General features: G+C 48.3%; 56 protein-coding genes and 1 pseudogene. 19 read left to right on the forward strand and 38 right to left on the reverse strand.

Annotated elements, in window-relative coordinates; translation table 11 throughout:
* From C1I60_RS20560 to leuC, 8 genes are all read right to left on the reverse strand, one after another.
* Positions 1-442, reverse strand: a 442-nt coding sequence (locus tag C1I60_RS20560) for a glutathione peroxidase (RefSeq protein ID WP_252361809.1), incomplete at its 3' end; no start/stop codon positions are given.
* Between the two features lie 103 nt (positions 443-545).
* On the reverse strand, positions 546-818 hold the full coding sequence (locus C1I60_RS20565; protein ID WP_137063382.1) for an NAD/NADP transhydrogenase alpha subunit: 273 nt from the start codon (positions 816-818) through the stop codon (positions 546-548).
* A 57-nt stretch (positions 819-875) separates the two neighbouring features.
* Positions 876-1550, reverse strand: a complete 675-nt coding sequence (nth, locus tag C1I60_RS20570; protein WP_137063383.1) for an endonuclease III — start codon at positions 1548-1550, stop codon at positions 876-878.
* A gap of 211 nt (positions 1551-1761) precedes the next feature.
* Positions 1762-2412, reverse strand: coding sequence for a GerMN domain-containing protein (locus C1I60_RS20575; protein WP_137063384.1), 651 nt, complete (start codon positions 2410-2412; stop codon positions 1762-1764).
* Positions 2413-2457: 45 nt separating this feature from the next.
* Positions 2458-3957, reverse strand: coding sequence for an N-acetylmuramoyl-L-alanine amidase family protein (locus C1I60_RS20580; protein WP_137063385.1), 1500 nt, complete (start codon positions 3955-3957; stop codon positions 2458-2460).
* 295 nt (positions 3958-4252) lie between these two features.
* A complete protein-coding gene (locus C1I60_RS20585) occupies positions 4253-5830 on the reverse strand; it encodes an N-acetylmuramoyl-L-alanine amidase family protein (RefSeq protein ID WP_137063386.1) in 1578 nt (525 codons plus the stop codon).
* Positions 5831-6054: 224 nt separating this feature from the next.
* The gene (leuD, locus tag C1I60_RS20590; protein ID WP_137063387.1) at positions 6055-6657 is read right to left on the reverse strand and encodes a 3-isopropylmalate dehydratase small subunit; all 603 of its coding nucleotides are present in this window, start codon (positions 6655-6657) and stop codon (positions 6055-6057) included.
* Between the two features lie 21 nt (positions 6658-6678).
* A complete protein-coding gene (gene leuC / locus C1I60_RS20595; RefSeq protein WP_137063388.1) occupies positions 6679-8103 on the reverse strand; it encodes a 3-isopropylmalate dehydratase large subunit in 1425 nt (474 codons plus the stop codon).
* 374 nt (positions 8104-8477) lie between these two features.
* On the opposite strand from leuC, the gene C1I60_RS20600 reads away from it, so the two are divergent.
* Positions 8478-9461 (forward strand): copper amine oxidase N-terminal domain-containing protein, encoded by a 984-nt coding sequence (locus C1I60_RS20600; RefSeq protein WP_212734495.1) that lies wholly within the window; start codon positions 8478-8480, stop codon positions 9459-9461.
* 447 nt (positions 9462-9908) lie between these two features.
* Here the strand turns inward: C1I60_RS20600 and C1I60_RS20610 are convergent.
* Positions 9909-11210: pseudogene (locus C1I60_RS20610) on the reverse strand (helix-turn-helix domain-containing protein); the annotation flags it as partial.
* Positions 11211-11441: 231 nt separating this feature from the next.
* Here C1I60_RS20610 and C1I60_RS20615 point away from each other — a divergent pair.
* From C1I60_RS20615 to hydF, 10 genes are all read left to right on the forward strand, one after another.
* Entirely contained in the window at positions 11442-12422 is a 981-nt protein-coding gene (locus C1I60_RS20615; RefSeq protein ID WP_137063391.1) for an aldo/keto reductase, read from the forward strand.
* A 98-nt stretch (positions 12423-12520) separates the two neighbouring features.
* The gene (locus C1I60_RS20620) at positions 12521-12907 is read left to right on the forward strand and encodes a MerR family transcriptional regulator (protein WP_137063392.1); all 387 of its coding nucleotides are present in this window, start codon (positions 12521-12523) and stop codon (positions 12905-12907) included.
* Between the two features lie 151 nt (positions 12908-13058).
* A complete protein-coding gene (locus C1I60_RS20625) occupies positions 13059-13448 on the forward strand; it encodes a VOC family protein (RefSeq protein ID WP_137063393.1) in 390 nt (129 codons plus the stop codon).
* A 224-nt stretch (positions 13449-13672) separates the two neighbouring features.
* Positions 13673-14164 carry a DUF2294 domain-containing protein gene (locus C1I60_RS20630; RefSeq protein WP_252361810.1) on the forward strand — a complete coding sequence of 164 codons (492 nt, stop codon included), beginning with the start codon at positions 13673-13675 and terminating at the stop codon, positions 14162-14164.
* Between the two features lie 129 nt (positions 14165-14293).
* Positions 14294-16456, forward strand: a complete 2163-nt coding sequence (gene fdhF, locus C1I60_RS20635; protein WP_137063394.1) for a formate dehydrogenase subunit alpha — start codon at positions 14294-14296, stop codon at positions 16454-16456.
* Positions 16453-17082 (forward strand): 4Fe-4S dicluster domain-containing protein, encoded by a 630-nt coding sequence (locus C1I60_RS20640; RefSeq protein ID WP_137063395.1) that lies wholly within the window; start codon positions 16453-16455, stop codon positions 17080-17082. The genes fdhF and C1I60_RS20640 overlap by 4 nt, the downstream gene beginning before the upstream one ends.
* Before the next feature lie 33 nt (positions 17083-17115).
* Positions 17116-18621 carry a [FeFe] hydrogenase, group A gene (locus tag C1I60_RS20645; protein WP_137063396.1) on the forward strand — a complete coding sequence of 502 codons (1506 nt, stop codon included), beginning with the start codon at positions 17116-17118 and terminating at the stop codon, positions 18619-18621.
* A gap of 183 nt (positions 18622-18804) precedes the next feature.
* The gene (locus C1I60_RS20650) at positions 18805-19395 is read left to right on the forward strand and encodes a 4Fe-4S dicluster domain-containing protein (protein ID WP_137063397.1); all 591 of its coding nucleotides are present in this window, start codon (positions 18805-18807) and stop codon (positions 19393-19395) included.
* Position 19396: 1 nt separating this feature from the next.
* Positions 19397-20845, forward strand: a complete 1449-nt coding sequence (locus C1I60_RS20655) for an aspartate ammonia-lyase (protein WP_137063398.1) — start codon at positions 19397-19399, stop codon at positions 20843-20845.
* Entirely contained in the window at positions 20832-22085 is a 1254-nt protein-coding gene (gene hydF, locus C1I60_RS20660) for a [FeFe] hydrogenase H-cluster maturation GTPase HydF (protein WP_137063399.1), read from the forward strand. Before C1I60_RS20655 ends, hydF begins: the two co-directional genes overlap by 14 nt.
* A 111-nt stretch (positions 22086-22196) precedes the next feature.
* Here hydF and hydG read toward each other — a convergent pair whose 3' ends face one another.
* From hydG to C1I60_RS20710, 10 genes are all read right to left on the reverse strand, one after another.
* The gene (gene hydG, locus C1I60_RS20665) at positions 22197-23609 is read right to left on the reverse strand and encodes a [FeFe] hydrogenase H-cluster radical SAM maturase HydG (RefSeq protein ID WP_137063400.1); all 1413 of its coding nucleotides are present in this window, start codon (positions 23607-23609) and stop codon (positions 22197-22199) included.
* Between the two features lie 76 nt (positions 23610-23685).
* A complete protein-coding gene (gene hydE, locus C1I60_RS20670) occupies positions 23686-24729 on the reverse strand; it encodes a [FeFe] hydrogenase H-cluster radical SAM maturase HydE (RefSeq protein WP_289306541.1) in 1044 nt (347 codons plus the stop codon).
* Positions 24730-24975: 246 nt separating this feature from the next.
* The gene (locus C1I60_RS20675) at positions 24976-25149 is read right to left on the reverse strand and encodes a hypothetical protein (RefSeq protein WP_252361811.1); all 174 of its coding nucleotides are present in this window, start codon (positions 25147-25149) and stop codon (positions 24976-24978) included.
* An 89-nt stretch (positions 25150-25238) separates the two neighbouring features.
* Entirely contained in the window at positions 25239-26378 is a 1140-nt protein-coding gene (locus C1I60_RS20680) for an amidohydrolase family protein (RefSeq protein WP_252361812.1), read from the reverse strand.
* Positions 26368-27438: a pyridoxal-phosphate-dependent aminotransferase family protein gene (locus C1I60_RS20685; RefSeq protein ID WP_137063403.1), complete on the reverse strand. Its 1071-nt coding sequence runs from the start codon at positions 27436-27438 to the stop codon at positions 26368-26370. The genes C1I60_RS20680 and C1I60_RS20685 overlap by 11 nt, the downstream gene beginning before the upstream one ends.
* A complete protein-coding gene (locus tag C1I60_RS20690; RefSeq protein WP_137063404.1) occupies positions 27425-28207 on the reverse strand; it encodes an ABC transporter ATP-binding protein in 783 nt (260 codons plus the stop codon). Before C1I60_RS20690 ends, C1I60_RS20685 begins: the two co-directional genes overlap by 14 nt.
* The gene (locus tag C1I60_RS20695) at positions 28207-28977 is read right to left on the reverse strand and encodes an ABC transporter ATP-binding protein (protein ID WP_252361813.1); all 771 of its coding nucleotides are present in this window, start codon (positions 28975-28977) and stop codon (positions 28207-28209) included. The genes C1I60_RS20690 and C1I60_RS20695 overlap by 1 nt, the downstream gene beginning before the upstream one ends.
* Positions 28962-29828, reverse strand: a complete 867-nt coding sequence (locus C1I60_RS20700; RefSeq protein WP_137063405.1) for an ABC transporter permease — start codon at positions 29826-29828, stop codon at positions 28962-28964. The genes C1I60_RS20695 and C1I60_RS20700 overlap by 16 nt, the downstream gene beginning before the upstream one ends.
* The gene (locus C1I60_RS20705) at positions 29825-30787 is read right to left on the reverse strand and encodes an ABC transporter permease (RefSeq protein ID WP_434784426.1); all 963 of its coding nucleotides are present in this window, start codon (positions 30785-30787) and stop codon (positions 29825-29827) included. Before C1I60_RS20705 ends, C1I60_RS20700 begins: the two co-directional genes overlap by 4 nt.
* A gap of 40 nt (positions 30788-30827) precedes the next feature.
* Positions 30828-32432 carry an ABC transporter substrate-binding protein gene (locus C1I60_RS20710; protein WP_137063406.1) on the reverse strand — a complete coding sequence of 535 codons (1605 nt, stop codon included), beginning with the start codon at positions 32430-32432 and terminating at the stop codon, positions 30828-30830.
* Between the two features lie 271 nt (positions 32433-32703).
* Between C1I60_RS20710 and C1I60_RS20715 the strand changes: the two genes are divergently transcribed.
* Positions 32704-33621, forward strand: a complete 918-nt coding sequence (locus C1I60_RS20715; RefSeq protein ID WP_137063407.1) for a LysR family transcriptional regulator — start codon at positions 32704-32706, stop codon at positions 33619-33621.
* A gap of 339 nt (positions 33622-33960) precedes the next feature.
* Here the strand turns inward: C1I60_RS20715 and C1I60_RS24590 are convergent, their stop codons facing one another.
* The 6 genes from C1I60_RS24590 to C1I60_RS20735 form a co-directional block, all read right to left on the reverse strand.
* Positions 33961-34101 carry a hypothetical protein gene (locus tag C1I60_RS24590; RefSeq protein ID WP_170970861.1) on the reverse strand — a complete coding sequence of 47 codons (141 nt, stop codon included), beginning with the start codon at positions 34099-34101 and terminating at the stop codon, positions 33961-33963.
* Positions 34102-34179: 78 nt separating this feature from the next.
* Positions 34180-34434, reverse strand: coding sequence for a hypothetical protein (locus C1I60_RS25925; RefSeq protein WP_252361815.1), 255 nt, complete (start codon positions 34432-34434; stop codon positions 34180-34182).
* A gap of 12 nt (positions 34435-34446) precedes the next feature.
* Positions 34447-34572: a hypothetical protein gene (locus C1I60_RS26235; protein ID WP_289306537.1), complete on the reverse strand. Its 126-nt coding sequence runs from the start codon at positions 34570-34572 to the stop codon at positions 34447-34449.
* A 198-nt stretch (positions 34573-34770) separates the two neighbouring features.
* Positions 34771-35190, reverse strand: coding sequence for a hypothetical protein (locus tag C1I60_RS20725; protein ID WP_137063408.1), 420 nt, complete (start codon positions 35188-35190; stop codon positions 34771-34773).
* Positions 35191-35425: 235 nt separating this feature from the next.
* Positions 35426-36706 carry a helix-turn-helix domain-containing protein gene (locus tag C1I60_RS20730; RefSeq protein WP_137063409.1) on the reverse strand — a complete coding sequence of 427 codons (1281 nt, stop codon included), beginning with the start codon at positions 36704-36706 and terminating at the stop codon, positions 35426-35428.
* A gap of 32 nt (positions 36707-36738) precedes the next feature.
* A complete protein-coding gene (locus C1I60_RS20735) occupies positions 36739-37557 on the reverse strand; it encodes a carbon-nitrogen family hydrolase (RefSeq protein ID WP_137063410.1) in 819 nt (272 codons plus the stop codon).
* A gap of 176 nt (positions 37558-37733) precedes the next feature.
* Here C1I60_RS20735 and C1I60_RS20740 point away from each other — a divergent pair, with 176 nt between their 5' ends.
* From C1I60_RS20740 to C1I60_RS20770, 7 genes are all read left to right on the forward strand, one after another.
* The gene (locus C1I60_RS20740) at positions 37734-38915 is read left to right on the forward strand and encodes a pyridoxal phosphate-dependent aminotransferase (RefSeq protein WP_137063873.1); all 1182 of its coding nucleotides are present in this window, start codon (positions 37734-37736) and stop codon (positions 38913-38915) included.
* 366 nt (positions 38916-39281) lie between these two features.
* Positions 39282-40382, forward strand: coding sequence for a glutamate 5-kinase (proB, locus tag C1I60_RS20745; protein WP_137063411.1), 1101 nt, complete (start codon positions 39282-39284; stop codon positions 40380-40382).
* A gap of 18 nt (positions 40383-40400) precedes the next feature.
* Entirely contained in the window at positions 40401-41693 is a 1293-nt protein-coding gene (locus C1I60_RS20750) for a glutamate-5-semialdehyde dehydrogenase (protein ID WP_137063412.1), read from the forward strand.
* A gap of 39 nt (positions 41694-41732) precedes the next feature.
* Positions 41733-42599 (forward strand): pyrroline-5-carboxylate reductase, encoded by an 867-nt coding sequence (gene proC, locus C1I60_RS20755; protein WP_137063413.1) that lies wholly within the window; start codon positions 41733-41735, stop codon positions 42597-42599.
* Positions 42596-43807 (forward strand): 2,3-diketo-5-methylthiopentyl-1-phosphate enolase, encoded by a 1212-nt coding sequence (locus C1I60_RS20760; RefSeq protein WP_137063414.1) that lies wholly within the window; start codon positions 42596-42598, stop codon positions 43805-43807. Before proC ends, C1I60_RS20760 begins: the two co-directional genes overlap by 4 nt.
* Positions 43804-44481, forward strand: a complete 678-nt coding sequence (locus C1I60_RS20765) for a 2-hydroxy-3-keto-5-methylthiopentenyl-1-phosphate phosphatase (protein WP_137063415.1) — start codon at positions 43804-43806, stop codon at positions 44479-44481. The genes C1I60_RS20760 and C1I60_RS20765 overlap by 4 nt, the downstream gene beginning before the upstream one ends.
* On the forward strand, positions 44482-45132 hold the full coding sequence (locus tag C1I60_RS20770) for a methylthioribulose 1-phosphate dehydratase (protein ID WP_137063416.1): 651 nt from the start codon (positions 44482-44484) through the stop codon (positions 45130-45132).
* Between the two features lie 178 nt (positions 45133-45310).
* On the opposite strand, the gene thiE is transcribed toward C1I60_RS20770, so the two are convergent.
* From thiE to C1I60_RS20835, 13 genes are all read right to left on the reverse strand, one after another.
* Positions 45311-45961 (reverse strand): thiamine phosphate synthase, encoded by a 651-nt coding sequence (gene thiE, locus C1I60_RS20775; protein WP_137063417.1) that lies wholly within the window; start codon positions 45959-45961, stop codon positions 45311-45313.
* Positions 45948-46817, reverse strand: coding sequence for a bifunctional hydroxymethylpyrimidine kinase/phosphomethylpyrimidine kinase (gene thiD / locus C1I60_RS20780; RefSeq protein WP_137063418.1), 870 nt, complete (start codon positions 46815-46817; stop codon positions 45948-45950). Before thiD ends, thiE begins: the two co-directional genes overlap by 14 nt.
* Before the next feature lie 363 nt (positions 46818-47180).
* Positions 47181-47792 (reverse strand): flavin reductase family protein, encoded by a 612-nt coding sequence (locus tag C1I60_RS20785; protein ID WP_137063419.1) that lies wholly within the window; start codon positions 47790-47792, stop codon positions 47181-47183.
* A gap of 12 nt (positions 47793-47804) precedes the next feature.
* Positions 47805-48587, reverse strand: coding sequence for a hypothetical protein (locus tag C1I60_RS20790; protein WP_137063420.1), 783 nt, complete (start codon positions 48585-48587; stop codon positions 47805-47807).
* A 1-nt stretch (position 48588) separates the two neighbouring features.
* Complete coding sequence (locus tag C1I60_RS20795; protein ID WP_137063421.1) at positions 48589-49854, reverse strand: multi-tm2 domain protein; 1266 nt, start codon at positions 49852-49854, stop codon at positions 48589-48591.
* A 91-nt stretch (positions 49855-49945) separates the two neighbouring features.
* Positions 49946-50416: a hypothetical protein gene (locus C1I60_RS20800; protein WP_137063422.1), complete on the reverse strand. Its 471-nt coding sequence runs from the start codon at positions 50414-50416 to the stop codon at positions 49946-49948.
* Positions 50413-51048 (reverse strand): RNA polymerase sigma factor, encoded by a 636-nt coding sequence (locus C1I60_RS20805; RefSeq protein ID WP_137063423.1) that lies wholly within the window; start codon positions 51046-51048, stop codon positions 50413-50415. Before C1I60_RS20805 ends, C1I60_RS20800 begins: the two co-directional genes overlap by 4 nt.
* Positions 51049-51145: 97 nt before the next feature.
* A complete protein-coding gene (locus tag C1I60_RS20810; RefSeq protein WP_137063424.1) occupies positions 51146-51871 on the reverse strand; it encodes a DnaD domain-containing protein in 726 nt (241 codons plus the stop codon).
* Positions 51872-51874: 3 nt separating this feature from the next.
* Positions 51875-53170, reverse strand: a complete 1296-nt coding sequence (gene asnS, locus C1I60_RS20815; RefSeq protein ID WP_137063425.1) for an asparagine--tRNA ligase — start codon at positions 53168-53170, stop codon at positions 51875-51877.
* A gap of 138 nt (positions 53171-53308) precedes the next feature.
* On the reverse strand, positions 53309-54505 hold the full coding sequence (locus tag C1I60_RS20820; protein ID WP_137063426.1) for an acetate/propionate family kinase: 1197 nt from the start codon (positions 54503-54505) through the stop codon (positions 53309-53311).
* Entirely contained in the window at positions 54502-55374 is an 873-nt protein-coding gene (locus tag C1I60_RS20825) for a 3-hydroxyacyl-CoA dehydrogenase family protein (RefSeq protein WP_014282051.1), read from the reverse strand. Before C1I60_RS20825 ends, C1I60_RS20820 begins: the two co-directional genes overlap by 4 nt.
* Positions 55375-55510: 136 nt before the next feature.
* A complete protein-coding gene (locus tag C1I60_RS20830) occupies positions 55511-57013 on the reverse strand; it encodes an AAA family ATPase (RefSeq protein ID WP_137063427.1) in 1503 nt (500 codons plus the stop codon).
* On the reverse strand, positions 57006-57539 hold the full coding sequence (locus C1I60_RS20835; RefSeq protein ID WP_137063428.1) for a hypothetical protein: 534 nt from the start codon (positions 57537-57539) through the stop codon (positions 57006-57008). Before C1I60_RS20835 ends, C1I60_RS20830 begins: the two co-directional genes overlap by 8 nt.
* Positions 57540-57671 lie beyond the last annotated feature (132 nt).

Here is a 57671-nt window from a genome sequence, read left to right on the forward strand (position 1 = left end):
TCCATTTGATCGAATCTCCAGCCAAGTATTCAGGATGACGCTCATGAATTAAAGGAATAAGTATTTTGGCAACCGAATGCGTTTCATCAAAGCCCTCAAAGGGCAACGACGAAGCAAGATATGTAAACAACGGGTGAGCATGCTTATCACGTACATCCACCTTTTGGAACATAGGGAACGCAACACCATAATTCAGGGTACAAAATGTATGCACGTTGTCATTGGAATCCGGCTCCTGATCGGCAAACTGATTACACGGAAAGCCGAGAATCACCAAACCTCTATCCTTATAGTGATCGTACAAACGCTGCAAATCCTGATATTGAAATGTAAACCCGCACTGGCTGGCCGTATTTACAATTAACACCACTTTATCTTTAAAATCACTAAGGGCGATTTGCTTGCCGTTCATTGCAACGGCTGAATAATCATAAATGCTCATTTAAGAATAACTCCTCTGTAAGTTATACACCATGCGCCCCCAGGCTGGTTAGACCAGCCGAGCCGCCTACGGCGGAACATGCAAGCATGTCCGCTAATTAAACTTAATTTGTTGCCGTCTCAAGCACTGGCAGCAAAATTTCGAATACTTGGCCATGCTGCAAAATCGTAATTCCGCGGGATTTATCCTTCATTACGACTACTTCCGACTTTTGGGACATACGCTCCAGATAATACTCAGGTACATCACCAGAATGGCTAACCGTGATTCCTTCAAGCTCGCGCTCTTCGTTTTCAGCAAACTCCGATGTTACGATTTGCTCAAAAATATCGGAAAAAGCCTCAAAATTGTCTGTATATACCGAAATGCATTTCATACTCTTCATCCTTTTCTACATATAAATGGTTAAACCCTCGTAATCTCTGCGGGGTCTTTAAGCTCTACGTTCCTTATCTTTCCTGATCCGGGACGTTTTCATACGTTTCTTGCCTTCCCTGCATACATCGAGCAACGGACATACCTGACATTGGGGGTTTTGCGCTTTGCAGTGATAGCGGCCGAAAAAAATGAGCCTGTGATGGGTCAAGGACCATTCGTCCCTAGGTACCCTTTTCATCAGCTTTTTTTCCACCTCTAGCACTGAATCGTCCCATCCCGCAAAGCCCAGTCGTTTGGAAACACGCTCTACATGCGTATCTACCGCAATGGCTGGTACATTAAAAGCGGTGGATACAACGACATTAGCCGTCTTGCGCCCAACACCGGGTAGCTTGACCAACTCATCATGGTCAGACGGTATTTCTCCCCCGTACTGGTCTATCAATAAAAGGCACAGGTTATGAATATGCTTAGCCTTGTTCCGGTACAAGCCGATTCTACGGATATCCTGCTCCAGTTCTTCAATGGGAACAGCCAAATAATCCTCGGGTGTCTTGTATTTTTGAAACAGGTCTGCCGTTACTTTATTCACCATCTGATCGGAGCATTGAGCGGACAATAACACAGCAATCGTTAATTCAAAAGCATTGTCATGGTTCAACTCACAATGGGCATCCGGAAACATCGTACCGATGGTGTCCAATATATGACGTGCGGTTGCTGCATTCACGGAATCCTACCTCCTACCAAAAAAAACGTCTTGATACGGGATAGCCCGCATCAAGACGGTCACTCTAAATAATCATCCGGAAAGAAACGAATACTATTTGTGCATGACTGCCTGCATAGGCGAGAAATACACTCCTATATTAACATTAACTGTCACAGATTGCACGTGAAAAGTGTGTAATTCCCAAGAAATTTTCATACAGTCTGATCTGTTAACGGTTCATCGGATGATCCAGGTCTACATGTCCCATTAAGGATTCCAGGGATTGACCATCTACAAGCAAATCCAGTGTTTTGACTTCCTTGAACTGGAACATCGTTTTCTTCAAAGCGTCGATAGCCAATTCCTCGCCGCCTGCACCCAGACGAGCCTCGTCAGGCAAGGAAATATCAAGCGTCAATGCTCCATTGTCCAATTTGATTTTATGCACAGAGATTTTGTCGGACCATAAAGGTATCAGTGCAGAATTCCCACTCTTTTGCAGAGCTTCAAACGCCTTTTGGAATTTTTCCAGCTCGCTTGGGTAGGTAATTTCCTTTTTCTGTTCCTTCAAGCCTGTCTCTTGTGTATCGGTGTAGTACACCGTGATCTGTTGAGTTTGGCGGTCTCCTGATTTTACCGTATCCGTCTTGGTGTTTGTAGGCTCGGTTGACGTGGATGCAGGTGTTTGACTCGCTCCGTTATTTTCAGCAGACTGAGTCGATGAATCAGGGGCCGTTTGTTCTGGTGTGCTATTTTGCGCCGCAGACGTTTTCGTTTCCTGAGATGGGGCAGCAGGAGCGGCTGTCTCCTTGGAGGCGCAGCCTGCACCTGCAATAGCAAATAGTGCCAGCAGACCTGCGATTACAATTTTCTTGTTCATATGTCCCCCTCCTTGCTTGACGTTGGCAAGCGATTTGTTGAAGATTTATTTTGCACCAAGATACTCTGTGATGCCATCTGCAATCCCTTGAGCTACCCGGTTTTGGAAATCTTCATCAAACAGTGTGGCTTCCTCTTTCGCATTACTGAGATATCCTACCTCAAGCAAAACAGCAGGCATCGTCGTTTCCCGAATGACATGGAAATTTCCATAACGAATGCCCCGATCTGTCAAACCTGTCGCTGGTGCAAAGTACTTATGCATGACGTCCGCGAACGCTTTGCTTGCACTACGCTGGTAATACGTCTCTGTACCGTTGGAAGCCGAACTGCCGCTGCTGTTAGCGTGAATGGACACGAATACGTTGGCATTGAGATTTTCAGCCACTTTAACGCGCTGTTTAAGCTCCAAAAACGTATCATCGCTGCGTGTCAACACAACCTCAAGATTAGGGTTCTGCTTCAAAATGCTTTCTACTTTCAAGGCCATAGCCAAGTTGAAGGTCTTTTCGTAATTTTTTTTCGAAATGCCCACGGCTCCGGAATCCTTCGCTCCATGACCGGCATCAATAACAACGACTTTTTTGCCATTGCTGTTAACTGGTGAGGTCTGTATATCCTCCGGCTGTGAACCATCTGGTAAGGTAGCATCAGGTGTTGTAATCACTGAATCCTTCGATGCCAGATCGACGATAACGCGATTCGAGCCGTCATTGTAAGCGGTATAGTTCATGGCATGCTTCAGATCAATAACAACGCGAACCGTTGAAGGTTCCTTTTGAAATAAAGCATAACGGATACCGGATACATCTGCTTCATTTTGAATATCCAGTGAACCATTCAGGCTGCTGTCCAGCTTTTGCTGAGCCCCAAAGTTGTCAGCAAAAGCCGTAGCCGGAAAATCCACAACTACCCGGTCAGGGGCAGTCATTGTAAATGCTTGTGGCTTCACTGCATCCGTAGTCGTAATAGTTAAGCGGTTTTGACTGAAACTGACTCCCTGTACCTGGATGACACCTGAACTGGCATTATTCGTTGGTACAGTTACACTTCCTGTACCTGTGCTGCTATTCCCGGATTTAGGAGGAGTAAATTCCCCGTTTCCCGACCCGCTACTACGGGTATATAATTTTACGGACTTGGAGCTACTGTCCCATTTTACGTCCAGTCCCATTTGCTCGCCGATAAAGCGAAGCGGTACAAGGGCATAATTGGAACGCAGCAGAGGCGAAGCATCCAGACTAATGTTGCTTCCATTGACAGTCGCCGTCTTGCTTCCGATTATCATTCGGATCGAGGTACTGTCCTTCTCAATCGTTATGGTTCGCGCCTGCTGCTTCCATGTCACGTCATAACCTAAATTTTCAGAAATTACGCGTAGCGGAACCATTGTACTTCCGCCAATCACTTGTGCCTTAGCACCGCTCGGGACACTTAACTGTTGATCATCGAGATAGATTTGTGTTCCACTCGAAGCCGCATGTCCATAACCCGGAACCGCCCACATGAAGACAAATAATAACAACAAAAAACCAAATTTCTTCATTCGTCACCCTTCCATTCATAATTTTTTTGCCACATGCTCCGGTGCGGCGACCTGATATACGCGCTTATGTAATATCAGACAACCCATTAGACGTTATTCCACACCAAAAGTTGCGAATATATTCCATCATAACAGAAATATACGTGCCAAAGAACTAGTTTTGTCGAATTTTAGCTAAAATTATAGTTCATTCGCTTTGCGGCTAAAGTCATTGCCCGATTACAAAAAAAGCTGCTTCCTCCCTAAACATAGCTAGGGACGAAAAGCAGCTTTTCTCATTTAAAAATTCTTAAAATTATAAGTTGATAGAATCACTCGTGTCGTTGACCGTCACAGTCCCCAGATATTCCTTTAGACCGCCCACAATCCCTTCCGCAATCCTTTCCTGTGTTTCTTCCGAGAACATGGCTGCTTCATCAGACAGATTGCTAAGGTAGCCACATTCCAGCAACACGGCTGGCATTTGGGCCTTTCTCGTCACGATATGATTCGCCACCTTAATCCCGTTATCCTTAAATCCGGTAGCTGCTACAAGATGCTTATGCATCGTTGTTGCCAGTCCCAGACTTTCCTGACGTGCATAGTAGGTTTCAGAACCGTTGGCTTTTCCTTTATTGGAGGCCAGCATACTGTTTCCATGGATCGAAACAAACACGCGCGCCTGCTGTTCGTTTGCTAGTTGGGGGCGTTCATCCAGCGTAGGATACGTATCTCCATCGCGGGTCATGACTACCTGAATATCAGGATCATTTTGCAAGAGCTGCTTGACCTTTAACCCTACAGCCAGTGCAAACTCCTTTTCGTGTCTTCCAGTGATACTGCCTGCTCCAGGGTCTTTGCCACCATGCCCTGGATCAATGACGACTATTTTCCGTCCGCCGCTGTTGGTTGGTGTCACAACCTGATCAACACTGCGCTCACGCAATTGGAGTGTGATTTCACCTGTGCCATTAGTTGAAAGCTCGTAATCACGTACCTGGTTTAAAGCAATTACAATGCGGACGCCGCCCTTTTGTCCATCGGCGGGAGCAAACCTAACTTCCTGCACGTCTTCTCTGTCAATATTATCCAGAACTCGTAATCCATCGCTACGAAGCGGAAACTGCTGAGAAAGCTCCGACGTAAGCACAGCTTCTGCCAGATCTACAACAATACGGTCAGGTCCTGTCATCTTGGTCACTTTGGGCGTTATATCCCTGTTCAATGAAATCTGTAATGCATCATCCTGAAAGGTAATGTTTTGCACCTGTAGGGTATTTGCTTGTAGCTGTTCTGAATCCTGCTGCTTGGATGATGCGAGTCCATCCTGTGTAAGCTTGTCTGATCCAGTCAGCTTTGTAGTCGTTGTTGTCGCCGTAGACGTTTTTTGTGTACTCGTGATCTGTGTCTGCGCTTGTGATGATTTTTGGGATTGAGACTGTTTTTCTGTCTGCTGGGCTGTCACTTTTTGACTAAGATTTACGGATTTATTTTTATTATTCCAATCTACCTTCAACCCCATTTGCTCCCCGACAAAGCGTAACGGAACCATGGTGGAGTTACCACGTAGCACAGGAGGTGCATCCAAATTGACCGTTTTTCCATTCACATCAGCCGATGTACGACCCACATACATAGACATATCCGTGCTGTTTTTTTGGATTGAGATTTTATAGGCTTGTGGTTCCCATTTAAATTGATATCCAAGCTGTTCACCAACCACTCGAAGCGGAACCATGACTTTTCCATTGACCATTTCAGGCTTGGCATCTGCGGGTGCTTCTATTCTTTTTCCATCTAAAAATAAATCTGCTCCAGCAGCATTCACATGAGAAGAGAACGGCCACAACCAAATCAAGACAGCCGCCAGTATCAACCAACCATATTTCTTCATCCTCATTCCCCTAACTTATATATGTATTTTTTGTGCTACTGCATAGGGATAGTCCTTTAGCCATTTTACATTACCATACCATGCTGAATCGAACCGTCAACCCCTTATTTACCAATTTATCTTATGAACATGACAAAAGCCCGCAGGCAAAAGAATTGCCAGTACGGGCTTTTTGTCCAACAAACCAGTTCACTTTATCGCTACAAACTCATATCGAGTTGGAATTATGCGCCTTGCTTGGCAGCACGCTTCTGTTCATAAGCCAGAATTTCAGCCTCATGCTGGAGCGTCAAGCCAATGTCATCCAAACCTTGCAACAAAAATTGACGGCGATGCTCATCCAGATCAAAATCAATATGCAGACCATAATCGTCGCTAATTGTTTTTTCATTCAGGTCTACGTTCAATTGGTAGTTATCATGCTTCGCTGTGCGTTGAAACAGCTCCTCTACTTGCTCCTCAGACAGCTTGATGGGCAAAATACCATTTTTAAAACAGTTATTATAGAAGATATCCGCATAAGACGGTGCGATTACGCAGTGAAATCCATAGTCCATGATCGCCCACGGCGCATGCTCACGGGAGGAGCCGCAGCCAAAGTTGGCGCGAGAAATCAGCACAGATGCCCCTGCATAGCGAGGCTTGTTCGGTTCAAATTCAGGATTGATATTTCCCTCTTCATCAAAACGCCACTCGTAAAACAGAAACTGTCCAAAACCTGTGCGCTCGATTCTTTTTAAAAACTGCTTGGGGATAATAGCATCTGTATCTACGTTCACCCGATCCACAGGCGCTACGATTCCTTTTAATGTTGTGAATGCTTCCATCGTAAATTCCTCCTCTGTATTCTAGTGGACTACTGCTTCCCGCTTGAATTTCCAGTCCCGTACATCGACAAAATGCCCATGAATCGCCGCAGCGGCTGCCATTGCCGGAGATACGAGGTGAGTCCGTCCTCCACGCCCCTGACGTCCTTCAAAGTTACGGTTGGAGGTCGACGCACAGCGCTGTCCCGGTTGAAGCACGTCTGGATTCATCGCAAGACACATGCTGCATCCTGCTTCACGCCACTCAAAGCCTGCTTCCTTGAAAATGACGTCCAGTCCTTCTTCCTCGGCCTGAATTTTCACACGGCCTGAGCCTGGTACGACGATTGCTGTTACCCTGTCGGATACCTGGTAGCCCTTGGCAACCTCAGCCGCAGCACGCAGGTCTTCAATCCGTCCATTTGTGCATGAACCGATAAACACATAATCAATAGCAATATCTGTGATCGGTGTGCCTGGCTTCAAATCCATATATTCAAGCGCTTTTTCAGCAGCTTTACGTTCGTTTTCTGTCGGCAATTCTGCCGGAATCGGTACGGTAGCGGAAATATCTGTACCCATGCCTGGGCTAGTCCCCCAGGTTACTTGTGGAATAAGAGAATCCACATCAAACTCCAGCACAACGTCAAACTCAGCACCCTCATCTGTTACAAGCTCTTTCCACTCGGCAACCGCCTGCTCGAAAGCAGCTCCCTCCGCTACATGCTCACGTCCACGCAAGTAGTTAAAGGTTGTTTCGTCCGGTGCAATCATACCGGCTCTGGCTCCGCCTTCAATGGACATGTTGCACACGGTCATGCGCTCTTCCATGCTCAATTCGCGGATGGATTCACCTGTATACTCGATAACATAACCGGTAGCGAAATCCGTGCCGTATTTGGCGATGACACCCAAAATCATATCCTTTGCTGTCACACCCGGCTTGCGGCGACCCACAAAGCAAACTTCCATTGTTTTTGCTTTTGTTTGCTGGAGACATTGCGTTGCCATTACATGCTCTACTTCGCTGGTTCCGATACCAAAAGCGAGCGCTCCGAACGCGCCATGAGTGGAGGTGTGGCTGTCACCGCAAACAATGGTTTTACCCGGATGAGTCAGACCAAGCTCCGGCCCCATAACGTGAACGACACCTTGATCAATCGTATCCAAATCATACAGTGTGACACCGAAATCACGACAATTTTGAGTCAATGTATCAATCTGCTGTTTGGAAATCGGGTCCTTAATATTGTAACGATCCTTCGTTGGCACGTTATGGTCCATTGTCGCAAACGTAAGCTCTGGACGACGCACCTTGCGTCCGCTCAGACGAAGCCCCTCAAACGCCTGCGGCGAGGTTACCTCATGTACCAAGTGAAGGTCAATATACAAAATACTCGGCTTTCCCTCTTCTTGATAGATGACATGGTTATCCCAAATTTTCTCGAACATGGTCTTTTTGCTCATCAACATTCACCCCTATGTTTTTCGAACCTAGTGTAGAGAAGGCTGTACGGCTTTCTCTTGGATGTCAACAATATACCACGGCATGCTTGATTGATCCAAGATATGATATCTATAGAAGTGATAGGTTAAGGCTATAAGGTGGAATAAGGCCACAAGATTACTCCTCATCATATGAAACTAGGTATTTAGTTCTAGGATAAATATCTCATAAGTATTTCCCAGCGGACAGCTTCACTTTACTTCTGCTTGTGTTTTAAGGTGACAACGCTACGTACAAATTACAATAGAAACATATGTTCCGTTCAATAAATTTGCAGATAGAAAAATATTCCTAGGTCTGATAGACTACTTATAAAATGAGCATTTGCAAATTCATGAAATACCAGAAAGAGGAGATTATTATGAAGCGCCTTCTTGTCCTATTATTCATTTGTGTGGTCTATTTTGGAACGATTCCAACAATACATGCGAACTCGTCGAATTATCGTATTTTTTTGGATGGAAAGATTGTGACGCTCCAATCTGCCCCTCGCATGGAAAGTAATACCCTGATGATTCCAGCTGTTCCGCTGTTAAAAAAATTAGGCTACACAGCTGCGGTAGATCCCGATATTTCTGATCGAGTAACAATAACAAATTCAAATAACACGATTACCTTTGTCGTAGGTGATAAAAATATGTATATCAACGGAAAAGAAATTCGTATGCCTGTTAGGTCTAAATCATACAATGGAGTAACTTACCTTCCTCTGCGCGCCATTTCTCAGGCGATTGGGAGACCGTTTGGCAGTAACGCAACAGAACAGTACGCATGGATTGGAGTTGCACCAAATAAAAACCAAAACACCCCTCCAGAATTGCAAGGGAAAGATTTTAGAAATGCTGTATGGGGTATGACAGTTCAGCAAATTAAAAGGTCTGAAACACTGCCCCTCATTAATGCTGTCACTGAATTGGATGATTATGGTATGAGTAATATGTACTATACTTATTTGGACTACAAAGGTGAATACAACGGGTACAAAGCAGTTTACACTTATATCCTATCCGGGAATAATAAAAACAGCACTAAACTGATTGACGGACAGATTTTATTTCCTGAAAAATTTAGTAACATGCAAAACTATATAGATCGTTTCTTTAAAATTAGTTCTAAAATGCAATTGGCATACGGTAAGCCAGTTGAAAAGGAGCGACCACGAGGAAGAGATCAGAGTAAATGGGCCGAAGACCTGTCTTTAGGTAATCTCTCTTTAACCGATTACTACAATGTCGGTCGAAATTCTTATTATATCCGATTGTACAAAAGTATGAATTCTGAATATCCTCAATTGGATATTTTGGTGTCTCAAAGATAATATTAAATTTTTTTCTGAGAATCAGCACGACAGTGTAATTGATTTTATCAAGTACTTCGAAGATCGCTATAGAACTGTCTAGACAAAAAGCTCTGCCGACCCATTAAGGTTAGCAGAGCTTTTTTTGTTCCTATCCGTTTGGTATCCTCCAATGGTATCGTGAAGCTGAATACTATGGTGCTGGTTAGAAGCATGATTAGGTCCATTCACGATAAACAGAAAGCTAGCTGCGACGATCAGAAGAACCCATTTTCTCAACATTGTTTATCCAGATCTTATCAATAATATTTACGTACAGGATTTGAATTTAACATGAATAAAACGGTAGTTACTACCAATAACAAAATAATCTTTCTCTTTTTCCTTCACTCACTAAACTTTCGTGCTTCACATGAGCCTTAACGTCTGCAAACTTTTTAAATTGTTCAAATAATGCTATACACCTAATAAAAAAAGACACCTAATAAAAAAAGTTTCTTTATTAATGGCTAATGATTTAGATAAAACGTCTAGCAAGTATTCGAAGCCTTGTGAGTATCTTCCCTTATTCAAGTAATATTTGGCCAGTTCAAATTCAAAACGCGTTGATTGTTCTGGTACTACTTGTTTAGTTTACATGTCAGGAGATAGCTGTCCCTGTTGCACAAAAGAGTCAATAACCGTTTCAAAACGTTTAAGTATATCACTCACATCTAACTGATATCGGTTAGCCGCAAGCATTACGTTCAACAGCTTAGTAACCACTTCTTTATCGGCTTTATTGGTTGATGCAGCAATATATTCAACATAATCCGTAAGCACACTTGTATTTCCAGACAACAGCTTATATACGTAAGTATTACCTTCTGCCCAATGTTGAAACAAGCCGATCCTGTGTCGGGTATCCTCGTCCGTCTCTATGACCCAATCTAAATTAGCGTAGGCGTATGTATACTTTAGAGCTTGTTGGTAATCGCCTCGGGCTTCACAGACACTTGCACACAACAGGTTAGCATAAGCAACGTAACCAAATAATGGACTCTTTGTTTTCTTTTCATGTGTTCTATCCTTGCGTTTCTCATTATGAATAAGCGAATATTGGATTTCCGCTTTCTCCTTCATTTTTCTCGCTGTTTCATCAACCTTGTCCCATAGACGCAAAGACCTGTACACGTTCGCCAAATCCTTCAATGCGTCAAGCTGGTCTATTTCATCTAGGCGCTCAACAAAAGCTTCAAATATCGTAGCTGCCTTGAGATTTCGGTTCTGATCGTCTCCAACCTGAATTGTGAATATACGATATTGACAGATTGCCAAGCGTTCAGAATGTTGATATTTTTCCACTTCTGCTACATTCTCATAGAGCAGCAACGCAACAGCATGTCGTCCCTGTACAAATAGCGCTTCCGCAATGTCATATAGTCTGGGCGAATACAACGGATTGTCCATAATATATCCAACCATTCGACGGATCGCATCCAACTTGTCCAACTCTGCACAACGATACAACAATGGCTCGATCCGCCTAAAATTCGGGGGAAGGTCGATGATGTAATTTTCTATGTATCGTTCGTAAAAATAGCCCTCCGGTAAGCCCATAGCCAATGTGACTCGGTCAAGCTGTTGTACAGAAACAGGACGATGTTGAGTAATCCAGTTACTAAGTGTTCTTTGATGAACACCTGAATATTCCGCAAATTGAGCCAATGTCATGTTATTTTGTTTTAGATACTCTTCAAACTCCGCTAAAATCGTAGGTGTATGCTTCAATTCATAACCATCTTCACATAAAAATTCTATAATCTTTATATTATTGCATTCTATTGTTATCCAAAATTAACCATATGTCAATATACTATGCAACCAATACTGCGTAGTAAAAAAATCGCTTGACTTGGAGTTAACTCCAAATGTAATAATACCGGATGTAAGTAGGTGGAGGGTAATCAGAGTAAACTGCATTTGAATGAAACAATATCCAGAAAAGCGAGGAACAAACCAATGGAATATGTGAAACTTGGAAATACCGGCTTGGATGTATCCCGGCTTTGTCTTGGCTGTATGGGCTTTGGTGTTGCAGAGCGGTGGATTCATCCATGGATACTTGATGAAGAGCACAGTCGTCCAATTATAAAAAAGGCCCTGGAGCTTGGTATCAATTTTTTTGATACTGCGAATGTATATTCAGACGGAACAAGCGAGGAAATTGTTGGGCGTGCTTTAAAGGATTATGCGAATCGAGATGAAATTGTCCTCGCGACGAAGGTTCATTTCCGTATGCATCAAGGTCCAAACGGTGCGGGACTTTCCCGAAAGGCAATCATGAGTGAAATAGATAAAAGCCTTAAGAGACTGGGAACCGATTATGTGGATCTGTACCAAATTCACCGCTGGGATTATAATACTCCCATCGAAGAGACGATGGAAGCATTACATGATGTTGTGAAGGCCGGGAAGGCAAGATATATTGGTGCTTCTGCCATGTACGCATGGCAATTTCTGAAGGCGTTACATGTAGCTGAGAAAAATGGATGGACCCGGTTTGTATCGATGCAGAATCATTTAAACCTCTTATATCGTGAAGAGGAGCGGGAGATGCTGCCGCTTTGTAAGGAAGAAAAAATCGGTGTGGTCCCATACAGCCCTCTTGCAGGAGGAAGATTGACGCGTGATGCGCAGGAAACAACACATCGTTCCGAAACCGATCAAGTTGCGAAATCTAAATATGATGCGACTGCACATACTGATCGATTGATCGTGGATCAGGTTGCGGCAATCGCAGAACAACGTGGAGTTCCCCGTGTCCAAATCGCACTTGCCTGGTTGCTGCAGAAAGAACCTGTAACAGCTCCCATTATCGGTGCTACGAAAACGACTCATCTCGAAGATGCGGCAGCTGCGCTCTCGATTACGTTAACACCTGAAGAAATTGCGTTGCTGGAGGAACCGTATGTTCCTCATCCGGTAATTGGAGCCCAGTAAATTTTGATGCGATTACAGTTTTGATATAAGAAACGACAAGAACGCCCTGTCCATTTATATGGGGCGTTCTTTTGCGGAAATTGGGAGGTGAAATCTGCATGCTGATCGCAGAAGTAAGTAAAAAATTTGATTTGTCACAGGATACACTCCGCTATTATGAACGCATCGGACTTATTCCACGTGTGAACCGCAATAAAAGCGGAATCAGGGATTATACGGAAGAAGACTGCAGGTGGGTTGAATACATCAAATGTATGCGAGCCGTAGGTCTTCCAGTTGAAATTTTGATTGAGTATGTTGGGTTGTTTCAACAGGGTGATGAAACCATGGATGCTAGAAAAGAACTGCTAATCGAGCAACGTAAGCAGCTTATAACAAGAATGGAAGACATGAAGGACGTGTTGGAACGCATGGATTATAAAATTGCAAGATATGAACAGACAATAGTTGAAAAAGAAAAAAAACTAAATAGACCACAAGATTAGTTTTGTGAATGACAATGGTAAATTATTGCACAATTCAGCTCTGTATGTAGTAGTAATATTGGCGTCTGGTTCAGTAAAGAAACTTGTACCTATAGTAAGGATTAGGATCATCGAGTTGGGTAATTACTTATACAAAGGAGTGGAAAAATCAATGATTAGTAAAGTCGGTCAAATTATGTTGTATGTAAATAACCAAAATGAGTCATTGGATTTTTGGACAGAAACAGTAGGATTTAATGTAATTTCTGAAGAAAATAATGGCCAAGAAATGAGATGGATTGAAATTGCTCCTGCAAAGGGTGCAGAAACAAGTATCGTTCTCCATAATAAGGAGTTCGTCGCTAAAATGTCGCCTGAACTAAATCTCGGTACACCCTCTTTAATGTTTTTTTCGGAAAATCTCGATAAATTACATGGCGATTTATCCAATAAAAATGTCAAAGTTGGAGAAATTGTAAATATGCCCTTCGGAAGGGTATTTAACTTTGCTGATAATGAAGAAAATTACTTTGCTGTAATGGAAAAAAGTGAATTACGATAAAAATATGATATGGATCAATATTCCATTTTTGTAAAAAAGTAAAAATCCTCTGAAAAAGCCCTCCGTTTAAGAGGGCTTTTTCATATATGCTGGCCACTAAACTAAAGTCATTCGGTTGACCTCCCTAACCGCCAATCACGTCCCCCAACCCAATCTATGTAAAATTATGGCTCAGTGTAATGAATTTCACATCTTTCCTGGTCAACCTGTTCTACCATAGAAGGGTGATACGCCGTGCTGGGCAGACCACCTTGGGCGGGACGGGTGCGTTCTGCTGCAAATCAGCTACACAGGCTGTCCGGCATGTGCGGCAAGCACGCTTTTATTTTGATTCGAAGCGGAGTGTCCAGATGTTGAATACCGAATGGGAATATCGTGAGCGCATCAGGAAGCTGGCCGTATGCATTGTCAAGCATTACCGGGGAAAAGGACCGGACAACGTCAAGGTTTCACTGGATTCGCCACTCCGGATTACGGTAGAAATTCGAGGAACATTATCCAACCTGTCCGAAATTCTCGTTCATGAAGGGGCCGAGGACAAGGTCAGGGAATATTGGAACGTCCTTCGACCTTATCTGGAAAAGGAGTTTATGAGCGAAGCGGAAAATACACTCGGCAGTCCGTTTACTTACACCTGGGAGGTCTGTCCCTCCGTCCATGGAGACGGACACATTATCATTACTCTCGAACTACAACACATACACCGGTTGGATTAGCGGGAAGGAGCTTGTCTCCTCGCCCGCCGATAAGCCAGTACAGGGTGCAGCGTAAAGCGGCATTTTTGTATTGGCTTTTTTTCATGTTACGAGCTTCATCTATTTCATAATAAAAGAGGTGCTGCACACATGACAGACAAGGTATTGACCGTATGTCCTTACTGCGGAAGCGGTTGTCAGCTTCATTTGCTGGTGGACAAGGGACAGGTAATTGGCGCGGAGCCGGCAGATGGTCGTACAAATGAAGGGACACTTTGTTTGAAAGGACATTATGGATGGGATTTTCTGAATGACCCGCAAATTCTGACCTCACGCTTGCGCAAGCCCCTGATTCGCAAAAATGGAGTCATGGAGGAAGTGGAGTGGGAAGAAGCCATTCAATATACTGCTGAACGCCTTTTAGCCATCAAGGAAAAATACGGACCCGATTCCATAATGGGAACAGGTTCCGCACGTGGTCCGGGGAACGAAGCCAACTATGTCATGCAAAAGTTCATGCGGGCGGTCATCGGTACGAACAATATTGACCATTGCGCTCGCGTATGCCACGGCCCTTCTGTGGCAGGCCTGACATACTCTCTTGGAGACGGGGCCATGTCCAATTCCATTCCTGAAATTGAACATTCCGATCTTGTTTTCGTATTCGGCTATAATGCACCCGAAACGCATCCCATCGTCGCACGGCGCATTGTAGCTGCCAAGCAAAAAGGTGCCAAAATCATCGTATGTGATCCGCGCATGACCGAAACCGCCCGTATTTCGGATTTGTGGTTGCCGCTAAAGGGCGGTTCGAATATGGCTTTGGTAAACGCTTTTGGCCATGTACTTGTGCATGAAGAACTGTATGACAAACGGTACATCGAAGCGCATACAGAGGGCTTTGCAGAATACGTAGACAGCATTAAAAAATATACGCCCGAATACGCGGAAGGCATTACGGGAGTCAAGGCAGCCGATATTCGGGCGGCGATGAGGGAATATGCAAAGGCCCCTACCGCTACAATTCTGTACGGGATGGGCGTATGCCAGTTTTCGCAGGCCGTTGATGTGGTCAAGGGTCTTGCCTCGCTTGCTCTACTGACCGGAAATCTGGGCAAGCCAAATGTGGGCATTGGACCTGTACGGGGACAAAACAATGTACAGGGCTCCTGCGACATGGGCGCGTTGCCGAATGTGTATCCTGGCTACCAGGATGTAACAGACACCGCAGTTCGCAAAAAGTTTGAAAAAGCATGGGGTGTCGAGCTGCCGCGTAAAAAAGGATATTCTCTTACGGAGGTACCGCACCTCATCCTGAAGGAGAACAAGCTGAAAGCTTATTATATTTTCGGCGAGGACCCTGTGCAAAGTGATCCGAACGCCGCGGAATTACGTGAAGCGCTGGATAAAATGGAATTTATCGTCGTACAGGATATTTTCATGAACAAAACGGCGCTGCACGCCGATGTCATCCTCCCTTCTACCTCCTGGGGTGAGCATGATGGTGTGTATTCCTCGGCAGACCGCGGCTTTCAGCGTATTCGCAAAGCGGTCGAGCCGCAAGGTGACGTAAAGCCGGACTGGGCCATTATTAGCGAAGTTGCTACCGCCATGGGCTACCCTATGTCCTATGCAAACACAGAGGAAATTTGGGATGAAATGCGAAGCCTCTGCCCGTTATTCGCTGGTGCAAGCTACCAAAAAATGGAGGTGCAAGGTGGAGTACAGTGGCCCTGCCCTACAGAGGATCATCCAGGCACACCGTATTTGTACAAAGGAAATCAATTTTCCACGCCTAGTGGCAAAGGCCGATTATTCGCCTGCGAATGGCGTCCGCCGCAAGAACAGCCGGATGCAAAATACCCGCTTGTCTTGTCCACAGTCCGTGAAGTGGGGCATTATTCCGTACGCACCATGACTGGCAATTGCCGTGCTTTACGCCAGTTGTCTGATGAGCCTGGCTTTATTCAGATTAGCCCGGAAGACGGAGCAGATCTGAACATTCTGGATGGCGAAATAGTCGCCATATCCTCCCGCCGTGGACGCATCATGGCACGCGCACAAATCAGTGACCGTGTACAACAGGGTGCGACCTACATGACCTACCACTGGTGGGTTGGAGCATGTAACGAGCTGACCGCCGATTTTCTAGATCCGGTATCCAAAACCCCGGAATTAAAATACTGCGCCATTCGGCTGGAACGGATCGCCGACCAAGCACAGGCCGAGCGTGATGTGCATGAATCGTACCAACGAATTCGCAGACAGATGAACGTCCAGGAAGCTGTTTTGGCGGATAAGGTGACGAGATGAGCGGCGCACGAAATACGCTGAACCGTCCGAGGAGTAGAATGGGAGCAGCCGATAGAACAAGCGCTGTCGCTTCTTCCTTTGTGGTCGCAGATGCCGGGCACTGTATCGGCTGCAAAGCCTGCGAGCTGGCGTGCTTCGCTGTTCACAGTCAGGCTAACGGCATAGGCGCTTCGGTCGGAACCGTCAGCGTGCCTGTCGTACCTAAGGTGTATGTTGTACGCGCCGGGGATACGTATGTGCCTGTGCAATGCCGGCATTGTGAGAATGCACCCTGCGCACATGCCTGCCCGGTTCAGGCCATTCGACAGGAGAACGGTGTGGTCATGATTGACGAGGAGCTGTGCATCGGCTGTACCTCTTGTGTTTTGGCCTGTCCCTTCGGTGCCATTGAAGTATCTACCGTCTACCGGGAAGGACGTGCCATGACACAGCCCGGCTTGACCGACCGTGCCGCTCACAAGCCTCTCCCCCGGACTGCCGCAGGCAAATGCGACCTGTGCGCAGACACAAACGGAGGACAGCCTGCCTGTGTAGAAGCCTGTCCAAACGATGTACTACGGCTGGCTATAGTCGAGTCCGATCTGCTTCCCGAGCATCGGCGGGAAGTCTTCTTCCCTCGCCTGTAAGGCCAAAATCAGCCGCAGAAAGGTAGAAAAAAGATGTCCATAACAACTAACAATGCCTCTTCGGCTCCTTGTAGGGAGACGACGGATTACACCAATCCCATTATTCATATTGACCCCAGTATGTGTACCGGGTGCAGACGCTGTGCAGGGGTTTGTCCGGTAGATGCCATAGAAGGCCAGCCTGGAGAGCCGCAAACCGTGAATGCAGACCGCTGCGTGATCTGTGGCCAATGTGTACAAATATGCAGCGTATACGCATCCGATTGGTCTGATTCATCCCCATGGGAAGCCGACAGCAGACGACAGGAGCGTCTGCGTGAGCGCGATATGCCTGCTGACATCGGTGAGCCCCTATTCGCTGCCTACTATAGCGGTAGCCTGAAAAAGGTAACCGACATGATGGCGAAACCGGGACAGTTCCGGATCGTCCAATGTGCTCCAGCCATTCGCGTATCAATCGCAGAGGAATTTGGTATGCCATTTGGCACGCTCACACCAGGTAAAATGGCTGCGGCTCTGCGTCGCCTTGGCTTTGATAGGGTATATGACACCAACTTTGGAGCTGATGTCACCATTATGGAGGAAGGCACCGAACTGATTCGTCGTGTAACCGAGGGTGGGCCGCTACCGATGTTTACCTCCTGCTGTCCGGCTTGGGTTCGGTTCGCCGAGATTGAATATCCCGATCTGTTGGACCATTTGTCCAGCTGTAAATCCCCTATGCAAATGTTAGGCTCGCTGGTCAAAACCTATGGTGCCCAACTGGACGAGGTGGAACCTGCGAGCATTTATAGCGTCGCGATCATGCCTTGTACCTGCAAGCAATTCGAATGTGATCGCCCTGAAATGGAATCCGACGGTTACCGTGACGTGGACGAGGTACTGACAACGCGTGAACTGGCATACTGGATCAAGGAGAGCGGCATTGATTTTATGAATCTGCCAGATGAAGAATTTGATTCACCGCTAGGACGTTATTCAGGAGCAGGGTCCATTTTTGGTGTGACCGGAGGCGTTATGGAAGCGGCCATCCGTACAGGCTACGAGCTGCTGACGAACGAAAAGCTGCCGAAGCTCCAACTGGATTTTGTACGCGGTGAGGAAGGCGTTCGTGTCGCGGAGGTTCAGGTGGGCGAGCTGCAGCTTAAGGTAGCGGTCGTCGCGGGGCTGCAACATGCCTATGGACTGCTGGATCGTGTGCAGGCAGGGGAATGTGATTATCATTTTATTGAGGTAATGGGCTGTCCTGCCGGATGTATTAGTGGAGGTGGTCAACCCAAGCTCATGCTGGAAAAACACCGGATTGAAGCTTACCGGGCACGCAAATCCTCTATTTATGGACATGATGCGGGGCTTCAGGTGCGAAAATCGCATGAAAACCCTCATATTATTAAGCTCTACGATGAATTTTTAGGTGAGCCGCTTGGTCATGTATCGCATCATTTGCTGCACACAACCTTCCAAAAGCGTGGACCAGGCAAGCAAAGTCGTAGCTGTAATGTTCTTTCTAAAGAGGGTACAAATAACTCCATTCAGTAGCGCGTTAAGCCAAAAGGTTGAACCATGCGACATCCCCCCTCTCCATGCTTAAAAAGAAGCTGCTGAGTCTTGCTCATGTTCATCCTGTGCCCATCATATTCTGCACCAACGAATAATGCATTTTAAAACTTTTTATACTGTATCCATTGTATTTTGTTGTTAGTTAGAAAGGAGTCGAATTGTATGAACCGTTTTGTTTTAGCTGATCCCGATCAGTGTATCGGTTGTCGTACCTGTGAAATTGCATGTGTCATCGCACATTCAGCGGGTAATCCTTTTATTTCGCCAGATGACGAGTTTCATTTTCATCCGCGTCTAAAGGTCATCAAATCCTTTGGAGTCACTGCCCCTGTCCAATGCCGTCACTGTGAGGATGCCCCCTGCGCCAACGCTTGTCCGAACGGCTCCATTACGAACGCGGACGGCTCCATTCTCATTAACAGCGAGAGCTGCATCGGCTGTAAAACCTGTATGATTGCCTGTCCATACGGCGCCATCACCATGGTACCCGAATATCGGGACGGGCGGGCTGTAGTTCAGCATGGACTATATACCAATGTATCAGGACGTTTGCAACCCAAAGAACGAATGATTGCCAGCAAATGTGATCTGTGTGAAGGCGTAGAGGGTGGTCCCGCCTGCATTGGAAAATGCCCAACACGTGCCCTCAAGCTGGTTGAGCCGGATCTGGTTCAGGCTCGTGTTGAGGAAAAACGAGCTGCGAGCGCACGTCAGTTACTGCATATGACACGCATTCCGGCAACGGGTCTATGACATGACCGAAGCCTTTCCTCTGCAAAAGGATACGCGAACCGAGCAGGATGCGCTAGGGGAAATGGAGATTCCCGCCAATGCCTGTTACGGCATTCATACGGCACGTGCGATGAACAACTTTGCGGTCAGCGGCAGACCTGTAAACCGGAAGCTGATTCACGCTTTCGTCCTTGTGAAGAAGACAGCCGCTCAGGTGAACTGTGAGCAAAATCGGCTCCCTCCCCACCGGGCGGCTGCAATTATAGACGCCTGCGATGAATTGCTCGCCGGGCGGTATCTGGATATGTTCACAGTCGATGCCTTGCAAGGCGGTGCAGGCACAAGCACCAATATGAACGTCAACGAGGTCATTGCTAATTTAGCGATTATGCGGCTTGGTGGAAAACCCGGACAGTATGAGCTAGTACATCCGCTAGATGATGTGAACTGCTGTCAGTCCACGAACGATGTATATCCGACAGCATTACGAATTGCAGCCATTCGGTTGCTTCGTCCTTTATGTGACGCGATGGCTTCGTTACAAGAGTCTTTACAGCACAAAGAAACGGAATATTCGGATCTGCTCAAGCTAGGTCGCACACAGCTAATGGATGCCCTGCCCATGATGGCGGGGCAAGGCTTTGGTGCTTACGCAAAGGCCGTGGCACGTGACCGCTGGCGTCTCTACAAAGCCGAGGAACGGCTGCGGGAAATCCCTATTGGCGGTACGGCGATCGGCACAGGCATGAATGCGCCTCGTGCTTACAGCTATCGGATGGTTGAGAAGCTGGCGGACGAGACTGGCTTTGGGCTATGCCGAAGTGACCACCCGATGGACCCGATTCAGAATATGGATGTCTTTGTGGAGGTATCCGGTCTGCTCAAAGCCGCCGCTGTAAACCTTTTCAAAATATCGGGCGATTTTCGCCTACTGGCCTCCGGTCCTCTCGGCGGTATTGGTGAGTTCACTCCACCTCCAGTTCAGGCGGGATCATCCATTATGCCAGGCAAGGTTAACCCGGTGATGGCTGAACTGGCCGGACTAACGGCGTTGCGCGTGATAGCCGAAGATGCAGCGATTACGATGGCGGCTGCCTCCGGGCAGCTGGAGCTGAATGCGTTCCTGCCGCTGATTGCCGAATCGCTGCTGGAATCGCTACATATTCTGGACGGCGCAGTTCGGCTGTTCGATGAACGATGTGTACGCGGTCTGATCGTATGCGAGGACCGCTGTTCAGCTAATCTACGTAACTCCGCTGTGATGGCTTCTGCGCTGGTCACGGAGCTTGGCTACGATAAAGCTGCCTCCATTGCTTCAGTAGCCATTGCCCAGGGCCGCACACCGGAGGATATAACCGAAGAACGCGGTCTGCTGACACGCTCGCGCATTGAGCATTTGTGTCATCCCTATACAGTTACCAAGCCCGGTATTCCGGGGCAGGAAGAAGGAACTCACGATGGGAATGAATGATACTCCCCGCAGCAACCGACCGCACATCACCCTGCTCGGTCGCCGCAATGCTGGCAAATCCAGCATTCTGAACACCCTGACCGGCCAGCCCGCTGCCGTGGTATCTCCCGTAGGAGGAACAACCACGGACCCGGTCTTCAAGCCGATGGAGCTGCTCCCTGTTGGCCCCATTGTTCTGGTGGATACCGCCGGACTGGACGATGAGGGTGAGATTGGAGCACTGCGCCGCAACAAAACGCTGGAAATATTAAATAGCACGGATCTGGCATTGCTGATCATCGACGCTACTGTTGGGATCAGCGCATTTGAGCTCGGCTTACTCGAAAGGCTGCGCGCCAAGAAAATTCCCGTCATTGGTGTATTAAACAAAATGGATATGCTTGCAGAGACAGAGAAAATAACCTCAACCCTGAAGAATGAACTGGATTTATCCCTGATTCCTTTCAGTGCCTCTAAGCTGTGGGGAGACGCGGAACTAAAAAAGGCCATCGTGGATGCCATTCCGCAAAATGAGGATCGTTTCCGTATCGTCGGTGACCTGCTGTCGCCCGGCGATTTTGTCGTGCTAGTCGTACCAATCGACAAAGCTGCGCCAAAGGGCCGACTGATTCTTCCACAGCAGCAGACGATCCGCGATACGTTAGAGAGCGATGCCATCGCAGTAGTGACCAAAGAGCATGAGCTACGGCTGACGTTGGAGCGCCTGGGACGCAAGCCCCGCTTGGTCATTACCGATTCACAGGCTTTTATGAAGGTAGCCGCAGATACGCCCAAGGATGTGCCCCTGACCTCCTTTTCCATCCTGTTCGCCCGTCATAAAGGTGACCTTGACGAACTCGTACGAGGTGCAAGAGCCATTGACCGTCTCAAGGATGGCGACCGCGTACTCATTGCAGAAGCCTGCACGCATCAATGTCAGTCTGACGATATCGGTCGTGTGAAAATCCCCCGTTGGCTCCGTCAAACGATAGGCAAACGTCTCATCATCGAGCACGCATCCGGTTCCAGCTTTCCTGATGATCTAAGCGAATATGCGCTGGTTATTCACTGCGGGGCCTGCATGCTCAATCGACGTACCATGCTTCACCGAATGGCAGAAACGGAAGCCGCCGGTGTACCCATAGTGAACTATGGAATTTTCATCGCCTATGTTCAGGGAGTCTTCCCCCGTGCCATCGAATGCTTTCCATCCGCTATGCTGGCATGGGAGCAAGCCGTTGGAGCTGGCAGCCATTCCTGAATGAAATGAATCATCGAAGCAACAAATTCGCCCCATGCATGTAAAAGCAGCCGCGTTGACACTCACGCGACTGCTTTTTATTTACCCAATTCCAAAGAGAAGATCGATATTCTAAAAATACAAATCCCGCTCGCCCGCTTCCAAGCGTTCCAGCTTGCCCAGTGTCAAACGACGTGCAGATTCGCGCGGGATACGCTCCAAATTATCACGCAGGGCGGCAGCCCCCAGCTCACGTGCCTCTTCATCCCCATAGTCCAGCAGATATTCTTGAAAGGTCAGCAGCGAATTGGGCTGGCATACATTATGAATCTGTCCTGATTTGGCAAGCTCCATAAACCGATCCCCCGTACGTCCTTCACGGTAGCAAGCTGTACAGTAGCTGGGCATGTAGCCGCCACGGCACAGACTTTTGATGATTTCCATCGGCGAGCGATGATCCCCAACCTCGAACTGTGGCTTATCATTCGTCTCTTGTCTCGCATATGCCCCTACTCCGGTAGCAGAACCTGCACTGATTTGCGATACACCCAAACCAATGACACGGTCCCTGAATTCCGACTCCTCACGCGTAGACAGGATCATCCCCGCATAAGGTACAGCCAGCCGAAGAACCGCTACAATTTTCATAAAATCCTCGTCGCTCACCAAATACGGATAGCGCTCCGGGTCCACATTTTCAGCTGGACGAAGCCGGGGAACAGAAACGGTGTGAGGACCGCAGCCAAACACTTCCTCCAGATGCTCAGCATGCTTAAGCATGGCTATCGTCTCATAACGGAAATCGTATAAACCATACAACACACCGATACCCACATCGTCTATCCCTGCTCGCATAGCGCGGTCCATGGCAGTCGTGTGCCAGTCATAATTTCGTTTTGGCCCTTGAAGATGATATTTGCGGTAGCTTTCACGATGATACGTTTCCTGGAACAAAATATACGTACCGATCCCAACCTCCACCAGCTTCCGATAATCCTCCTCCGTCGTTGCAGCAATATTGACATTAACCCGCCGGATACTTCCATTGTCTACCTTTACATCGTAAATTTGACGTAAACAATCGACGATATAATCAATAGAACAATGGAGCGGGTCTTCCCCCGCTTCCAACGCAAGTCGCTTATGCCCCATTTGCTGAAGCACTCTGACCTCCTCGACCAGTTCCTCCGGTGTCAAACGGCTGCGAGTAAAGCTGTCATTGGTATGCTTATAGCCGCAGTATTCGCAGTTATTGACACAGTGATTGCTCACATATAGGGGGGCAAACAGCACAATCCGATTGCCGTAAATCTGCTCTTTCACCGCCCGTGAGGATCTAAACATTTCCTCCAGCAGTTCAGGATCATCCACATGCAAAAGAGCCGCCGCTTCAGTCGCACTCAACCCCCGGCAAGCTCTTCCCTTCTCCAAAATGTCTAAAATACGGTTGCGGTCCGTTGCTTCCTGCTTTCCCTGCTCCACCGCTGCCATAATCTCTGCCTCATTGATGAAATCCGCCGATACTTTCTCCCGTACTTCACTCACGTAGATCCATCTCCCTTATTATGGTGATGATTTCGCAAAATCCTATGGTTACCTACTATTTTTTAGTTCAGCCCCATCATTGACTTAGGAGCTGTCGCTGCACCCTCAAACTATCGCCACGCCCCATATCGACTTCAAACCCCGCTCCACGGATGCGCAGCTCCAGGCAATGTCGACATTGGGCAGATTCATCACCCAAGCATATTTTATTTTCATAAATAGCATACTTCGGCCTCACCCCGAGTGGTGATAAATTAGGCATAACTACATTCGCTCCCGCCTGTAGCGCCTTCTCCCGACCTTGGGGATGAATCGTTCCCATCGCTGTCGATGCTGGAATAAGCGCATCTGGAACGACTAACCGGGACAACGAAACAATATCCAGCGCCTTTTCCATGCTTCCCTGACTGGCATCCCGGAGCGGCGTGTTGCTATGCGGTAAAAACGGGCCAATCCCGATCATATCAGGCGATAGACTGTGTAGATAGACCAAATCGTCTGCCAAATCGCTGTTCGTTTGTCCTGGTAAACCAACCATACATCCAGCCCCGATCTGAAATCCGATTCGCTGCAAGGCCAGCAGACGACTCCTCCTGCTTTCTATCGTCATCGTCGGATGTAGCTTAGCGTACAAACGTGGTGAAGCCGTCTCATGCCGCAGCAAAAAGCGGTCCGCCCCCGCCTCGTATAATAGCGCATAGGTTTCATCATCCCGCTCACCAATGGACAGTGTAACGGCCACATCGGTAAAACGCCTTTTGATCTCCCGAATCAGTTTCGCCAGCCGGGCTGCTGTGAACCAGTAATCTTCGCCACTTTGCAGGACAAAGGTCCGATATCCCAGCTCATACCCCTCCGCGCAACAGGCCAAAATTTCTTCCGGTCGTAAACGGTAGCGATCCGCCTGTTTATTCGAGGCCCGTAGCCCGCAATACATGCAGTCCTGACGACATATGCTGGAGAACTCAATTAATCCACGTAAAAAAACACCTTTACCGTAACGCTCCATTTTGATGCGAGCTGCCAATTTTCGTAACTGCGCCCGCACCGTTGGCTCTTCCTCCAGACGTGCCAACAGCTCCATCATTTCCGTATGCGTCCATTCCTTGCCGTCAGCCAGACGCAGTAATAATTCGTCCGTGACTCATCCCTTCTTCCCTCGTCCATCTGGACTCCACGTCGTCAGCAGCTTGTACCGTACATGTATTATTCTAGCAACATCAGAGGGAATAGAACGTGACTAGCTTCACAAAAAATCCCATTTTCTGAATATAAACTCCAACTTCTGCCGCAAAAAATACATATTTACCGCAACAAAAAAAGCTATTTCTTCTTTAATGGAAGAAACAGCTTCTGATCAAGCTTATTATTGAATTAAATCAACCGCCTGCTGTGGTACAAAATAATCTACGCCGTTATAAACGACAACACCGTTCATTGCTGAATTTTTACCATTCAGAATGACGATATTTTTGTATACCATGACCACCTGTATTTCAGCCAATATTTGCGCGTTTGCTAATGATCGGTCCGACTGCATAGTTCATGCTGCCTTCTTTGGCATCTTTGATCGTTTTTACTTCCTCATCCGATCTAACTATATTAAAGATGCTCTCTGAAGTATTGGTCTCACTCTAATTGCCCCTGAATTACCGATACGATACTTTCACGCAGTGCATTGGCGTTTTGTGACTTATATGGATCAGCATTAAAAAGGATTGCATCTGCTGTGTAGTTTTCTTTTATACGTCCCAATCTGTCCCCATATCCCAAAATATCAGCGGCGAACTCCGTGGCAGCCTGCCAAGCCTCTTTTCGAGTTAATCCACAGTCTACGAGTGTGTCTAATTCCTCAAGGTTGCGTCCATGTAACGAAGGTGTGGCAAAATCTGTACCGAACGCAATTCGTACGCCTGCTCTTTTGGCATAGCTGACAGCTTTAGGATGGGCTTCGGCGGCGCGGGCGGCGCGATCACAAATTTCCCTGTCGAGTGAAAGAACTCCAGACGGGTCTGCAGCAATTCGATAGATGGAAGCAGTAGGCACAAAGACTGTCCTGGATTGCGCAAGCCGGTTGGCTTGATCCTCGGTCAAATACATTCCATGCTCTATTGATTCCACGCCAGCGTCAATAGACCAGTCCACAGTAGGTCCGCCCCAGGTATGAACCATGACTTTAATGTTGCGTGCATGGGCGCTACGCACAATAAAAGAGAATTCTTCCTCAGAAAAAATCGGGTTCAGCACTGTATCTGGTGACGATCCTAGTCCCCCTGTTGCAAGAATTTTAATCCAGCTTGCCCCGGAATCAATAATTTCTGTTACCCGCCGTTCCAAATGCTTAAAGCCCCGTGCATCTCCGGCTCCAAGCATATCACCACAGGTGTAAACTCTTAAAGGCTGGCTATAATGCTGACCTATATGCTTCACCGTACTTGGCAAAAGCCCCCCTGCATCACGCACTGAAGTCACTCCAGCCTGGAAGGTGGCCTCAAAGGCTTGCGCCTGCATCACTTCGATCTCCAGTTTATCCCGCTTCTCCTGGTCAGCATGATTAAAATCCGTCCATGCCAAATGCGTATGAAGGTCAATTACGCCGGGGCTAATCCATAAGTCGCCATCTGGGCTATTTTGTTGGGCGTATGGAGATACGGACTCTGCAATGGACGAAAAACGACCATTAGTGATTGTTATATCGAATCGTTTCCCAACAATCCCCGCCACAAATATATTTTTGTAGGTTAACTCTTTTTGAATGTTATTTCCCAACTTTATTCCCCCAGATTGACCTTTGGGCCGCCAGCGCATGATCAGGATCTTGATGCATAAGCTCTGCAAGCGTCAGGATGGCTTCTTCGACGCTTTGCTGATTTGCCTTCGCCCCAAAATGGTTAATTCGTAAGAGTTTATGATGCAATTCCCCATCTCCGGGTGCGACAATGCCCAGGGGCTGTTCGATATTGAGATTTCCGCCTTGAGGAATCCGAACCGTTGTAGTCAACGTTGAGTAGCTGTCTTTGTTACGCTGCCACGGTTCAAGGCCCAAGGCCGTAATGCCAGCAATTGCAGCGGATGTAGTTAAACGATGGCGGCGATTGACCGCTTCCAGACCTTCTTCTTCAATAAGCTTTAAGGCCTCTATAAGCGCCCGGGCTTCCAAGACAGGGATGTTGGGAGGAACCCGAAAGGGAGTCGCACTATCATGAGAACGCTTTAGGTCAAGCAAAGACAGAATGGAATTGCGCGGCGCATTTTTGTTGGAGGCCAGAAACTCCCAGCCACGTGAAGAAATCCCCACAGCGCTGATCCCGTTAGGGCCGGCTAATGCTTTTTGCGCACCCACAGCTACAAAATCAATTCCCCACTCGTCCATCAGCACCGGTTCGCCCCCGATTGCTGAAACCGCATCTATCACGGTTATGATTTTTGACCGACGGGCAAGCTCCAAAATTTCCTTTGTTGGATTGGAGCCTCCTGTGACCACTTCCGCCTGCACGAAAGAAAGCGCACATGGGTTATATCGCTCAATCGCTGCGGCGACTTCATCTACAGTTACCACTTCATCAAAAGATGTTTTGAGCTCGATGACCTCTGCTCCACCACGCGCAAGCCAGTTACCAAAAATCGTTCCATAGGGACCTGTCACAATGTTTAGAATTGTACGGTCAGGCGCGGCTATGCCTGCTGCTATGGCCTCGATTCCCAGGATCGCCTCGCCCGGTATGATGACTGGTGATTCTTGAGTGGACAGGAGTTTGGAGAGCAAGTTAGTTAGCGTATCAAACTCCGATATTGTAAGAGGTACAAATCCTTTATTATTTTGACTCATAAATACCTCCTGCAGAATGGGATATTGGCATCTTGGGTACAGCAGACAAAAGCTCACGGCTATAAGCCGTTTCAGGACGAGAAAAGAATTTCTCCTTGGGGTTGATCTCAACCAGCTTCCCCTGTCGCATTACAGCAACAATATCGCTTATGGCATTTATAACTCCCAGATCATGAGAGATAAAAAGCATCGTAAGATTAAGCTCCGATTTGAGTGTGCTCAGCAGTTCAAGCATACTCCGTTGTACCGAAACATCCAGTGCGCTCGTTGGTTCATCTGCGATAAGTATGCTTGGCTCAACGCTTAATGCGCGGGCAATCGCTATCCGCTGACGCTGACCGCCGGAAAATTCGTGAGGGAATCTGCCAAGGGCGCTTTCATCGATGTGAACACGTGCAAGCAGTTCCCTACATCTCTTGTCCACTTGAGTGCGGTCAACAATCTTGTGAAAAAGCAAGGCTTCGGCAAGGATTTGCCTGATCGTATGCTTTGGATTAAGCGAGGAATCCGGGTTTTGAAAAACCATTTGTATTCTTTTATGCTGCTCCCGGCTCCGTCGCTTGTCCAGTACCTGAGAACCCAGCATGATCCGGCCCTCATCCGGGGCGATCAGCCCGGCTATTACCCGCGCGAGGGTAGACTTTCCTGAACCCGATTCTCCCACAAGACCAAGCGTGGTACGCTCCTGCAACTCCAGGCTTACTTGATCAAGCGCGGTGAACTTACCATAAGCAACCGTTATATTTTCTATCCGCAAGGCTGTTTTCATCAATCGGCGCTCCTTTCAAGATCCGGGAGAGGAAGCACTGAGCTTATCAGCAACTGTGTATACGGATTTTGCGGGTTTTGTAAAAGGGGCAAAGTGTCTCCCCGCTCTATGATTCTTCCCTCTTTCATAACGCAAAGCTTTGAGCACATCGAAGCAGCTACGGCAAGATTGTGCGTAACAAACACCATGGCAAAACCCAACTCCTTTTGAAGACGTGAAATAACGTCAATGATTTGCCGTTGAACCGTTACGTCAAGCGCCGTTGTTGGCTCATCACAAAGAAGGATGCGCGGCTTGCACGCCAAAGCCATCGCAATAACAATACGTTGACACTGGCCGCCTGAAAGCTGGCGGGGGTAACGGTCAGTATGCTTTAAGGAATCGGGAAGACCGAGCATTTCAAGCAGTTCCAAAGCTATTGTACGCGCGACCTTCCGGCTCACCTTCTGCCTGTAGTACACAACCTCGGCAAGCTGCCGGACCACCGGGCAGAGAGGGTCAAGTGCCCTTATCGGGTCTTGAAAAATCATTGCGCATCTGCCATTGCTCCTAATATTCCCGCCAACCTGTTCAATACCAGAGGGAAGCAGCCCTATAATGGAGCGCAGGGTGAGCGATTTTCCAGATCCGGATTCCCCCACAAGTCCTATGCTTTCGCCCGCTTCAACTTTAAGACTCACATTGGTGACCAATTGATGATTCGATCGCGCCCTGAGCGACAAATTTTCCACTTCTAAAATTGGATTCATAGCATTCATTTTCTTCTCCATATATCTGCTAGCCCATCGCCCACAAGGGATAAGGCTATCCCCGTATATACCACCGCAAAGCCCGGGATGGCTGAAAGCCACCACTTTGTAGATATAAAGGGCTGCCCATCAGAAATCATCGTTCCCCAATCCGGAGTTGGCGGCGCAATGCCGATACCGAGATAGCCTAGCGTAACAATGGCCACCAGCAGAACAGCCATATCCGTCATAAGCACTACCACTGCTTGCGGTAGCACATTCGGCAGAAGATGGCGCAGTATGATTTTAATATTCGGGATTCCCAGTGTCTTGGCAGCGGCTATCCATTCCTGCTTGCGAAAGGATGCGCTAAGCCCCTTGACCACACGAGCGTATACGATCCAGCCAACGAGAGCAAACGTAATATATATCCCCTGTTCACCCGTACCGCTTGCAAACGCCACGATAATGACAATCAAATAAAAAGGGAACGCAATCAACGTATCGGTCAAAAGCGTGATAACCGTATCTACCCATTTACCATAATACCCGGCAAGCATTCCCAGAAACACCCCCATACAAAAAGGGATGATCTCCGCCAGCACCATAATCTTCAAATCAGTCCGTGCGGCATAGATCAGCCGTGTAAACAGATCACGCCCCAGTTGATCGGTTCCCAGCCAGTGTTCGAAGGACGGGGGTTGTAAAGTTGCCGAAATATTTGGATCAGAAGGCTGGTAGGGACTGATAACTGGTGCAAACACTGCAATGCCTATGAGTAACGCAAACATAATACTACCCCATAGAAGAGATGGAGTATTTAGTATTTTTCCCCAAGAGCGGTTGCTATGACCCGCCTTCTGAATCTGAATATCTAGTTGCGTGCGTTTCATTGTTCTCCTTTCGTCCTGGGATCAAGATACCCAGAAGCAACCTCAATCACAAAGCCGATGATGACCACAGATAGCGCACAATAAAGAGCAATCCCCTGTATAACAGGAAAATCCCGGTTTGAAATGGCTGAAAATAACAGGCTTCCGATCCCCTTGAGACCAAAAACCTGTTCAATTACCAACGTGCCGCCCATCAGGTAGGCAATGTTTACGCCAAGCAGCATAAGAGCAGGAAGAGCGGAATTGCGCAGGACATGCTTTACCAGTATAACCCTGCCGGGGATTCCCGCTGCCTTCAAGGTCACAACAAAATCAGATTCCAGCACTTCCAGCATCTGCGCTCTTAAAGAACGAACGAGCGAGGGAATTTGCGACAATCCGACAGTTATCGCAGGAAGGGCGAGACTGTACAAGATTCCAAGCCAGCCCTCGCCGACTCCCCCAACGGGAAACCAGTGAAGCCGAACGCTAAATACCAGAATCAGTAGCAGTCCAACCCAAAAAATCGGCATACCGAGCGTTACAGCAGGCAGGATGCGTATCATATGATCAAGCAGTCCGTCTTTATGTGTTGCCGCAAGGGTGGCCAGTACCAGCGAAACGATGATGGCAAAAAGACAGGTCATTGCAATGAGCAGCAGCGTCACGGGGGCCCGCTCTGCAATCAACTCTCTTGAAGAAGTCTCAAAAACAATCGAAACGCCGGTATCACCGTGTGTAAAGAAATTGTGCACAAAGCCTATAAACTGCTCCCAAAGAGAACGATCCAGCCCCAACCTGTGACGCATACTCTCAATAGCCTCAGTTGTGGCGTATTCACCCAGAATCATTTTGGCGGGGTCTCCCGGTACCAGCCTTATGATGAAGAAGACTGCCACCACCACACAGATGACTACGGATGCGGCTCTTATCATAGCACGCACAAGCCATTTGTGTGGGGAAGTTAGATTTGCAGACAATCCGGCAGACTTTTTAAATAAATTGTGGGCCGTCAAGGATCTAATTACCTTTCACACGTACATCTTCAAAACGAACACTGTTATTGGGAAGCACGACCAGACCATCAACGGAAGAACGAACACCTTTCAGAATATCCGGATAATAAAGCGGGATGAAAGGCACCTCATCAGCAAGGATTTGTTGAAGCTTGGCGTAAATTCCCGCACGTTCTTCCCCATCAGGTGTTTTTTGCCCCTCGTGCAGGAGCTTGGTAACTTCATTGTTCGTGTAATGAGTCCAAAACGACTTGCTAAAGCCTTCCGGGTCTGTCTGGAAAGCGAGAATCGAGTTGGCTTCTGGAGAATCCGCTTGTCCGCTGTTGATCATTGCCGAAAAGTCATAGGCAAAGAAACGCTCGCGGAATGAGGCCAACTCAACAGATTCAATTTGAATATCAATGCCGATCGTTTTGGCGGCCGCCTGAATAATCTGTGCCTCCTGAGTTCTTGAGTTGTTTCCAGAGGCAATGAGCAATTTTGTAGAAAACCCATTAGGGAACTTTGATTTTGCAAGCTCTGCTTTGGCAGCGTTCGTATCAAAGCTGAGAGCTTTAATCGTATCGTTCGTGTTGTAGGGAATGGCTGGCGGCAAAAGCGAATTGGCTGGCTTTGCGAAACCAAAGGTAACCGCATTGGTCAATCCATTACGGTCAAGCGCCAACGCCAGCGCACGGCGAACGTGCACATCCGAAAAATGCTTGTCCAGGGTATTGAAGAACAATTGCTCTGTCACCCAGCTTCCATTGGTCGCCACTTTGGTATCCGTACCTTGTTTTAATTCATTTACATTTTCAAGAGCTACAGACTCAATAGCATCAATCGCGCCAGCCTTCAACTGGTTAATCGCTTGGCTGTCATCTTCAATGAGCTTGTAGACAAGTTCATTGATGTAGGGCTTGCCTTTCTGCCAATAGTATTTATTTTTGCTGAAAGTAAGATCACCGGCAGAATCCCATTTCTTAACGACAAAGGGACCAGTACCGACCGGATTTTTGAAGAATTCTTTTTCCGAGACACCGCCGAAATCCTTTGGAAGAATACCATTGGAAAAGTTTGATAGTTCAGAAATAAACGGCGTATACGGCGTTTTAAGCTTAATTACGAGTGTTTTTTCATCTTTAGCCGAAAGCGAGGCCACCTGTGCTGCTATTGCAAGAGGACCTCCTACATTTAAATGACGCTGAATTGAAAAAACCGCATCCTTGGCAGTAACTCCGGTTCCGTTTGAAAATTTCAAGCCATCGCGTAAAACAAAAGTATAGGTTAAACCATCTGCGCTTATACTGTGCGACTCTGCAAGCCAATCCACAATCTTTCCATCACTGTTAAAGGCGACCAGCGGCTCAAATACTTTGTCGATAGCAAAAGCATTATTGGATGTAATCTGATTGTGCAGATCAAACGAGGTTACGGAAGCCGGGCGACCATATGTAAAGGTTCCCCCTTCTGCGGGTTGATCAGCGGTTTTGCTTGGGTTAGGAGTAGCATTTGTATTTTGACCTGTATCATTTTTGGAGCCGGAGCATCCTGCCACGAGAACCAATAAAAGCAATACTAAAGATCCAACTAAAAACGGCTTCCTAAAAGATACAATAAGTTTGGACATCCCATTTTCCCCTTTTCTCCAATAAAACATATTGTCTTAATATGAATAGTATTATGGGTGAACCCATTTGACATGTCAAACAGAATTAAATACCATAATTTAAAAAATTAAAGATAAAAGTAAGCATAGGGATTTTCCAGCCTGTGAACACATGGAGTTCATCGGGATTGGGATTTTGATTAAAATATTGTATAATCAATCTATGATGTAATAGGTAAATCTTATAAGCCGACAACCATTATAAAAGCATATAAAAGGGGTCTACAACTCGATGGAATTCAGACAGCTTCAATACACCCTGCAAATTGCAGCGGAAAAAAACTTCTCACGCGCAGCGGAAAAATTGCACATTGCCCAACCTTCCCTGAGTCAGCAATTGTCCAAACTGGAAAAAGAGCTTGGGGTGCTGTTATTTCAACGCAATACAAGTACGGTGGAATTAACGCATGCAGGAGCAAGCTTTGTGGAACAAGCGAAAAAGATCGTCGACGCCGTCGAGCAACTCCGACAGGAAATGGACGATATTTCTCAGTTGCGCAAAGGGAAGGTCGTCGTCGGCAGCATGCCTATCACGGGTTCCCATTTGCTGCCGCATGTGCTGCCTGTGTTTAAGAAGGCGCACCCGGATATTGAAATTGTTTTGGTCGAGGATTCATCCATGAATCTAGAGAAAAAAACAGCCAGCGGCGATACCGATCTCAGCCTGCTTTCTCTCCCATTAGTAGAACCGACACTTTCCTATGTGCCTATCGGTGAAGAATGGATTGATCTCGCTGTTCCCCCGGGTCACCCGCTGACTCTGCGCAAAAACGGCGACCAGCCGCAGCCTGTGCATATGGAAGAGCTGAAAGACGAACCTTTTGTCGTCCTGAAAAAAGGACAGGGCTTCCGCAAGCTGACGATGGACTTGTGCCATCAAGCGGGCTTTGAGCCGAATGTGGTGTTTGAAAGCACCAATATGGAAACCCTCCAATCGCTCGTAGCGACAGGGATGGGGGTGACACTCGTGCCTCGTTTCATCGCCCGGGCCGCCAGCAGCGAATTTGTTCCAGCATTGCTGCCACTGGCTGAACCGACGCCAAGCCGTACACTGGCCATTGCATATCGGAATGGGCGTTATTTATCCAAAGCGGCCGAGGCTTTTATTGAAACCTTCCGCGAAACGGTCAAACAGCTTTCCGAAAAGTAGTCTCACGTAAAAAGACCGTCTTCCTCCCCAGCCAAAGCCAGAGAAGAAGACGGTCCCGGGGCTAGACCCCTATACATTCCAAATTTAATGTTCAGTTCCATTAGGTTCGATTACAATGTTGCTATGCTGCTCCACCTGGTTTCAACGAACTTTATTTCATATTCCCTTGAATTCCATGTCAGCCTCGCCTGATTACCTTACACTTGCTCGGAAACTCCACTTTATCCATCCCGCATCACTTCTTTCCTTAAGGTCTCATGCCCTGGTTTCCCAAGAATGCCCTACCTCAGTTCCAATGTGCTGTGTGATCCCAAAGTGCCTGTCCTCGCCTTGTCGTGATCAGGGTCGCCCTGAATCCGGTGAACTTTTATCCTGATCATAGCCCATTTCGTGATTATTGCCGACAACCTGTCTATTTAAGCCTCTCGGCCGTGACAGGCCATCCCTATTCGCCAGTTCGGATCTACTTTGGTTATCCATCGTTATCAACCTCCTGGTGTCGGGATACTATTATAATACACCTATGAGCTGTATCTGAAACAGGAACGATAATATTTTTTATCTGGAAGAACCAAACGCTTGCTGTACGTCCGATTCATTCACTTGTGTCTTAAGGACCAGCTTCGATGGATCTTGCGGTGAATAAATAACCTCTATAATGCTTCCCTGCTGTAGCTTGGAGAGTTGGGAATAGAAAATATCCTTTGGTATGGTTACCTTAAACATGTCGCCATTGCTTTTCGTTACACTCTGTGTAAATTGAAGCTTGATTTTGTTAGGCCCCGCTTCGCCCAGCGGTGTAACATCCAGCACCTTCGCATACGCTTACTCACCTGTTTTGGAAATTTCTATCAGCTTAGGCGATACGCCCTGCTTTACCATCTGCTCATCCAATAGTGCCTGCAAATCCGACTGTGAAACCTGGCCTTTCAGGTCAATGCCCACCTTCATTTTGTCTTTCTACGATACGACCAACGGAATGACGAATCATAGTCAAAAAACCTTTCATCGTTCATACCCCCTTTTTTTATCATCTATATAAGCTGAACTTAAAAGTTACCTATGATGCCACTTTGCTTATACAGCACTATTCCGACTACTTCGTTTCCATGTGAATTTTTGTAATTAAGCTTGTAGATGTTCAATGCATTAGGCTGTGACCAAACCCATATATATCAGTTCTGACGGATTAGCGGGATTGCTGCCGAGGCCGACCGTATCACCCGTACGTGGAATTTGCAGCTTGGATACGAGCGTTTCCAGTGTCTTTTGGTATCTGTTGCCGTTGGCTTCCGTTACATCCAGTACGAGCACAATAATCGGGTCAAAATTCACGAGCTTCCCGGTATCTGTCACGGAAATGACAACCGCAGTCGCCGCCATGGCCAAGCCTCCGTTAGCTGCCATTTGAGACTGCCTTGCCGAGTTTAGACTTTGATTGATCTGCTCGCGATGCTCTTTGGGTACAAAACCCTTCATAAACAATCCCGACAAGCCCGTATTCATCAATTGATCTGCTTGCTCCAAAGCATCCTTTTGTTTTTTCTTTTTACCGAAAAAGTTCATCATGTGGTTGCACCTCGTTTTTCGTATTGTCGGTCCTTATGTATTCAGTATATGGGGCCCTATCCGGCATCACAATACGTTTTGGCGCATACAAACAAACCGGAAAAACAGGAGTTTTAACCTGTATTTTTCCGGTTGGTTTTTGAACAATGGGATGCTTTACACAAAACTTTGCGCGATTTGAAGCATTCTTTCGCTCGATCAGCCCACTATTTTGTGAAAAGCGAGTGATTTCAGGCTATTTTTTGCGTAAAAGATAGACCAATTTCCGATAATACGCCGAAGATTCCTTATAGCGACGACTGTCCTCGGATAGAACCGCGAGCGTCTCATACAATTGTTCAAGCCGACCCGGATGCTGTAAAGCTTCAAAATAAGGCAAGCATTGCAGCGCATGCGTCCAAAAAGCGTCCTGATCTCCTTTGGCAAGCGCCAACTGGCTTTCATAGAAATAAAGCCCCATCTGCTGATCCGTCGTCAGGCTGGTTTGGCGCAGTTGGTCCAGATGCTGTGACAGCTGTCCCCAGTTTTTGCGGGTAAACGCAATTTCGCAGCGGTACACCAGTGTCACGGGCCGCATCAGCTGCTGCATTTCCTCCCGCTCCCGGCTAACCAACGCTTCAAAACGCGCCACTTCCTCCAATGCCTTATCCAGCTCGCCAATCGACGTCAGCATAATAATCCGATTGTTCAAGATGGTTGTAAGCATATCCGCCGCATTTTCCAAATAGACCAGATTGGCCTCCGCCATAGACAGCGTTAGCAACGCTTCCTGCACGGAACCCATAGCAAAGCAATACCCGCTGTAAGCCACATACAAGCCCGTCAAACGGTGAAAAAGTCGATCATCGTACACCCTTCTCATCGTCTGCTCGAATACCTGCTTCGCCTGATCAAATTGCTTGACCTGAATGCAGGCTTCCATCGTTATATTTTGCGCGTTCAGCCAGTTTTCCGTGCCCTCTTCCACCAGACGGCTTAGCTGTGTAACGTTATTCAGTACATCATAATAATGATTTTTGGATCTGAAATACTGGATTTTATAAAATAAAATCGCTTTTTTCAACGGTGCGGGCAACTCCACCTCATCCGAACGCCCAAACTTCTCCAAATAAAAATTCAAATAGGACTGATGCAAATATTCATAAGCCGTCGGATCATTTAACTGCTGAAAATAGACCGCCTTCATCAAATAAGTGGTCATCTCCACCACAAGCGAGTCGTTGCGATCCTCCAACTGATCCACAAAGCTTTCCGTGGCGGGATTAGCCAGCTTGGACAGCTCCGTAAAAATCATTTCCGCTGTAGCCAGCGTCTCCTCATCCTCTGCGGCTGCACGCAGCAGGTAGGACGGATTTACACCCAGACGCTCAGCGATTTGCTCGGCCAAATCTTCGGCCAACGGGTAACGGTCAGCCAGAATATTCGCAAAATGTGCGGGGGTCACCAGCCCGTCCACCAGCTCCTTACGGGACAGGTTTTTCTTTTTACACAAAAATTCAATGCGTTCCTTCAGCATGGACGTTTCCTTTCTGATTAAAGGTTGCCAAATTACAGATCATACAGCGATGTACGACGGTCCTCGAACACCGGTATGCGCCCACGCACGTCCTGCACCAAGGCTGACTCAATTGTTCCTGTGATGATATCCTCCTGCTCTCCGCCCTCGGCAATGATTTCTCCCCACGGATCAATAATGAGAGAATGCCCGAAGAAATCCGTATCTCCGCTGCGACCTACCCGGTTACAGGCGATGACGTACATTTGATTTTCAATGGCCCTTGCAGTCAGCAACGTACGCCAGTGATGAAGACGGGGATGTGGCCATTCCGCAGGTACGATAAGCAGATTTGCGCCAGACAGGGCCAAACTGCGGGCTAGTTCGGGGAAACGGATGTCGTAGCAGATCGACGCACCCGCCTGAATCCCTCCATCCAGCGTGAATAAAACCTTTTCCTCGCCAGGCTGCAAATATTTTTCTTCGTCCATAAGCCGGAACAAATGAATCTTGGAATACGAAGCAACCTCTGCACCGGATCGGTCAAAAACGAGCATCGTATTGTACACATGACCGTCGCTTTTCTTCTCCGCGATAGATCCGGCTACCACGTTCACCTGATGAGTAGAAGCGAATGCCGATATCCATTCGCGGGTTTCCGCTCCTTCCTGATCCGCCAGCTCATGAATGCGGTCCAGCGCATACCCCGTGTTCCACATTTCCGGCAGTACAATTAGGTCCGGCTTTAATTCGACTGTCACCGCTTGTTCCATTAACGTACGAATATGACTGCGGTTTTCCGGGGGATTCCCCAGCTCAATATGAGCTTGTATGAGTGCAACACTGAACGGCTGAGCTTCATGATACGTCAAAATCGTTCATCCTCCCTGTGAACCGGAGCTTCCGGTGATCGCTTGTCCGGCATTTTCTCCCATCATAGCCCGATCAGGCTCGGCCACGCAACCGCATAAGACCAATCCCCTCTATACAACTTGGTTAAATCGTGATAAATTAATCCTCAAACTATTCCAAAAGGTCGTGTGAAATGATGAGTAAGTTTCCCATCCCCTCCGCTGATGTGATGAAGCAATTGCCCACTCAATTTTTTGCCACACTCGTACAAAATGTAAACCGTGAAATTGCGGCAGGGCATGATGTCATTAATCTCGGGCAAGGGAACCCGGATACACCTACGCCACCTCATATTGTAAAAGCCTTGCAAGAATCAGCGGCTAACCCGCTGTATCATAAATATTCACCTTTTCGCGGTTACGGCTTTCTCAAGGAAGCCATCGCCCAGCGCTATCAGGAGGATTACGGTGTGACGCTCGACCCGGAAACCGAGGTCGCCATCCTGTTTGGCGGAAAAACAGGCTTGGTGCAGTTGCCGCAAGTCTTACTCAATCCCGGCGATGTGTGTCTCGTGCCTGATCCCGGCTATCCGGATTACTGGTCCGGGGTAGCCCTGGCTAAAGCGGAAATGTCCTTTCTCCCATTAAAGGAAGAGAACCGTTTTCTGCCCGATTATGAGGCTATTTCCGAGGAAGACCGCCGCCGGGCCAAGCTGATGTTCCTCAATTATCCGAATAATCCGACCTCGGTCACTGCACCTCTTTCCTTCTATGAGGAAACGGTTGAATTTGCGAAGCGTAACGGCATTGTGGTTGCCAGCGATTTTGCCTATGGTGCTATCGGCTTCGACGGCGAACGTCCGGTGAGCTTCCTTCAGGCCGAAGGTGCCAGGGACGTAGGGATTGAGTTTTATACCCTGTCCAAAACGTACAATATGGCGGGCTGGCGCGTCGGTTTCGCGCTTGGTAATGCTGAAATCATCTCGATGATTAATCTGCTACAGGATCATATTTATGTAAGCCTGTTTGGTGGCATTCAGGCAGCGGCGGCGACCGCTCTCACGTACTCGCAGGACTGCGTGGGCGAGCTGGTTGCACGCTATGAATCGCGCCGCAACGCTTTTTATGATGCGCTTGGGCAAATTGGCTGGAAGGCGACGCGTCCAAGCGGCTCCTTTTTTAGCTGGTTGCCCGTGCCGCAGGGCTATACCTCAGCTTCCTTTGCCGATCTGCTGCTGCGGGAAGCCAAGGTGGCTGTCGCTCCAGGGATCGGCTTCGGCAGCGGCGGCGAAGGATATGTGCGGGCGGGGCTGCTAAGCTCGGAAGCTCGACTGACCGAGGCGGTTGAACGAATTGGCAAGCTGAACCTGTTTGGTTAAGCCGTATTTCCCAGCTACAACTTCTTTGCCAAACCCGACCTTTTCATGGTATTCTGTTACCAATATCATTAAGCGCGTTGAAGGGACTATTAAGAGAGACCCGTCCTGTTCAGAGAGTAAATTCCGATAGGCTGCAAGAATTTACCTGGACCCTCTCCCAACTCCTATCCCCGAGCGCCCTGCGCAGTCAGGCGGTTCCTGCCGTTAACAGGTTTCAAGTGGGATGATCATAAATCATCAATGAAGGTGGTACCGCGGAAGCACAAACTTTCGTCCTTTGCATACAAAGGATGAAAGTTTTTTTGTATATTCAGGATTTTGCAAATCCTCATATTAAAAAGAGTACAAATTAAGGAAGTGGACGTCTTGTCAACACGAATCGTCATTAAAATCGGGAGCAGCTCCTTAACAGGAGTCGAAGGGGGCTTGAATCGGGAATCCATTGCTTATTTTACACGCGAAATCGCTGGACTTCGTTCGAAAGGCCATGAAGTACTGCTGGTCACATCAGGTGCAGTCGCCGCCGGGTTTCGTGAGATCGGGTACCCGTTTCGCCCCAAGCTGCTGCATGAGAAACAAGCGGCGGCAGCCGTAGGTCAGGCACTGCTTATGCAAGCCTATCAACAGGCTTTTAGGGATTATGGCTTGGTGAGCGCGCAGATCCTGCTGACACGCAGTGACTTTTTGAGCCGCAAACGGATGAACAATGCTGGAATGACCGTAGAAGAACTGCTGCGCCAGCAGGTCATTCCGATTTTTAACGAAAATGATACTGTATCGATTGACGAATTGAAATTCGGTGATAACGATATGCTGTCTGCGCTGGTCGCCAATCTGGTCAAGGCACAGCATTTGATCATTATCACAGATACCGATGGCGTATATACGGCAGACCCGCGCAAGCATCCGAACGCCGTACGTTTTGAACGCATCGACGAGATTACCGAGGAGCTTTATGCATTTGCTGGAGGTTCCGGGTCAGCCGTAGGGACTGGCGGTATGCGATCCAAGATCGAAGCAGCCAAAGTCGCCACACGCGGTGGTGTACCTGTGTTTGTGGGACGCGTCAACGCAGACGGCGATCTGGATGCCGCCGTGGAGGGACATGGGCCGGGGACTTATTTTGACACCCACCTCTCTTCCCTGCCGATGAAAAAACAATGGCTTGGCTTCATGTCGACGCCGCTCGGCACGGTGCATGTAGACCAGGGGGCCGAGGAAGCACTGGTGAATGGCGGTCATAGCCTGCTTCCCGTTGGCGTACGGCGCGTGGAAGGCAGCTTTCATGCCGGAGATGTTGTTGAGGTGCTGGGGCCGGAAAATAAGGTATTGGGGCGCGGCATTGTCAATTATGACGATGGACAGCTTCGAAGCGTACAAGGATTGCCAAGCGGCGAGGTTGTGGGCAAGATCGGCCCTATTCACCGGCTTGAAGTGATTCACAGGGATGAATGGATTACATTATAAATGCGGGGAGGCCGTAACATGAGTGAATTAACGACAAACACAGCCACAACAGATGAAAGCCAGTTCAGTGAGGTACGGACCAAAGCGACTCTGGCCAAAAAAAGCGCCGGGGCCATGAACCGACTGACGACAGCACAAAAAAATGAAGCATTGCTCGCTATGGCTGAGGCACTGGTGAGCCATACGGGAGAGCTGATTGCAGCGAACAAAAACGACTTGGAGCGTGGACGGGAACTGGGAACGTCGGAATCGCTGCTTGATCGCCTCAAGCTGACCGAGGAGCGTATCGGGGCCATCGCCGAAGGCTTGCGCCAAATTGTGGAGCTACCTGATCCGGTCGGTGACACGCTGGAGCATATCGAACGTCCAAACGGTTTGCGGATTGAGAAAATACGTGTACCGTTGGGTGTCATCGGCATCATTTATGAAGCCCGTCCGAATGTGACGGTGGATGCTGCGGGCCTGTGTCTGAAAACAGGAAATCCGGTTGTGCTTCGTGGTGGCTCGGCTGCCCTGTTTTCCAACCGCAAAATCATTGAAGTTCTCCAACAGGCGTTGGACACCACTGCCGTACCGCGCGATGCGCTTCAGCTCATTGAAGATTCAGACCGTGCCTCTGTCAATGAAATGCTCACGCTGAACGGTTTGCTGGATGTGATCATTCCACGCGGCGGGCGCTCGCTTATTCAAAATGTTGTTCAGAATTCCACTGTCCCTGTCATTGAAACCGGAGCTGGCGTGTGCCACACGTATTTGGACGCTACAGCGGATACACAAATGGCTGAGGCCATTACGCTGAACGCCAAGGTGCAAAGACCGTCGGTATGTAACTCCATGGAAACATTGCTCGTTCACTCAGAATATGCACAGGCACATCTGACGAGTTTGGCAGAACGTTTTCGTGAGGCCGGGGTTGAGCTGCGTGGCTGCGCAAGGACACAGGCGTTGGTTCCCTGGGCTGTTCCAGCCACGGAAGAGGATTATGGCACCGAATATAATGATTACATTATGAACGTCAAGGTCGTAGACCATTTGGACGAAGTCCTGGAGCATATTGCCCGGTACGGTACGATGCACTCGGAGTGTATTGTGACCGCAGATGAAGCACATGCCGAACGTTTTCTGCAAGAAGTGGACGCGGCAGCCGTATATCACAATGCCTCCACCCGCTTCACGGATGGCTTTGAGTTCGGATTTGGTGCCGAGATCGGGATCAGTACGCAAAAATTACATGCCCGCGGTCCAATGGGGCTTCCTGCGCTGACTTCAACCAAATATCGTGTGTACGGTACTGGACAAATCAGGGAATAATATCATTTATCAATCCGTATCCTTGGAGGTTATGAAACCATGTGTGAATCACAAACAAAGGCTTTAATTCAAGAGCAAATTACGTTTTTCGGAGCAGGCTCGATGGCAGAGGCTATCATTCGCGGGATGATGGCCCGCTCCGTTGTCAAACGTGGGGGGATTACGGTCATCAATCGTAGCAATCAGGCTCGCCTGGAGAAGCTTCAACAGCAATATGGGGTGTTGTTCCAAACCGAGGATGCCGCCAAAATCGAGCTGCTGCGCCGTTCTCCGGTGATTGTGCTTGCCATGAAGCCCAAGGATGCTGCACAAGCCCTTGGACAGCTCGGCCCACTCCTATCGGATGGACAGCTGATCATCTCGGTGATCGCCGGACTGTCCATTCGTACGATGCAGACGTTACTTGGCCGCAAGCAGCCCATCGCCCGGACGATGCCAAACACATCCAGCTCGATTGGGTTGGGAGCCACAGGCATCAGCTTTTCCAAGGAGATTAGCGAAGACCAGCGTAAAAACGTGCTTACGATATTTGAATCTGTGGGTACGGTGACGGTTATAGAAGAAGAGAAAATGGATGTTTTGACCGGGATTTCCGGAAGCGGCCCTGCCTATGTCTATTATTTGATGGAAGCCATGATTGCCGGGGGAATCCGCGGTGGCTTGACTCCTGAGCAAGCGCACGAATTGACGGTGCAAACCGCGCTTGGAGCGGCACGCATGGTACAACAAACCGGCGAGGAGCCTTCTGCCCTGCGCCACAAGATCATGTCACCCAACGGCTCGACGGTAGCCGCGTTGGAAACGCTGGACAAAGGCGATTTCTACGAAACGGTCATTGCAGCGGTACAGCGTTGCGCTGAACGATCCCGTGAGATGGGAGCTGTACTGAAGGAGGGAATTGAATGAGCTATTGCTTAGCGACCTACCGGATATACGATGACAAAGCCGATTTTAACAAAAAGGCCCAATCCATTGCCATCGGCATGACGGTGGGCAGCTGGACCGAACTTCCGCAAGCCAAGCGGGACGCGATGCAAAAGCATCTCGGCTCGGTTCAATCCGTGGACGTACACGATGGAGGGCCAGGTGAACGGTATGCCGACCTGACCATCGCTTACCCGGATGTGAATTTCAGCCGGGACATTCCTGCACTGCTGGTGACGGTCTTCGGCAAAATTTCGATGGACGGCCGTATCAAGCTGACGAAGCTGGGCTTCTCGGAAGCATTCCGTTCCGCTTTTCCGGGGCCGAAGTTCGGCATCAGCGGCTTGCGTGAGCAACTCGGCGTATATGACCGCCCACTCCTTATGAGCATTTTCAAGTCGGTGATTGGCCTTAATCTGGACGAGCTGCGAGAGCAGTTTACCCGACAAGCCCTGGGCGGCGTCGATCTGATCAAGGATGACGAGATTTTGTTTGAAAATGCGCTGACGCCGATTGAAAAACGCGTCGAAGCCTGCATCAAAGCCGCCGAAGCGGCTGAGCGTGAAACCGGCAAAAAGCTGCTGTATGCTGCTAATTTAACCGGACCCACCTCGCAGCTCAAAGAACAAGCCCTCAAGGCCATCGACGCGGGCGCAAATGCCCTGCTGTTCAACGTGCTGGCCTATGGCTACGATGTGCTGCATGAACTAAGCAGCGATCCCGCTGTCTCGGTGCCGATTGCAGCCCACCCTTCGTTGGCGGGTGCTGCTTATCCGTCACCGCATTATGGTATTTCGGCGTCGGTGCTGCTCGGTCAGCTCATGCGACTGGCAGGAGCCGACCTCGTGCTCTTCCCTTCTCCTTATGGCTCGGTTACGATGCCGCGTGAGGAAAACATGGCGATCCGCGATGAGCTGATCACCCCTGAGCTGCCGCTAAAGGCCAGCATGCCTGTGCCATCCGCAGGGATTCACCCCGGCCTGGTGCCGTTAATTGTGCGTGATTTTGGCACCGATGTTGTCGTTAACGCCGGGGGCGGCATTCACGGCCATCCGCTCGGCACCGAAGCTGGAGGACGCGCCTTTGTGCAGGCGATTGAAGCTGTGCGTCAGGCTGTGCCGCTGGCGGAATACGCCCGCATGCACCCCGAGCTGCAATCCGCGCTCGACACGTGGGGAGGGGAACGATGAGTACAGCGAAGAAGCCCGTCATTTTTTGCGATTTTGACGGGACGATTACGAACAGCGACAATATTGTCGCTATTATGAAGCATTTTCAGCCTGCGGGCTGTGAGGCCATTATGCATGATATCGTGAACGGACACACGTCTATTCGTGAAGGCGTTGGTGCCATGTTCGCTCTGATGCCCTCGGCGCAAAAAGATGAAATCATCTCTTATGTACTTGGACAAGCTGGTATACGCGAGGGCTTTGCCCGTTTTTTGGATTATGTACGGGAACAGGATATTGAATTTTTTGTCACCAGCGGCGGTATTGATTTCTTTATTGATCCTCTGCTGGAGCCTTTCGACATTCCACAGGATCACGTTTACTGCAATGGTGCCCATTTCTCGGGGAATCATATTGAGATTACGTGGCCGCATCCATGTCAGGAGCCATGTACAAACGACTGCGGTATGTGCAAAACAACCGTGATTCGCCAATACCCTGCCGAACAGTACGAACGAATTTTGATCGGGGACAGCCTGACGGATTTTGAAGGAGCCAAAATTGCCGACCTCGTGTACTCCCGCTCGCACCTGACTTTAAAGTGCCAAGAGTTGGGCGTGCCGCATGTGCCCTTTGAAACATTTGACGACATTATTAAAGATTTAAAGCAAAAACAGGAGCAAGGGGTGCTGTAAATGGGCTTTAGCTTGGCAGACATTACGTTGGAAGAAAAACGCCGTGCACTGGAAGAACTCGCTGATGTCAAGGAGCTATTCGCATCTCGCAACTGGTTCCCTGGCACGAGCGGTAATTTGTCGATACGGATCGGGGATTTTCATCCTGAACAATTTTATTTTGCAGTTACTGCCAGCGGCAAGGATAAGACCAAACGGACAGCAGAAGATTTTCTGTTCGTGGACCAGCACGGAAAAGCGGCAGAAGCCACAAACCTCAAGCCAAGCGCCGAAACGCTGATTCATTGCGAAATTTACCGTCTGACAGGCTGCGGAGCCGTTTTCCATGTGCATACTGTTTTCAACAATCTGATTTCCGAATATTACGGGGAACAAGGCTCTGTACCTGTGAAAGGCATTGAACTCATTAAGGCTTTTAACATTTGGGAGGAAAATGCTGCGATTGACATTCCTGTGCTGCCGAATTACGCGGATATTGCTTCGATTGCCAAACTGGTGCCGGATGTGCTGGATGATCAGGTGCCGGGAATTTTGCTGCGTAACCACGGCATTTATGCGTGGGGGCGTGATGTGTTTGAGGCTAAAAAGCATCTGGAGGCGTTTGAATTTTTGTTTGAAGCGACGTACCGCTCCTTGCTGCTAAGACCTTAGTTATGAAGAGCGACTTGCTACATGTGCGCCTGCTTTAATTGAAAAGTGCAGTTTGAATGCGGAGAACGTAGCCCCAGCGAAAGCAGGGGAGCGTTCTCTTTTTTTTAAATACAAAGGCAGCCTTGGACGTGTATATAACGTCCCGGACTGCCTTTGTATCATTATTGAAGCCATTTGATCATTTCAGGATACTTCTCAGACTTTGTGCAGCCTCACGGGGGGCTTCTGCCCATGAGATGGCTGAAATGACCGCTACACCGTCCGCTCCAGCCTGGAGGACGCCGGCTGCGTTGTCCGCTGTGATGCCGCCAATGCCTACCAGTGGAAGGCATGCACCACCTGCACGCAGCCTGCGAACCAGATTCGGTCCCTGCACCGGATGCGCATCCGGCTTGGAACGAGTCGGGAACATCGGCCCTGCGCCCGCATAATCAGCGCCAGCGCGTACCGCCTGCTCCGCTTCCGTTAGACTGTGTACCGATACGCCGATGATTTTGTCGCCCATTCGCGAGCGCACGCGGTCTGCAGGCTCGTCATCTTGTCCGAGATGGACGCCATCTGCATCCACAGCCAAGGCAAGCTCGACATCATCATTGACGAGAAATGGAACGTCATAACGATGGCACAGTCTCCGGGCGGCTTGAGCAAATTCGTGCAAGCGACTTCCCGTTAGACGGTCCGCACCCTTTTCACGCAATTGAAAAAGGGTCACACCTCCCTGCAACGCTTCCTCCAAAACCACCAGCGGATCACGGCTGCAATTCATACTGCCCATGACCAAATAAAGACGCAGACACTCCCGCATACGTCCTATTTCAATTCTTGGCATTGCTTCGTTCCTCCCTCATTGCTCTGCTCCACACAGACGCTTCTTCTCCTGTCCAGCGTGCGTTCCATGCCCAATGATTCGTTGGTCCATGCCCACTGCCGATACCCAAGCCCTGCTCAATCGCCGACTGTATAAAAGCCTTGGCCATCTGTGCCGCCTGGGGTACACTTCGTCCTACCGCTAATCCAGCCGCCAGCGCCGCTGAAAAGGTGCAGCCCGTTCCATGGGTATGCGGGGTATGAATTCTTGGTCCGTCCAGTTCGGTAAAATCTCGCCCGTCGAACAACAAATCCACGGACCGTTCCGTCTCTGCGCTATGCCCTCCCTTGATGATTATATAGCTGGTCCCCAAATCAGCCAGCATTCGAGCCGCTTCCTTCGCGTCCTCACGACTGGAGAGGGTTAATCCTGTCAACGCCTCCGTTTCCGGAAAGTTTGGGGTGACTACCTTCGCCAACGGTAACAAATACGATTTTAGCGTTTCCACTGCCTCATCTTGAAGTAGAGAAGCTCCGCCTTTGGCGATCATCACCGGGTCTACAACAACATTAGGCCACCGAAACTGGCAAATTTGCGAGGCCACCTGGCGAATGACCTCAGCCCCCAGGAGCATACCTGTTTTAACAGCATCGGGAGGTAAATCCGTACCTATGGACTGTAATTGAGCTTCCACCATAGGAACCGGAACGGAATGAACAGCTTGTACACCGCGTGTATTTTGGGCAGTAACTCCCGTCAGGACAGACATGCCATACACACCCAGCTCCTGGAAGGTTTTTAAATCTGCCTGTATGCCTGCACCCCCTCCGCTGTCCGAGCCTGCAATGGTTAATGCTTTGTACACCTTATGAGTCATAGCTGCGGCCCCCTGACAACCTCTTGCCGCTTCCATTTCTGCTGCCGATCCTGAATCTGATTATTCGTATAAAGTAAAAGGAATTTCAATATCAAGCGAACCCTGCTCCTTTGATGACAGGAGCCTGCGCTTCTTTCCAGCCGAGAGATATGGTTTTCAGCATGCACATGCTCAAGTGTATAAAACAACAAAAAAACACTATGCAAAAGCAGAGTGTTCCTACACTAAGGTCCCTGCGCTGGCATTATCCAACAGGTTCATACGGTCTACGACAGATTAGTCGTACTCTCAGCTTGCTTCCGCAGGCTCCCGTGCTATTTTTTTTATAATCGTAACCCTTTATGCTGAAAAAAGCAACGTCCCCTATTGAGGACGCTCCAGCGTGAATTGTTCTCCCAGCTTCGCATAATCATTCCCGGCCAAACGGCTCACCGGACGCAGCTCCTTGGCGATCACGTATGTATTTTGATACGCTTCCTCGGACAAATGATACTGCACCACGCGCCCGATCAACAGATCGCAGGCAGGTGCACCCTCTGTACCCCCCAGCGGTATTGCCTGCTCCAAGATACATTCCATGCGTATTTTCGCTTCAGCCACACCGGGAACCGCGATTTTTGTACTTTTTATCGGCGTAAGTCCGGCCAGTGTGATTTCACTTTCCTCCGGCGACAGACGGGAAGCCGTCACATTCACCGCACCCACATTGTCCTCATCGGTAATATGTACAACAAAGGCTTTTTGCTCCATCGCATTACGTGCTGTATCTTTGGACACCCCATCGACACGTTGTACGGACACAGACAGCAGCGGCGGCTCGGAAGCTACGATGGAAAAATAACTGAACGGCGCACCATTCAGCACCCCTTTGCTACTCAGTGTCGTCACAAAGGCCACCGGCCTTGGGATAATGCTTCCGGTTAACAGCTTATAATTTTCACGCCCTGTAAGCGTATCAGGATTTAATGTTATCATGGTTTTTCTCTCCTATTTTTCAATTATATTTCCCTGACTATCGCGCACGGTAACCGTAATCCCCTCGGGTACAGCAATCGTAACATCGAGCTGATGCTGGGGTTGCATAAAACGTGTCGGGATTTGGCTCAGTAGCACATACAGCGTATCTCCGATATGCTTTGTCTGATACAGCTCCTGTCCTTTTAATTCATTCTCGTTGCCTGTGTAAACATAACTTCCGAACACATGCACCTCCGGTGAGGTGGTTGCGTCAATTTTGACTGCATAGGGATTCTCACCCTGCACGATTACCTTGGTCACTCCGGCAGGCAGTTTTTCATGCCAATCAGGAAGAAGCTTTGTTTCCTGAACCGAGCTAATCATATCCCTGACTTGCGGAGTAAGTCCCAGTGAACTAACCACCGCAAAACCGATACAACAAAAAAACAGGACTGCTGTAATAAACATACTGAACAGATCATAACGGATGCGCTCACGTGTCCCTTTCCACGCCGTATACATTAAAATTTCGAGCCCCAGCAAAACAAAAACGACAGGCCACCACGTCAACGCCTGATCCAATATGCCCGCTCCCCAAAACTTGGAGGCAAACGTTACTCCTCCCAACAAGACCAGAAAAAGTCCCATCGACAGCCTTCCAACCTTCCATACCCCTGCCGGGGCGTTTGGTGCTTTGGAGGAGCTGCTTATCTTGGATGAAGTACCAAATATGCCTGTAGAGCCTCCTGTATCATTATGAGGATGATGGGCTCCCTTAAAGGGAGCCTCACTCTTTGAAAACTCAGTATCCATCCTATTGTTTCTCCTTTATCCGTTTAGATTTGGAATTACCGACCATCATCCAAATACCACCGCCAATCAACAATAAGGATACGATAATCGTCCGTAGATACATATCAACCAAATTGTAAATATCCCCGTTTGGAAACAAACGATCCAAAGTAGGAACAAGTACGTTGATCACGATGTAGTAGGCACCCAACAATAATAGTCCCAAGCCTACCCAGCGATGATATTGAGCAAGCATACCAATCACAGGCTTGTCAATCAACGGTTCCCGACCATAGCGGCTTATCTGCTGCAACGCATCAAAAAAGCTATAGAACCAGACCACCGGAATCAGGAACAAAAAGAGAGACAATTGCAGCACATCCAGCACATAAATACCGCCTAAGAACAGAAGCATGAGCTGAAGACCCCGTTTTTGCAGACCAATATACATATGTCCCGCCCCGGGAAATACCGATAGAATGGTAGCCAGCATTTTGCTACGCCGCCCCTCGACTCTTCCATGCTCCAGTTCTTCAAACAAGGTCCGATCCTGAAGAATTTCTCCCGCTTGTTTACGATGTACATGCTGCACCGCATCAAACATACAATACAGCCAAATGATCGGCAGCACGCCCGCAAACGCCATAAATCCGGATTCATTTGTAATAATGGAAATAAAAACCAGAATAGCTCCAAAGCCAAAGAAGGACAGCAGGAAAGACAAACCTCGCTGCATCAGCCCTAAATGAAGGTGTCCCAGTCCAGGGATGAACGACAGCAATATGGTGAAAAAGCGTTCATTATCCGAGCCTTTTTGAAAAGCAGGCGAACCTGCCAATCCATAGTGTCCCTGCGCAAATTGATTATAGCCTGCATCAAAATCCACTCTTACTCCTGGTATATCCGTATCCCCGTTTCGCGCTCCCTTCGAAGCCTCGCCCGCCAAGCCACCATCTCCATATGGCGCACCTTGGGGGTAAAAACCATATGGATTCGGGCCCGCATGAGGGGGATATGGAGCAGCGACTGCACGAGGGTCATAACGCAACAAGCTAATAATGATATGCAGCATACTGAGCCCCCAAAAAAGAGCGGCAACAAACATACTGGCCAATAAAGGCATTTCGTCACTTGAAACCGCCGCTAGAAAAAATCCTCCAGCCAGACAACCGAAAAACAAAATGGTATATACAAACGCATTGGCTTTTCTGGTCCAGTAATAGTGTCCCACACCGGGAATCATGTTTAACAGAAATGCCAGGAGCTTGCTTCGTTCCGTATAAGGCACCGCTACACTTCCTCTCTAATCTTGAGATTTTGATAAAAACCTCATCTGAAGGTTTGAATTTAAATCTTTCTATCTGCCACTTTCATTGATTTTAGGGCTTTAATTTGTCGAGCCAGCTTGTCGTAGCCCGCATGACCTCTTCACTGTAAGAGACACGCTCTTTCGGAGGAATCGGTTTACCACTGGTTTGCGGCATCATTTTGTCAAAAGCACCGCTAGACAGTAGAATTAGCGTCAAGCTTGCCGCAACTACGTAGTGAAACGCAGGCTTTTCAAACCAACGGCGTTTTTTGACAATGGCTTGACCCGATTCTGCTTCCTTATCGGGAAGAGCAGCCATTACCTGATCTGTGAAGCGCTCCGTATCCATCCAGGCAGAACAATCTTCCAATGTCGGCTCCAGCTGCTCCAGTGCAACAAGGTATAAACCCAGCGCCTGCTCATCTTCCAGCAGAAGCTTTTCCAGCCGTGCGGATTCCTCTGTCGTGCAAGTTCCTGTAATATAAGCGTGCCAATCATTCATCTGCCCTTTAGTCCACGGTTTATCATGTTGGTTAGTCATTGCCATTCCTCCTCCTTCCAGTGATTTCGAATCCACTGCCGTGCCCGATAGAGTCTGGACTCTACTGTTTTCAAGGCTACCTGCGTCTCTTCTGCAATTTGATCGTAGGTTTTGCCCTGCATATAATAGGCTTTGATAATATCCCGATGCTGCTGGGGCAGCTGGGCGATTTTTTGCGATAATTCCACATTTCGCTCCTCGCGGATCAGACGGACCAGCACATCCTCATCCCGGGAAGGGAGCTGTACGAGGGTTTCTGTCACATCTATAAGCTCTGCGGGCCGTCTGTCCTGTTTGCGCTTGATATCCAGCGCCTTGTGGAGCGCAATTCGGGTCAGCCACGTTTTAAAACCTTCGTTCCGGTACTGGGGGAGAGATTTATACACCTGAACGAACGCTTCCTGAGCAGCATCTTCCGCTTCTTTGCTATCATGCAGCACCGAATAGGCCACATGATACACATGCTTGCTGTACAGCTCTACCATCTCACGGAACGCCTGCCGGTCACCAGACCGTATTCGTTCAATGATTCTCTCTATATCAATGACGCTCTCCCCCTTCCCAATACTATAGACGCCGGAGAATTTCCTCCCCCTGCATATTTTTCGAAAAAAATATTTAAAAAAGGACACACCCTCCTCTCGGAGTGGCGTGTCCTCTATCGCTAAAGCTGCTGTTCGCTCATATAATGTAAACCTTGCTGCTGCCTGAAAACCTCAGTCTATCGCTTTAGCTGCGTCCGCCGCCACGAAAACGCTGAGCGTATTCCTTCGCATCCTGCGCATTACGGACACGGTTTCGGCTCCATTCCAGCAAAATGCGGTCAATATACCGGAAGTGTACCTTCCCTGCAAACACTGCTTCCTTCAAAGCCAGCAAAATCAGCTCCTCAAGATAACGATCCTGATCCACCCAACTGGTGATCGTCTCGTATTCCATTGGTGACAACGGTCGGCCAAATTCCTTCTCGAAAATCGTGAACAAATTCCGTTCCTCCGAAGGCGGAGACTCCAATATCCCATTCAGCACATCCGGTTTTCCAGCAAACAAAATATCATCATCGCTCTGCTCCGTGCGCTCGGGTATCATACATTCCGCCAGCTTACGGTATAGCCCCGTTAGATTGTAGCGTTCAAATTGCACGGACGAGTTGCGGTCTTCCACAGTATCAATCCGCAAAAAACCCTCCTTCATCAGCTTGCTGAAATAGAGCCCGATTTCGTTCGCTGTACATCCGATACGGGCCTGCAATTGCTCCCAGGTTGGAAATTCATTACGTTCGGCTTGTTTAAAAGCAAGCAACTGCATAAGCAGAAGCATCTCTCCATCCGTCAGTCGAAGTGTCCGATAATGCTTGAGCAGGGCGTAGGGAATCTGGACCATTCCGGCTTCCATTGCAAAGGCTACTCCCTCCGCCCACTCTGCCGCTGATGTCTTGTCGAATGATCCGGTCATCGGTTACGGATACAGACGATACAGCATACGTGGGAACGGAATCGTTTCACGTACATGATCGAGCCCACAAATCCATGCTACCGTACGCTCCAGTCCCAGTCCAAAGCCGGAATGCGGAACGGTACCGTAGGTGCGCAGATCCATATACCATTGGTAAGCTTCACGCGCCAAGTTATGCTCGTCAAAACGTTCTTCCATCAAGGACGGATCATCTATCCGTTGGGAACCCCCAATAATTTCACCGTAGCCTTCAGGAGCGATCATATCGGCGCACAGGACAACCTCTGGACGAGTTGGATCAGGCTTCATATAAAATGCCTTAATGTGAGTCGGCCAATGTGTAATGAACACTGGCTTGTTATATCTCTCAGCAATAGCCGTTTCATGCGGGGCGCCAAAGTCCTCGCCCCAAGGAATATCGAATCCTTCTCCTTGAAGGAAAGCAATCGCCTCATCATACGTAATGCGCGGGAATTCTCCCTGAATTTGCTCCAGCTTTGAGACATCGCGTCCGATCGTTTCAAGCTCTTTTGCACAATTTTTCAGCACTGATTGTACAATATGACTCACAAATTGCTCCTGTACGCGCAAAGACTCCTCGTGATCCACAAAAGCCATCTCCGGCTCGATCATCCAGAACTCAATCAGGTGACGACGTGTTTTGGACTTTTCCGCACGGAAGGTTGGACCAAACGAGTATACTTTGCCAAGCGCCATCGCTGCCGCTTCCATATACAACTGGCCGCTTTGCGTCAGATAAGCATCCTCGTCAAAATATTTGATATGGAACAGCTCTGTTGTGCCTTCTGCGGAAGAAGGAGTCAAAATCGGCGGGTCCACCTTTGTAAAGCCATTACCGTTAAAAAATTCCTGTACCGCACGGATAATTTCCGCACGTACGATTAGAACCGCGCGTTGCTTGGCGGAACGCAACCACAGGTGACGGTGATCCATCAGGAAATCTACACCGTGTTCTTTTGGCGTGATCGGATAGTTTTCTGTCAAATGAATAATTTCAATACCCGTTACCGTCAGTTCAAAACCGGATTGGCTACGCGGTTCTTCGCGTACAACGCCGGTAACATACAGAGAGCTTTCCTGTGTCAAGGATTTGGCATCATTCCAAATGTCCTCGGACACCTCGCTTTTCACGATAACCCCTTGAATATATCCAGTACCATCACGTAGTTGAAGGAACTGAATTTTACCACTAGATCGTTTATTATTTACCCAAGCGCCAATTGTAACCGTTTCCCCTACATGGCGCCCCACTAGGGCAATCGTACTTTTATTCGTCATGACAGTCTCTCTCCTCTTAACCGAAAATCAAACAGCCCTTCCCCCTGGGTCAGGCTGTTTGCTCTCGCTGTTTGGCGCATACGGAACCTATTCTGAGTGGTAACCCGTATATGCATAAAGTTTAAACTTTGGGTCGAACTACTGAACCAGGCGGAACGTGTCGCGGGCAATAACCAGCTCTTCGTTCGTCGGAACGATCAATACATCAACCTTCGAATTTGCTGTTGTAATCCGGCGAGGCTCGCCAGAACGAATAGCGTTCAACGATTCATCCAGCTCAATACCGAGGAATGTCAGTTGCTCCAGCACTCTCTTACGCAGTACGACGGAGTTTTCGCCTACACCTGCCGTGAATACGATCACGTCCACCCCGTTCATTGCGGCGGCATACGAACCAATATATTTGCGCAGACGGTACTCATACATTTCAAATGCCAATGTAGAATTAGCTTCGCCTTTTTCCATACCTTCTGTGATTTCACGCATATCACTGCTGATACCGGAGATAGCCAAAAGTCCACTATGCTTGTTCAGCATGGAATTGACTTCATTGACCGTCAATTCTTCTTTATTCATCACATAAGGCACGATTGCCGGGTCCAAATCACCACTACGTGTCCCCATCATAAGTCCTTCCAGTGGAGTCATACCCATGGAAGTATCTACAGACAAACCGCCTTGAACTGCTGTTACACTGCCGCCGTTACCAATGTGGCAAGTGATGATTTTCAACTCTTCCAAAGGACGACCAATGAATTTGGCAGCTTCCTTGCTTACATAATCATGGGAAGTACCATGCGCGCCGTAGCGACGAACCTTGTACTTATTGTACAACACTCTTGGAATGGCGTACATGTAAGCTTTTTCAGGCATGGTTTGATGGAACGAGGTATCAAATACAACAACCTGCGGTACATCAGGCATATTCAATTCAGCCGCTTTAATACCCATCATGGAAGCCGGGTTATGCAATGGCGCAAGGTCGAACAAGCGGCGGATTTCACTCTTCGCTTCAGGCGTTACGACTGCTGACTGCTTGAAGATTTCGCCTCCATGAACAACGCGGTGGCCCACAGCCTGAATTTCGCTAGTGCTGGAGATGACACCATGTTCCGCATCTGTGAGTGCATTCAGCACTTTACGGATCGCTGTAGTATGCTCCAGAATTTCGCTAACCTCAGTGTATTCTTCTTTATTGGTCGGCTTATGCGTCAGGATGGAAGAATCCATACCGATGCGCTCTACCAATCCTTTTGCCAGAACAGACTCGTCCGTCATATCATATAGCTGGTATTTCAGGGAAGAACTCCCTGCGTTAATTACGAGAATTTTCATATCCGGTCACCATCCTTGTCGTACTTAAAGAAGCCTTCGCCCGATTTAACGCCCAGATTACCTGCACGCACCATTTTCTTCAGGACGATGGACGGACGATATTTTAATTCGCCGAATTCACGGAACATACGCTCCAGAGCAGCCAAAACGGAATCCAGACCAAAGCGGTCAGCCATTTCCAAAGGACCGTTTTGGAAGCTGTAGCCGATTCGCATAGCATCGTCGATATCTTCAGCAGAAGCAACGCCCTCTTGAAGAACGTGAGCCGCTTCATTGATCAGCAGGCAGATGATACGGCTTGTTACGAAGCCTGGGGATTCATAAATCATAACCCCTTTTTTCTCCACTATTTCTTCAACGAACATCTTGGTGTTTTCAAATGTATCGTCGGAAGTTTTCAAACCACGAATAATTTCTACAAGATCAATGCGGGATACCGGATAGATAAAGTGCATGCCAATAACACGCTCAGGATACTTGGTCGAGCTGGCAAGCTCGGTCAGGCTCAGCGTGGATGTATTACTTGCAAGAATAATGTTGCTTGGACACACATGGTCCAGCTCTTGGAAAACAGCTTTCTTCTCGTCCAGATTTTCTGTAATGGTCTCAATGACCATGTCACAGCTGCCGAGCTCAGCCAAATGGGAAACTTTCTGGATGCGGGATAAAATCAATTTTTTCTCCGCTTGTGTAATTGCCCACTTTTCCAGTTGCTTGTCCAGACTCGTTTCAATCATATTGTAGGCGTAGTCTAGTTTCTCTGGTGTCTGCTCTACCAACAGCACATCAATTCCTTTGGACGCGAGCATTTCAGAAATACCCTGTCCCATGGTGCCGCCGCCGATGACGCCGATTTTTTTAAATTGCATGGTTCTTTACTCCACCCTTTCCTGGTCACTCTCTTATATTGTATCCTTCTTTGTCGAAAAATACATGTTTATGTCCCAATAGCTAATAATATCTTAGCACGGACTAAAAGTAAAAAAAAATAACCAGCATAAAAAATTATGCTGGTAATAGAGCATTTTCACTAAATTGACATCTAAATTGATCCCCGGACAGGGTTTCTTCCTTCATAAGGATATCAAGAGAGTTGTCGAATACTGGACGATGCTTTTCGAGAAGCTCCAATGTACGGTTATGCAGGTCGTCCATAATCTCGCCATTTTCGCGCATGAGCTCTTCTTTTGTTACCATTTCCATGTTAATAATGCCGAGTGAAGTCAAACCTGAAGTCATCATCGTATGAACAATGTTCAGCGCCTGCTCAAAATCGTTGCTAGAGCCTGTACTGCGACCGCCATAGTACATTTCTTCCGCCGTAGCCCCTGCGAGCGAGATCATGATCTGCTCCTCCAGGAACTGCTTGGTATACAAATAATGCTCTTGCTGTGGATTATGCCGCACATAGCCGAGCGCTTTCCCACGCGGGCTGAGCGCTACCTGGCTGACACTGCCTGGACGAACGATTTCAGCCATAATAGCATGTCCCAGTTCATGAATCGCTACACGCTTTTTCTCTTCCAGCGTTGATTCACGATCCGTCTTCTCACCCATCATCACCTTGTCAATCGCCATCGACAGATGCTTTTGCGCAATCATTTCCTGTTCCTGTCTCATCGCATAGATTGCCGCTTCATTCATGACACTTTCCAACTGCGCACCGGAAAACCCGTAAGATTCCTCAGCAATTTTGTCCAGATTCACATCTTCCTGAATCGGTTTGTTTTTGGCATGGATTTTAAGAATATGAAGACGGCCCTTTTTGTCAGGCAAATCCACTTGAATATGACGGTCAAAACGCCCCGGGCGCGTTAAGGCGCTGTCCAGCATTTCTTTACGGTTTGTTGCCGCAATGATCAAAATGCGCGGAGTATCTGCCGAATAGATGCCGTCCATTTCTGTCAGCAACTGATTCAAGGTTTGGTCATATTCACGTTGCTGTCCACCCTCACGCTTGCCGCCAATCACGTCGATCTCGTCAATAAAAATAATGGCATTTTCCTTCTTTTCCTTGGCTGCACGAGTGCGGGCCTCCCGAAACAGCTCACGGACACGGCCTGCACCAACACCTACGTACATTTCAACAAACTCACTGCCTGAAGCGGCAACAAATACAGAATTGGTATAGTGCGCAGCTGCCTTCGCCATCAGTGTTTTGCCGGTTCCCGGAGGGCCTGTAAGCAAAACACCTTTTAGTGGACGAATGCCAAACTTGGAAATTTCATCATGCCGATTCAAAAAATCCAGCGCTTCTCGCAGCTCCTGCTTGGCGCTTTCTTGCCCGCCGATCTCCTCAAAAGTAAGCTTGTCCGGGCCATTCTTTTTACGCTTACGTTCTTGACCGGCCCCTACAGCCAAGCCTCCACGTGCATGCATGAGCATTAGCAAGCCGCTGAGCATCAAGCCTGCGATAAGAAAAGGGATAATATTCACCCCAATAAAAACGAGAAATATAATGGTCACCGGCACAATGCCGATTAGTGCTTCCTTGATCCATCTAGGCATTAGGCCATACCCCCATTTGCTGAGATTGACGTGGCAAAACGATAAATTTGGTCGCTTTGCCTTCGCTGAGTCGGATATAGACGTTGTTAGAATCCATATCGGTATCGGCCTCGATACCGGCTTTTTTCTTTTTCATCAGCTCGACGGTCGATGAAATTTGGGTGTATTTTTTATTTTCCATCGCTTCCGCTACCGGAAACATGGCCTCAGACCACCACTGGTTCAAGGCTGGATTGGAATGATCCGCAATTTCCAGCTTAACAGAACGGCTGCCAATGATAGCCTGTCCTTTTTGCTTAACTACATTGACCAATCCGGCAATATCTGCCTGCGGTTTGAGATCCAGATTCAAAACAACCTGATCCGGTTTAATATCTATTTGAGCGCTTGTCACGCCGGGATATTGGGAAACTATTTTTTCCAAAGGACTTTGCATTGTAACCTGACGGTAAATGAACCATCCTCCGAACAGCAGCAATGCTGCCAAAACCGCCGCAACAACGATAGGAACTGCACGTAATTTCAAATAACATCCTCCTCTCAAAATGTAAAACACAGAAGAAACGGGACGAATGTCAACAAATAAACCAGACTGCATGATCTTACAGTGATCAGCAAGTCTTTATCTATCAATTTTGTCTATCACTTATAAAATATA

The sequence above is a fragment of the Paenibacillus terrae genome, from assembly GCF_005217525.1.
Taxonomy (GTDB): Bacteria; Bacillota; Bacilli; order Paenibacillales; family Paenibacillaceae; genus Paenibacillus; species Paenibacillus terrae_C.

Coding starts and splice junctions, on each gene's coding strand:
- thiE (WP_137063417.1), bottom strand. CDS start 45,961: ATGCCAAGAATTGAAATAGGACGTATGCGGGAGTGTCTGCGTCTTTAT.
- C1I60_RS20740 (WP_137063873.1), top strand. CDS start 37,734: ATGAGTAAGTTTCCCATCCCCTCCGCTGATGTGATGAAGCAATTGCCC.
- thiD (WP_137063418.1), bottom strand. CDS start 46,817: ATGACTCATAAGGTGTACAAAGCATTAACCATTGCAGGCTCGGACAGC.
- C1I60_RS20710 (WP_137063406.1), bottom strand. CDS start 32,432: ATGTCCAAACTTATTGTATCTTTTAGGAAGCCGTTTTTAGTTGGATCT.
- C1I60_RS20800 (WP_137063422.1), bottom strand. CDS start 50,416: ATGACTAACCAACATGATAAACCGTGGACTAAAGGGCAGATGAATGAT.
- C1I60_RS20675 (WP_252361811.1), bottom strand. CDS start 25,149: ATGCAGTCGGACCGATCATTAGCAAACGCGCAAATATTGGCTGAAATA.
- C1I60_RS20640 (WP_137063395.1), top strand. CDS start 16,453: ATGAGCGGCGCACGAAATACGCTGAACCGTCCGAGGAGTAGAATGGGA.
- C1I60_RS20820 (WP_137063426.1), bottom strand. CDS start 54,505: ATGAAAATTCTCGTAATTAACGCAGGGAGTTCTTCCCTGAAATACCAG.
- C1I60_RS20685 (WP_137063403.1), bottom strand. CDS start 27,438: ATGAGTCAAAATAATAAAGGATTTGTACCTCTTACAATATCGGAGTTT.
- C1I60_RS20615 (WP_137063391.1), top strand. CDS start 11,442: ATGGAATATGTGAAACTTGGAAATACCGGCTTGGATGTATCCCGGCTT.
- leuC (WP_137063388.1), bottom strand. CDS start 8,103: ATGAGCAAAAAGACCATGTTCGAGAAAATTTGGGATAACCATGTCATC.
- asnS (WP_137063425.1), bottom strand. CDS start 53,170: ATGACGAATAAAAGTACGATTGCCCTAGTGGGGCGCCATGTAGGGGAA.
- proC (WP_137063413.1), top strand. CDS start 41,733: ATGTGTGAATCACAAACAAAGGCTTTAATTCAAGAGCAAATTACGTTT.
- C1I60_RS20825 (WP_014282051.1), bottom strand. CDS start 55,374: ATGCAATTTAAAAAAATCGGCGTCATCGGCGGCGGCACCATGGGACAG.
- C1I60_RS20600 (WP_212734495.1), top strand. CDS start 8,478: ATGAAATACCAGAAAGAGGAGATTATTATGAAGCGCCTTCTTGTCCTA.
- C1I60_RS24590 (WP_170970861.1), bottom strand. CDS start 34,101: ATGGATAACCAAAGTAGATCCGAACTGGCGAATAGGGATGGCCTGTCA.
- C1I60_RS20810 (WP_137063424.1), bottom strand. CDS start 51,871: ATGACCGGATCATTCGACAAGACATCAGCGGCAGAGTGGGCGGAGGGA.
- C1I60_RS20645 (WP_137063396.1), top strand. CDS start 17,116: ATGTCCATAACAACTAACAATGCCTCTTCGGCTCCTTGTAGGGAGACG.
- C1I60_RS20770 (WP_137063416.1), top strand. CDS start 44,482: ATGGGCTTTAGCTTGGCAGACATTACGTTGGAAGAAAAACGCCGTGCA.
- C1I60_RS20785 (WP_137063419.1), bottom strand. CDS start 47,792: ATGATAACATTAAATCCTGATACGCTTACAGGGCGTGAAAATTATAAG.
- C1I60_RS20760 (WP_137063414.1), top strand. CDS start 42,596: ATGAGCTATTGCTTAGCGACCTACCGGATATACGATGACAAAGCCGAT.
- C1I60_RS26235 (WP_289306537.1), bottom strand. CDS start 34,572: ATGAAGGTGGGCATTGACCTGAAAGGCCAGGTTTCACAGTCGGATTTG.
- C1I60_RS20655 (WP_137063398.1), top strand. CDS start 19,397: ATGACCGAAGCCTTTCCTCTGCAAAAGGATACGCGAACCGAGCAGGAT.
- C1I60_RS20620 (WP_137063392.1), top strand. CDS start 12,521: ATGCTGATCGCAGAAGTAAGTAAAAAATTTGATTTGTCACAGGATACA.
- C1I60_RS20715 (WP_137063407.1), top strand. CDS start 32,704: ATGGAATTCAGACAGCTTCAATACACCCTGCAAATTGCAGCGGAAAAA.
- hydF (WP_137063399.1), top strand. CDS start 20,832: ATGGGAATGAATGATACTCCCCGCAGCAACCGACCGCACATCACCCTG.
- C1I60_RS20690 (WP_137063404.1), bottom strand. CDS start 28,207: ATGAAAACAGCCTTGCGGATAGAAAATATAACGGTTGCTTATGGTAAG.
- C1I60_RS20700 (WP_137063405.1), bottom strand. CDS start 29,828: ATGAAACGCACGCAACTAGATATTCAGATTCAGAAGGCGGGTCATAGC.
- leuD (WP_137063387.1), bottom strand. CDS start 6,657: ATGGAAGCATTCACAACATTAAAAGGAATCGTAGCGCCTGTGGATCGG.
- C1I60_RS20575 (WP_137063384.1), bottom strand. CDS start 2,412: ATGAACAAGAAAATTGTAATCGCAGGTCTGCTGGCACTATTTGCTATT.
- fdhF (WP_137063394.1), top strand. CDS start 14,294: ATGACAGACAAGGTATTGACCGTATGTCCTTACTGCGGAAGCGGTTGT.
- C1I60_RS20830 (WP_137063427.1), bottom strand. CDS start 57,013: ATGCCTAGATGGATCAAGGAAGCACTAATCGGCATTGTGCCGGTGACC.
- C1I60_RS20625 (WP_137063393.1), top strand. CDS start 13,059: ATGATTAGTAAAGTCGGTCAAATTATGTTGTATGTAAATAACCAAAAT.
- C1I60_RS20750 (WP_137063412.1), top strand. CDS start 40,401: ATGAGTGAATTAACGACAAACACAGCCACAACAGATGAAAGCCAGTTC.
- C1I60_RS20725 (WP_137063408.1), bottom strand. CDS start 35,190: ATGATGAACTTTTTCGGTAAAAAGAAAAAACAAAAGGATGCTTTGGAG.
- C1I60_RS20790 (WP_137063420.1), bottom strand. CDS start 48,587: ATGGATACTGAGTTTTCAAAGAGTGAGGCTCCCTTTAAGGGAGCCCAT.
- C1I60_RS20585 (WP_137063386.1), bottom strand. CDS start 5,830: ATGAAGAAATATGGTTGGTTGATACTGGCGGCTGTCTTGATTTGGTTG.
- C1I60_RS20695 (WP_252361813.1), bottom strand. CDS start 28,977: ATGGAGAAGAAAATGAATGCTATGAATCCAATTTTAGAAGTGGAAAAT.
- C1I60_RS20730 (WP_137063409.1), bottom strand. CDS start 36,706: ATGCTGAAGGAACGCATTGAATTTTTGTGTAAAAAGAAAAACCTGTCC.
- C1I60_RS20765 (WP_137063415.1), top strand. CDS start 43,804: ATGAGTACAGCGAAGAAGCCCGTCATTTTTTGCGATTTTGACGGGACG.
- C1I60_RS20650 (WP_137063397.1), top strand. CDS start 18,805: ATGAACCGTTTTGTTTTAGCTGATCCCGATCAGTGTATCGGTTGTCGT.
- C1I60_RS20580 (WP_137063385.1), bottom strand. CDS start 3,957: ATGAAGAAATTTGGTTTTTTGTTGTTATTATTTGTCTTCATGTGGGCG.
- C1I60_RS20565 (WP_137063382.1), bottom strand. CDS start 818: ATGAAATGCATTTCGGTATATACAGACAATTTTGAGGCTTTTTCCGAT.